Source organism: Nocardioides marmorisolisilvae (genome assembly GCF_031656915.1).
Taxonomy (GTDB): domain Bacteria; phylum Actinomycetota; class Actinomycetes; order Propionibacteriales; family Nocardioidaceae; genus Marmoricola; species Marmoricola terrisoli.
Genome location: NZ_CP134227.1, coordinates 3403214 through 3458539 on the forward strand (window position 1 = coordinate 3403214; position 55326 = coordinate 3458539).

Consider the following 55326-nt stretch of genomic DNA (forward strand, 5'->3'; position numbering starts at 1 on the left):
AGTGTTGCGGCACAGGCACGGGCGACATCCTCCCAGACGCCCGCAGCCGCCGCGCTGGTAACGCGAGGTGAGCGGGACGTGCCTCGGATCGCGCCGCTCTGGGGCGACAACCCCGCGGCGCATCGGTCGCCGCGACCGCCACTACGCTCGGCTCCATGGGTCAGCCTGTCGTCGTCGCCGAGATCGTCCGCTCCGGTTTCACCGAAGGGCACCACTACGGGTCGATGGTGGCGCTCGGCCCGGACGGCAGCACGGCGTACGCCGTCGGCGAGGTGGGCGCGCAGATCCTGCCGCGCTCGTGCAACAAGCCGATCCAGGCGCTCGGCATGCTGTACGCCGGCTTGGCGCTCGAGCCGCAGCTGCTGGCGCTGGCCTGTGCGTCGCATTCGGGCGAGCCCTTCCACATCGAGGGGGTACGCCGGATCCTCGCCGGCGCCGGCCTGACCGAGGACGCCCTGCAGACCCCGCGGGACTATCCGCTCGACGACGACGCCCGCGACGCCGTGATCCGCGCGGGCGACGGCCGGCAGTCGGTGCTGATGAACTGCTCGGGCAAGCACGCCGCCATGCTGGCGACCTGCGTCGCGAACGGCTGGCCCACCGAGACCTACCTCGACCCCGACCACCCGCTGCAGCAGCAGATCGCGCGCACCTTCGCCGAGCTCACCGGCGAGCCGGTCGGCACCGTGGCGGTCGACGGCTGCGGGGCGCCGTTGCTGTCCACCTCGCTGACCGGGCTGGCCCGGGCGTTCGCCCGCCTGGCCACCGCCACCGACGGGCCCGAGCGGCTGATCGCCGAGGCGATCCGGGCGCACCCGGAGTACGTCTCCGGCAGCACCCGCGACGAGCTCGCCCTGCTGCGCGCGATCCCCGGCGCGATCGGCAAGGCGGGCGCGGAGTCCTGCTACGTCGTCGCGCTGCCCGACGGTCGCGCGCTCGCGCTGAAGACCGACGACGGCGCGCCCCGGGCCCGGCCGGTGGTGATGGCCGGGCTGCTGCGGCGCCTGGGCTGGGACGAGGACGAGGGCGTCGACACCGCCGCCGTACGACGGACCGGCGAGGCGCCGCTGCTCGGCGGCGGGCGCCAGGTGGGCGAGATCCGCCCGGTCGTGACCGGTTGATGCATGCAACGGCTAGCAGTCGTTGAGCCTTGAACAACCCAGAGAACCAAGGGGTCTGTGACTCGACTCACCCGGCCACGATTTGATGTGCTAACAATTGTTAGCAACACTGGCCTCGTGGCCAAGTCCAAGTTCGGCAAGACCGTCGACTCGCTGGGGGAGTACCTCCATGACCAGCGGGTCGCCGCGCAGCTGTCCCTGCGTCAGCTCGCGGAGCAGACCGGGGTGTCGAACCCCTACCTGAGCCAGATCGAGCGCGGCCTGCGCCGCCCGTCGGCCGAGGTGCTGCAACAGATCGCCAAGGCGCTTCGGATCTCCGCCGAGCAGCTCTATGTGCAGGCCGGCATCCTCAACGCCGAGGACGAGCACGTCCGGTCCGTCGAGCTCGCGATCCTCGGCGACCCGGTGCTGACCGAGCGGCAGAAGCAGTCCCTGTTGGACGTCTACCAGTCCTTCAGGATCACGGCTGTCGCGGCCACGCTGCCCACCCCAGACTCCGAGCCCGTTGCTGACGGCTCCGAGACCGACACACAAGGAGATTGAGAATGGCCAAGACCCAGTTCAACGTTGAGCAGATCAAGACCGAGGCCGTGAAGCCGTTCTTCGCGGTCGCCGGTGCCACCGAGCTCGCCGTCGACGTGGCGCGTGGCTACGCGACCGAGGCGCAGAAGACCTACCAGAAGCGCGTCGACGCCGTGCAGGCCCGCGTGTCCAAGGTCGAGTACCGCGACGCCAAGGCGCTCCAGGGCCAGGCCCGCGAGGTCGTCACCGCCCGCGTCGAGGAGCTCTCCAAGGAGGCCCGCGAGGCGCAGGCCCGCTTCGAGGCCCGCATCGCCGAGCTGCGCGACGAGGCCAAGGGCTTCCCGGCCCGCGTGCAGGCCCAGGTCGACGAGGCCGTCGCCGACCTGACCGAGACCTACGCCGACCTGGCCAAGCGGGGCGAGAAGTTCGTCGCCGCGCTGCGCAAGGACGGCGTCAAGGCCCTCACCGCGGTGAAGAAGGCGCCGTCGCGCTCCACCACCGTGCGCCGCGAGAAGGCCGTCTCGGCCGCCAAGAGCGCGCCGGCGAAGAAGGCCACCGCCAAGAAGGCTCCCGCCAAGAAGGCCCCGGCGAAGAGCACCGCGAAGAAGGCTGCTCCCAAGAGCGCCTGACCTCGCCTCGACGAGGGCCTCGGGGACAGCTCCCCGGGGCCCTTCGTCGTCCTCGGAGCGGCCCCAAACCGGGCGCCGAGCGGTTAGCCTAGGCCCGTGGCCGTCTTCGACTTCGAGTACTACACCGAGCTGGTGCTCTTCGTGCTGATGGCTGCCCTGGAGGTCTTCGCGTTCGTCGACGCGGTGCTGCGTCCTGCGGCCGGCTTCACGGCGGCCGGCAAGCTCAGCAAGCCGGCCTGGCTGCTGATCCTCGCTCTGGCGATGGTCACCTGCGTGGCCTTCCAGTCGCCGATGAGCATCCTCGGGCTGCTCGGCATCGTTGCCGCCGGGGTCTATCTGGCCGACGTCCGCCCGGCGGTCGCGGCGATCACCCGACGGTGACCGCGTCGCGGCAGGTGGACGCGGTGGCGATCGATGCGCCACCGATCACGAGCGGGCGCACCCACCTGCAGCGACGGCTCGACCAGGCGGTGACGCTGGTCTTCCTGGTCGACATCGTCGCCCTGGTTGCTGCCTCCCTGCTCGCCTGGCAGCTGCGCGCAGGCATCGACTCGCGCTGGAGCACCCCGTTCACCACCGGCCACCTCCAGCCGAGCGCTGGACCGTGGCTGGTCGCCCTGTGGGCACTGGTGCTGCTCGCCGGCGGCGCCTACGACCCTCGAGAGTTCGGCGCCAAGCTCGAGGAGTTCCGCTCCATCGTGCTCTGCTCGGTGATCACCTTGGGACTGGTCGGCTTCATCGGCTTCCTCTCCCAGAGCCGGATGTCCCGCGGCTACGTGCTGCTGCTGTTCGCCATCGGGATCCCGCTGCTGCTGGTGGTCCGGTACGCCGACCGCAAGGTGATCCACGCCCTGCGCCAGCGCGGCCGGCTGATCCACCGGGTCATCGCGGTCGGCCACCCCGGGTCGGTCGCCGAGCTCGACGCGGTGCTCCGCCGCGAGCCCTGGACCGGCTACCGCGTCGTCGGGATGTGCGCGCCCGTCGGCGTCGACACCGGCGCGCTGACCCTGCTCGGCACTGTCGACGAGCTGCCGCGGATCGCGGTGGAGACCGAGGCGGACACGGTGCTGGTCGCCGGCGGGTCCTACTCGTCGGCCTCCGAGCTGCGGCGGCTCGGCTGGGCGCTCGAGGGGCTCGACCTGGACATGCTGGTGGTGCCGTCGCTGACCGACGTGGCCGGCCCGCGGGTGCACTTCTCCCACGTCGCCGGGCTGCCGCTGGTGCACGTCCAGGAGCCCCAGATCGACGAGGCGATGGGCCTGGTCAAGCGCACCTTCGACCTGGTGATCTCCGCCGGCCTGCTCGTCGTACTCGCCCTGCCGATGCTGGTGGTCGCGCTGGTGATCAAGGCCCAGGACGGCGGCCCGGTCTTCTATCGGCAGCATCGGGTCGGCGGCCAGCAGCGCGACTTCGGGATGTTCAAGTTCCGCTCGATGGTGGTCGGCGCCGACCGCGTCCGCACCGAGCTCGACCACGCCAACGAGACCGACGGGCTGCTGTTCAAGATCCGTGAGGACCCGCGGGTGACCAGATTCGGCCGGTTCATCCGGAAGTACTCCATCGACGAGATCCCGCAGTTGTTCAACGTGATCCGCGGCGAGATGAGCCTGGTCGGGCCGCGGCCGCCGCTGCCCGAGGAGGTCGCGCAGTATGACGGCGACGTGCATCGTCGGCTGCTGGTCCGTCCCGGGATGACCGGCCTGTGGCAGGTCTCCGGCCGCTCGGACCTGTCCTGGGAGGAGTCGGTCCGCCTCGACCTCTACTACGTCGACAACTGGTCGCTGACCTCCGATCTGGTGATCCTGCTGAAGACCGCCCGCGCCGTACTGCTGTCCTCCGGCGCCTACTAGCACCGAGCCGCGGCCCTGCCTGGGCCCTGTGGACATCCGCTGCGGGCCGGCCGCGATGGGTAGGCAGCCGGGATGGAGATCGACGAGTGCCTCTCGTGGCACGGCGGGTTCATGTCCTACCGCCTCCTGGTCGCCGAGTTCGGCCGTGGCGATGTGCGAGCCGCGCTGCGGCAGGGCCGGATCGTGCGGGTGGGCCGGGGCAGCTACGGCCTGCCCGGAGGCCCCGAGGCCCGCGCCGCGGCGCGCCGCCTCGCCGGCGTCCTCTCCCACACCAGCGCCGCGATCGAGCACGGATGGCCGGTCAAGGTGCTGCCCCGGCAGCCGCATGTGACCGTTCCCCGACACCGCACCGTCGCGGCCGGGAGGCGCCGGCAGGTCACGGTGCACTACGCAGACGTCCGGACCGACGGCCTGGTCACCACCCCGGCGCAGACGGTGGTGGACTGCGCCCGGGCACTGCCCTTCGATGAGGCGCTGTGCATCGCAGACTCCGCCCTGCGCTCGGGCATGGTCACCGCAGCGGAGCTCGAGGCCGCTGCTCTCGCGGCGCCGCGGACCGGCCGGAGCCGCGCGATCCGAGTCGTGACGGCCGCGGACGCACGAGCCGCCAATCCGTTCGAGTCGGTGATCCGCGCCATCTCACTGGAGTTCCCGCAGCTCAACTTGGAGCCGCAGGTGCAGATCGCCGGGCTGGGCCGCCCCGACCTCCACGATCGCCGGCTCGGCCTCGTCGTGGAGTGCGACTCGTTCCGATTCCACGCCTCGCGGGCGGCCCTGGTGCACGACATCGAGCGCTACAACGAGTGCGCGCAACGCTCGCTCTCGCTGCTCCGGTTCGCCTGGGAGCACTCGATGCTGCGCCAGGACTACGTCCGCGAGCAGTTCAGCACCTGGCTGGTTGCGCACGGGCTGTCAGTTCAGCGGCCCGTGCGACCGACGCCCGCGTGAGAGGACTGCGATCGGCCGGGTCGTGCGCGAACTGACAGCCCTTGTGCCGCTCAGCCGCGCCGGGCGCGGGCGGCCGACTTGGCCCGGTCGTGCTGGTCGAGGACCACCTTGCGGATCCGGACCGCATCCGGAGTCACCTCGACGCACTCGTCGTCGCGGCAGAACTCCAAGGACTGCTCCAGCGACAGCTTCTTCGGCGGGATCAGCTTCTCGAAGTTGTCCGAGGTGGCCGACCGCACGTTGGTCTGCTGCTTCTCCTTGGTGATGTTGACGTCCATGTCGTCGGCGCGGGAGTTCTCCCCGACGATCATGCCCTCGTAGACCTCGGTGGTCGGCTCGACGAAGAGGACACCGCGCTCCTGCAGGTTCGTCATCGCGTAGGCCGTGGCCGCGCCGGACCGGTCCGCCACCAGCGAGCCCTGCGAGCGTGAGCGGATCTCGCCGGCCCACGGCTCGTAGCCCTCGGAGATGTGGTGGGCGATGCCGGTGCCGCGGGTGATGGTGAGGAACTCCGTGCGGAAGCCGATCAGCCCACGGGACGGGACCAGGAACTCCATCCGCACCCAGCCGGTGCCGTGGTTGGTCATCTGCTCCAGCCGCCCCTTGCGCACGGCGAGCAGCTGGGTGATCGCACCGAGGTGCTCCTCGGGGGCGTCGACGGTCAGCCGCTCCGTCGGCTCGTGCAGCTTGCCGTCGATCTCGCGGGTCACCACCTGCGGCTTGCCGACGGTCAGCTCGAAGCCCTCCCGGCGCATCTGCTCGACCAGGATCGCCAGCGCCAGCTCGCCGCGGCCCTGCACCTCCCACGCGTCGGGACGCTCGGTGGGGAGCACCTTCAGCGAGACGTTGCCGACCAGCTCGGAGTCGAGGCGGTCCTTGACCAGCCTCGCGGTGACCTTGGTGTTCTTGGTCGGCCCGCGACCGGCCAGCGGTGAGGTGTTGGTGCCGATGGTCATCGAGATGGCCGGCTCGTCGACGTGGATCAGCGGCAGCGCCACCGGGCTCTCCGGGTCGGCCAGCGTCTCGCCGATGGTGATGTCCGGGATGCCGGCGACGGCAACGATGTCACCCGGCCCGGCGCTCTCGCCCGGCTTGCGCTCGAGGCCCTCGGTGACCAGGAGCTCGGTGATCTTGACGTTCTTGGTGGTGCCGTCGCGCCGGATCCAGGCGACGTTCTGGCCCTTGCGCAGGTTGCCCTCGTGGATCCGGACCAGCGCGAGGCGGCCCAGGAACGGCGACGCGTCGAGGTTGGTAACGTGCGCCTGGAGCGGCGCGCCGTCGGTGTAGGTCGGCGCCGGGATCGTGTCCAGGATCGTCTTGAACAGCGGCTCGAGGTTGTCCCCCTCGGGCATCGACGCGTTCTCCGGCTGGGTCAGGCTCGCGATGCCCGCACGCCCGGAGGCGTAGACGACGGGGAAGTCGAGCGCGTCCTGGCTGTGCGACTCGTCGAGCAGGTCCAAGAACAGCTCGTAGGTCTCGTCGACCACCTCGGCGATCCGGGCGTCACCCCGGTCGGTCTTGTTCACCACCAGGATCACCGGCATATCGGCGTTGAGCGCCTTGCGCAGCACGAACCGGGTCTGCGGCAGCGGGCCCTCGGAGGCGTCGACCAGCAGCACGATGCCGTCGACCATCGACAGCCCGCGCTCGACCTCGCCACCGAAGTCGGCGTGGCCGGGGGTGTCGATGATGTTGATCGTCATCGGCTTGCCCTCGGCCGCGGGGCCGGCGTAGTGCACCGCGGTGTTCTTCGCGAGGATGGTGATGCCCTTCTCGCGCTCCAGCTCGCCGGTGTCCATCGCGCGCTCGGCTACGCTCTCCGCCTGGTGCGCGGTGAACGCTCCCGCCTGGCGCAGCATCGCGTCGACCAGCGTGGTCTTGCCGTGGTCGACGTGGGCGACGATTGCCACGTTTCGTAGGTCGGAGCGGGACTGGCGCGACATAGAATGCTTTCAAGGGTGAGGGCAGGTCTGAGCCGCCGTAGGGAGGGTGGGGGTTGTTGCGTCGAGGACGCAGCACCCGAGTCTATCGTGGATGACGTGACCAGGTTCCGCGTGCTCTTCGTCTGCATCGGGAACGTGTGCCGTTCGCCGTTGGGCGAGCGACTGATGCAGCTGCGGCTGCCGGCCGAGGGCTTCGAGGTCGCCAGCGCCGGCGTGAACGCCCTCGAGGGCGCCCCGATGTCCCCGGAGTCCGCCGCCGAGCTGGCAGCCCGGGGCGGCCGGGCCGACGGGTTCGTGGCGCGGCGGCTCACCGAGCAGATGCTGCGCGATGCCGACCTGGTGCTGACCGCCACGCTCGAGATCCGGTCGCGGGTCCTCAGCGAGGTGCCCTCGGCGCTGCGCCGGACCTTCACCGTGCGCGAGTTCGCCGCCCTGCTCGAGGAGGTCGACGACCCCGACCTCAACGGGCTGGTCGCCGCGGCCGCAGCAGCCCGCTCGCGGGCCCGGCTGGAGGACTACGACGTCCCCGACCCCTGGCAGCGCGGGCTCGAGCTGCACGCCCGGGCGGCCACCCTGATGGACGAGGCCGTCAGCCGGATCGCCAAGGGACTGAGCCGGTGACCCGTCGACTCGCCCTCACCGCGGGCCCGTGGGCGCTCGCGCTCGCCGTGCTGGTCAGTCTGATTCCCGGGGTCGCGCATGCGCCGGGCACGCCGTACCGGCAGACGTCGTACAGCTCCAGCGGGGGCGCGCACCTGGCCGGCCGGCTGCCGCTGGCTGGCATCCGGATCGCGCTTGACCCGGGGCACCAGCTCGGCAACCACAACTTCCCCGCGGAGATCAACCGCATCGTCAAGGCGGGGCGCGACTACCGCAAGGCCTGCAACACCACCGGAACCGCCATCGACGGAGGGCTGCCCGAGGCCACCATCGTGTGGCGGATCGCCCGGCAGGCGCGCGCCCGGCTGGAGCAGCTCGGCGCGAAGGTGTTCCTCACCCGCGGCTCCAACAGCGAGCGCCGGTGGGGTCCCTGCGTGGACACGCGTGGCCGGTTCGGCAAGAGGGTCGACGCCCGGCTGATGGTGAGCATCCACGCCGACGGCGAGGTGAACCGCTCCTTCCACGGCTTCCACGTGATCCCGCCGTCGCGCGGGCACCTGGTCAAGCCGTCGAACGTGCGCCCGTCGATGCGCCTGGCCAAGGCCGTCCGGCGCGGCTTCGACCGGCACCACATCGCCCGGTCGAACTACATCGGCGGCGGTACGGCGCTGAACCCCCGCAACGACCTCGGCACCCTGAACATGGCCCGGGTGCCGGTCGCGATGGTCGAGATCGGCAACGTCCACAACCGCTCCGACGCTCATCAGATGAGCACCGTCCGGGGCCGGCACCGCTACGCCATGGCCGTGGTGGCCGGGATCCGGGCGTTCCTGGGCCGATGACTTTCCCAGGTTAAGAACCCAAAGTCGCCCTTCCCACAGGAGAGTTGGTGTGTGAAGAGGGACATTCCTGGGGGAAGTACGGCGGATCCGCGCCTCGCCGTACTCCCAGCGACTCGGCACCCGCAAACACGCCACTGATTCGGATCAGGCCGCGAGAATGTGACCCGATGCGTGACCGATGGGTTCTTAACCTGGGAAAGGTCGCTCAGCCGAAGATCGGGCCGCGGTGCAGCTTGTGCTGGGCGGCCTGGGCCACCGGGCGGATCACCAGCTCGTCGATGTTGACGTGGCGGGGCAGCGAGGCGACCCAGCGGATCGCCTCGGCGACGTCGGTGGCCACGAGCGGGGAGTCGACATCGGCGTAGACGGCCTCGGCACGGTCGCGGTCGCCACCGAAGCGGACCAGCGAGAACTCCTCGGTGTGCACCATCCCGGGCGCGATCTCGGTGACCCGGATCGGCTCGCCGTTGAGCTCCAGGCGAAGCGTCTGGGTCACCACCCGGGTGCCGTGCTTGGCGGCCGTGTAGCCACCCCCACCCTCGTACGCGACCCGCCCGGCGGTCGAGCCCACGTTGACCACCAGTCCCTGGCCACTGGCGCGCAGGGCGGGCAGCAGGGTCTGGGTGACCCGGACCAGGCCGAGCACGTTGACGTCGTACATCTGCTGCCAGTCGGCCAGGTCGGCGGACTCGACCGGGTCGGAGCCCAGCGCGCCACCGGCACAGTTGACGAGTACGTCGAGCCGCCCGCCGACCGCCTCGGCCAGCGCGGAGACCGAGTCGGGCGAGGTCACGTCGCAGGTGATCGCGGTCCCGTCGATCTCCTCGGCCAGCGCTGCGATCCGGTCGGCCCGGCGCGCCACGCAGACCACCGAGAACCCGTCGGCGGCGAGGGCGCGGGCCGTCGCCTCGCCGATGCCGCTGCTCGCGCCGGTCACCAGTGCGGTCGTCATCTGCACACCGCCGAGGGTACAAGTCGGGGAATGGACGACAATCAGGGGACGTTGGAGGTTGGACGTGGACCAGCAGCAGATCACGCAGCAGCGCGGGAAGCCCCTGCGCCGGGTCGCGATGATCAGCCTGCACACCTCCCCGCTCGACCAGCCGGGCACCGGCGACGCCGGCGGGATGAACGTCTACGTCACCGAGGTCGCCCGCCAGCTCGCCCGGCGGGGCATCGAGGTGGACATCTTCACCCGGGCCACCTCGTCGGGACATGCGACCGAGGTCGAGATGACCCCCGGCGTCGCCGTACGCCACATGGTCGCCGGGCCGTTCGAGGGGCTGACCAAGGGCGAGCTGCCCGGCCAGCTGTGCACCTTCGCGCGTGAGGTGCTGCGCACCGAGGCGTCCTTCGACCCCGGCCACTACGACGTGGTGCACAGCCACTACTGGCTCTCCGGCCAGGTCGGCGCGCTCGCCCGGGACCGATGGGGGGTCCCGCTGGTGCACTCGATGCACACCATGGCCAAGGTCAAGAACGAGCTGCTCGCCGAGGGCGACGTCCCCGAGCCGACCGCCCGGATCATCGGCGAGGAGCAGGTCGTCGAGGCCGCGGACATGCTGATCGCGAACACCGTCGACGAGGCCAAGGACCTGGTCAACAGCTACGACGCGGACCCGACCCGGGTCGAGGTGGTCCACCCCGGCGTCGACCTGGCGCTGTTCCGACCGACCCCGCAGGCGGAGGCCCGCGGCCGGCTCGGCCTGCCCGAGGACGCCGACGTGCTGCTGTTCGTCGGACGGATCCAGCCGCTGAAGGCCCCCGACGTACTCCTCCGGGCGGCCGCCGCGCTGCTCGACCGCCAACCCGAGCGGCGCCGTCGGCTCGTGGTCGCGGTGGTCGGCGGGCCGTCCGGCACCGGCCTGGAGCACCCCGAGTCGCTGTCCCAGCTGGCCGGCGAGCTCGGCCTGGCCGACGTGGTGCGCTTCGTGCCGCCGGTCGATCGCGCCGACCTCGTCGACTGGTACGCCGCCGCCTCGCTGGTCTGCGTGCCCTCCTACAACGAGTCCTTCGGGCTGGTCGCCATCGAGGCCCAGGCCGTCGGGACGCCCGTCGTCGCCGCAGCGGTCGGCGGGCTGCCCACCGCGGTCGCCGACGGCCGATCCGGCCTGCTCGTCGACGGGCACGCGCCCGCCGACTGGGCGGATGCCATCGGCCGGATCCTGCAGGACCCGCCGCTGCGTGCCCGGATGTCCGCCGCCGCCGTCGAGCACGCGGCCCGGTTCAGCTGGTCCCGTACGGCGCAGGCGACCCTGTCCGTCTACGAGCAGGCCCGGGAGCTGATGCATCGTGACTGAACCGACTGAGGGACTCGACGCGACGCCGGACCCGGAGCGCCAGGCCCTCGCCCAGCTGATCCACGACACCCTGGTGGACGGCGAGATCGAGTTCACCCGGCGCGGTGACGTCTTCGACGTCGTACTCCCCGGCGAGCGCAAGCTCCAGACGCCCGTCCGGCTGGAGATCGGCCCGCATGCGCTCGGCGTGCACGCGTTCGTGTGCCGCCGGCCCGACGAGAACTTCGAGGGGGTCTACCGCTGGATGCTCGAACGGAACATGCGGATGTTCGGGGTGGCGTTCGGACTCGACGCGCTCGGTGACATCTACCTCGACGGCCGGCTGCCGCTGTCGGTCATCACCGCCGACGAGATCGACCGGCTGCTCGGCTCGGTGCTCAGCTATGCCGACGAGTCGTTCAACGTGCTGCTCGAGCTCGGCTTCGCCTCCTCGATCCGCAAGGAGTGGGAGTGGCGCCTCGAGCGCGGCGAGTCCACCCGCAACCTCGAGGCCTTCGAGGCGCTCCGCCCGCGCGACTGAGGGCTACTGCGACGCGGGCATGACCTCCGGGACCTCCGGCGTCGCCGCGACCCGAGGCCTGCGACGGGTCACCAGCACGCCGGCGATGCACAGCACCCCGCCCACGAACGCCAGCGCCGGCGGCACCTCACCGAGCATCAGCCAGGCCAGCCCGGTCGCGATGAACGGCACCAGGAACGTGGTCAGCGCCAGCCTCCCGGCGTCGCTGGACTTCAGCGCGAACGCCCAGGTGGTGAAGCCGATCGCGGTCGGGAAGACGCCGAGGTAGACGATCCACAGCAGGCTGCTGGCCGGCGCATGGCCGACGACATGCACGAGTTGGCCGGTCCACGGCAGGCAGACCACTGCGCCGGTCACGCACGCCAGGAAGGTGATCTCCAGGCCGGGCGTCCGGGCCAGCAGCGGCTTCTGGGCGAGGACGCCGATCGCGTAGGTCACCGCGGCGACGAGCGCCAGGCCGACGCCCAGCAGGTCGCCGTGTCCCTGGGAGGAGCCGCGCCCGATCGCCACCACGCCGAGGAACCCGACCGCCATCCCGATCAGCAGCCAGCGGGTCATCCGCTCGCCGAGGAACACCGTGGCGAGCAGCGCGACCAGGATCGGGCCCACCTGCACCAGCAGCGCCGAGGTGCCCGCGTCGATCCGGCGCTCGGCCGCGTTGAGCGCCAGGTTGTAGACGCCGAACCAGGCGACCCCGCACAGCAGCAGCAGCGGCAGGTCCCGCCGTGGCGGCCAGGTCGGCCCGCGTCGGAGCACCAACGCCCCCAGCACCGCGGAGGCGACCAGCAGCCTGCCGAGCGAGAGCGCGCCCGGCGGCACGTCGTGGCCCAGGTGCCGGATCGCCACGAAGGCGGATGCCCACAGCAGCAGGGTGACCGCGGCCGCGATGAGCGGGGCCGGGCCGGCGGTGCGGCTGGCCGGTGCGATCGTCACGGCAGCCAATCTAGGTGGCCCGATCCCTTGGGGGCACGCGGATTTCGGACACCGTCCGTCGAAATCCGGACAAGCTTCGTTGCACTCGGGCTGTCAGCTCGCCGGGGCGGCCCGTGGGCCACGCGGGGCCTGCCGGACCGGTGCCCCGAACTGACAGCCCTTCCGCCACAGCGATCAGGGCAGGAACAGTGCGGAGTCGCCGAACTCGTGCCAGAGGTAGCCCTCGGCCACGGCCGCGTCATACGCCCGCTGGGTCAGGTCCGCGCCGGCGACCGACTCGACGAGGAGCAGATGCGAGGCGTGCGGGTCGTGCCAGCCGGTGACCAGGCCGTCCACGACGCGGGCAGGATCGCTCGGGGAGATCACCCGCTCGGTCCAGCCGTGCCGCGCGACCACCGTGCCCGCATCGACGGCGGACTCCAGCGCCCGAGTCACCGTCGTGCCGACCGCGACCACGCGCCCGCCACCGGCGCGGGTGGCGTTCACCAGGCGCGCCGTCGGCTCGGTGACCTCGAACCACTCCGGCTGCGGCGCCTCACCGACCTCCTGGGACGAGACCCCGGTGTGCAGCGTGATCGGCGCGATGCCGATGCCCCGGGACACCAGTGCGCTCACCAGCGCGTCGGTGAAGGGGCGTCCGGCCGAGGGCATCTCGGCGCTTCCGGGGCGGGAATCGAAGACGGATCGGTAGGCCGACAACGGGTAGCGGCGATCGAGGTACCCGTAGGAGATCGGACGGCCGTGCCTGCGCAGCTCCTCGACCAGGTCGCCGTCGACGTGCGCCCGCCAGAGCCGGTTGCCGACGCCGGTCGGCGACGAGTGCTCGCGAGGGTACGGCGCCGCCAGCCGCAGCAGCACCCGGCCCACGAGCACGATGTCGCCGGTCGCGGCGTCGAGAACTGCCCGATCAGCAGCGGGCGCGGACCGCAGCTCGACCACCCAGTCGCCGTCGTCGAGCGGCATCGCCAGGTGGACGACCACCGGGTCGCCGCCGAGCAGACGGCCGTCGAGCTGCCGGGCCTCGGTCGCGGAGTTGTTCACCACCACGAGATCGCCGGCGGCGAGCTGCTCGGGAAGGTCGCGGAAGCGGACGTGACTGATCCCGTCGGGCCGGGCGACCAGCAGCCGCACCTGGTCACGGGCCAGGCCGCGCCACTCGGCGGGCGCCGGTGCGGTGGTCTCCAGCGGAGCGGGGAAGCGGGTGTGAGGGGAGTCGGTGAGCAGCGTCATGACGCCACCGCCGGCGCCAGCTCTGCGGCCCGGTACCGGCCCGACGCCGGTCGTTCGGTCAGCAGCGCGAGCAGGTGCGGCACCACCGTCCCCGGCAGCGGCCGGTCCGAGATGTCCTCGCCGGGGAAGGCCTGCTGGTGCATCGCGGTGCGCATGTCGCCGGGATCCACCGCGTAGGCCGTCACGCCGGTCTCGGCACCGAAGGTGAGGGTGACGTGGTCGAGCGCGGCTTTGCTGGCGCCGTACAGCCCCCAGGTGCCGTAGTGCTCGACGGCCGCGTCGGACGAGACCGACAGCAGGATCCCGTCGCTGTGCAGCAGGTGGGGGAGCAGCAGCCGGCTGAGCTCGAGCGGGGCCTCGACGTTGGTCGCGAAGACATCGGCCAACCCGTACGCCGGCGACTCGGCCAGGGTGCGCATCGGGCCCAGCTCGCTGGCGTTGTGCACCAGCAGGTCGAGACGGCCGAGCTCCTCGACGGCGTCGGCGAGCCGGGCCCTATGGGCGGCTGAGCGGACGTCGCCGGCGATGGCCCGGACCGGCAGGTCAGCGGTGGCCCGGCGCAGCCGGTCGGCATCCCGGCCGTCGGTGATCACCTGCCAGCCGCGGTCGGCGAGCGCAGCGACGAGGGCGAGCCCGAGGCCAGCGGAGCCGCCGGTGACGAGAGCGACCGGCGGTCGGGTGTTCTTGGATTCTGTGGTCATGTATGCCAGTGTTCAAGTTGAAGTGAACTTGAGATCAAGGGCTGACAGCACTTTTCTCTGGAGGCGAACGTGGACACGCACGACCGACTGCCGATGGGCGAGGTCTCCCGGCGCAGCGGCTTCGCCGCGTCGGCGCTGCGCTACTACGAGAGCCAGGGCCTGATCACGGCGGAGCGGTCGCCCGGCGGTCAACGCACGTTCGAGCGCAGCACGCTGCGCCGCCTCGCCTTCATCCGGGCGGCCGGGAACATTGGGCTGAGCATCGAGGAGATCCGCGGCGAGCTTGACCGGCTACCCCAGGGACGGACACCCACCAAGGCCGACTGGCAGCGCATCTCGCGGCATTGGCGGGGGCGGCTGGACGAGCAGATCGCTGCACTGCGTCGGCTGCGGGACGGGCTGGACTCGTGCATCGGCTGCGGCTGCCTGTCGATGAAGCGGTGTGCGATCTCCAACCCCGATGACGTCGCCGCGGGCAGCGAGGACGCCCCCGGCGCGGCGTACCTGCCTCGCATGCTGCGGCGCGACCTGCCGCACCGCCGCTGAGGCCCGTTCAGTCCTCGAGCTTGTAGCCCAGCCCGCGCACGGTGCGCAGCAGACGCGGCTGGCCCGGGTCCTCCTCGAGCTTCGCGCGCAGCCGCTTCACATGCACGTCCAGGGTCTTGGTGTCCCCGACGTAGTCGGCGCCCCAGACCCGGTCGATCAGCTGGCCACGGGTGAGCACCCGGCCGGCGTTGCGCAGCAGAGCCTCGAGGAGCTCGAACTCCTTCAGCGGCAGGGCGATCGGCTCACCACGGACGCTGACCTCGTGCCGCTCGACGTCCATCCGGACGCCTGCCGCGGACAGCACCTGCGGGTCGAGGTCGGGCACCTCGACGCCGCGCCGCAGCACCGCGCGGATCCGGGCGAGCAGCTCGCGAGGGGAGTACGGCTTGGTGACGTAGTCGTCCGCGCCGAGCTCGAGGCCGACCACCTTGTCGACCTCCTCGTCGCGGGCGCTGACCATGATCACCGGAACCTGCGAGACCTGCCGGATCCGCCGACACACCTCGGTGCCGGGCAGCCCGGGCAGCATCACGTCCAGCAGCACGATGTCGGCGCCTCCGCGCTCGAACGCAGCCAGCGCGTCCGGCCCGGTCGCGGCGACGGTGACCTCGAAGCCCTCGCGCTCCAGCAGGAACGAGAGCGCCTCGCGGTAGCTCTCCTCGTCCTCGACCACCAGCACCCGCGTCACGTCCGTGCCTCCCCCTGCTGCGGCGACAGGGCCGGCCGTGTCGCCGGACCTCGGTCGGGGCGGCGCGGCAGGGTCAGCGTGAACGTGGACCCCTCTCCCTCCACCGACCTGACGGTGACCTCACCGCCATGCGACGCCGCCACGTGCTTGACGATCGAGAGCCCCAGCCCGGTGCCACCGGTGGCCCGTGGCCGGGCCCGGTCGACGCGGTAGAAGCGCTCGAAGATCCGGTCCAGCTCGCCGGGCGGGATGCCCATCCCCATGTCGCTCACCGACAGCTCCACCATGTCGTCGCGGACGCGTGCGGTGACCTGCACGGTCGAGCCGTCCTCGGAGTACTTGACCGCGTTGGCCACCAGGTTGCCGAGCGCGAGGCCGATCTGGCCGGCGTGACCGAGCAGCACCAGCCCGGTGGGCGGGTAGGAGAGCACGATGCCGCGGGCATCCGCGTCGGTGTGCAGCTCATCGAAGGTGGTCACGACCAGCTCGTCCAGCGGCACCGCGGCCGGGGAGTCCAGCGGGTCGTCGTCCTGGAGTCGGGAGAGCTCGATGATCTGCTGCACCAGCCGGGTGAGCCGGTCGCTCTCCACGTGCATCCGGCCAGCGAACCGGCGTACCGCCTCGGGGTCGTCGGCGGCGTCGGCGACGGTGTCGGAGAGCAACTTCAGCGCACCGACGGGCGTCTTGAGCTCGTGGCTCACGTTGGCCACGAAGTCGCGTCGTACCGCCTCGACGCGGTGTTCGCGGCTGCGATCCTCGACCAGCGCCAGCACGAACCAGGAGCCCAGCGGCGCCACCCGGACGCTGACATGACGAGGCGGCTTCCCGGCGCTGCGGGGCACCACCAGCTCGGTCTCACGGACCTGGCCGTCGCGGCGTACCTGGGCGACCAGCTCGGCCAGCTCCGGTACGGCGATCCGCTGATCGCGGACCAGCCCGATCGCCACCGCGGGGGCCGAGGCCTTGAGCACGACGTCGTCGTCATCGACCACCAGGGCGCTGCTGCGCAGCACCGAGAGCACCGCGGCCACCCCGTCGGGGAGCGTCGGCGGCGTGACCGGGCCGGTCCGCAGCTCGCGCTCGCTGACCCGCCACGCGAGCACCACCCCTCCGCCGAGCACGACACCGAGCAGGGCGAACAGCAGCTCAGTCACGCTGCTGATCGTACGGTGCAGCCACCGCGGCGTAGGTCACCCGAACCGGCCGGATACGTAGGCCTCGGTGTCGGGGTTGTCCGGCGAGGAGAACACCTTCTCGGTCGGGTTCATCTCGACCAGCCGGCCCGGCCTGCCCGCTCCGGCCAGGTTGAAGAACGCGGTCTCCTGGGAAACCCGCGCGGCCTGCTGCATGTTGTGGGTGACGATCACGATCGTGTAGTCGCGCTTGAGCTCGCCGATCAGCGCCTCGATCGCCGATGTCGAGATCGGGTCGAGGGCCGAGCACGGCTCGTCCATCAGCAGCACCTGGGGGCGTACGGCGATGGCGCGCGCGATGCACAGCCGCTGCTGCTGGCCGCCGGAGAGGTCCTTGCCCGGCTTGTTCAGCCGGTCCTTGACCTCCTCCCACAGGTTCGCCCCACGCAGCGACCGCTCCACCACGTCGTCGGCCTCGCTCCGCGGGATCCGGCGGTTGTTCAGCTTCATCCCGGCCAGCACGTTGTCGTAGATCGACATCGTCGGGAACGGGTTGGGGCGCTGGAACACCATGCCGATCTGTCGACGCACCTCGACCGGGTCGACGCCGGCGTCGTACAGCGACTGGCCGTCCACCGCGACCGTGCCCTGCACGCGCGCGCCCGGCACCACCTCGTGCATCCGGTTCAACGAGCGCAGGAAGCTGGACTTCCCGCAGCCCGACGGGCCGATCAGCGCGGTCACCGAGCGGGCCGGGATGCGCATGCTGACCCCCTCGACCGCGAGGAAGTCGCCGTAGTAGATGTCGAGGTCGGTGACCTCGATGCTCTTCGCCATTTCGTGCTCCTATCGACGTCGGTGCACGCGCAGCGCGGGCAGCCGGCCGAGCGCGCGGGCAGCCAGGTTGAGCAGCACCACGATCGCGATCAGCACCAGCGCCGCACCCCAGGCGTGCCCTTGGGCGTACTCCGGGTGCAGCCCGGGCTGGGTGTAGCTGTAGTAGATGAACACCGGCAGGCTCTCCATCTGGCCGCCGAACAGGTTGGTGTTCACCGAGTCGGTGGCGCCGGCGATGATCAGCAGCGGCGCGGTCTCCCCGACCACCCGGGCGATGGCCAGGGTGACGCCGGTGATGATGCCGGCCCGCGCCGCCGGGAGAACGACTCGCACCACGGTGCGCCACTTCGGCACCCCGAGGGCGTACGACGCCTCCCGCAGCTCGACCGGGACCAGCCGGAGCATCTCCTCGGACGAGCGGACCACGATCGGCACCATCAGCAGCGACAGTGCCACCGATCCGCCGACGCCCAGGTGGATGCCCGGGCCCAGGACCAGCGCGAACACGGCGTAGGCGAACAGACCGGCCACGATCGAGGGGATCCCGGTCATCACGTCCACCAGGAACCGCAGCCCGGCGGCGGTCCGCGAGCTGCCGCCGTACTCGACCAGGTAGATCGCGGCGAGCAGGCCCAGCGGCACCGAGATCGCGGTCGCCGCCAGGGTGATCAGCACGGTGCCGACGACGGCGTGGTAGATCCCACCGCCGCTGCCGATCACGTTGCGCATCGACCAGGTCAGGAACTCGCCGTCGATCTGGCCCGCCCCGAGCGCGACCACCTGTTGGATCAGGGACACCAACGGCACCAGCGCGACCGCGAGCGCGACCCACACCAGTGAGGTCGCGAGTCGGTCGACCGCGGCGCGGCTGTTCTCGACCACCGCCGACCAGGCCGGCAGCGCCGCCGCGTGCAGGGCCGCGGCCAGGGCGACGACGGCGAATGGGCTCCAGCGAAGGCCGATGCCGACCAGGCACGCAGCCGCCAGCGAGACGACCGCGGTCAGGGCGGGAGCCCAGCCGGGCAGCCGGCCCTTGCGGACGACGAGCCGGGCGAACTGAGGTTGGTGGATCGGCTCGAACAGGACGTCGGTCATCGGCCGAGGCTCCTTCCACGGGAGGCGACGAGGGCACGCGCCGCCACGTTGACGGCCAGCGTGATCGCGAACAGCACCAGCCCGCTGGCGATCAGCGCGTTGACCGCGAGGCCACTGGACTCGGGGAAGTTCAGGGCGATGTTCGCCGCGATCGTCGAGGGATTGGTGCTGGAGGTGAGGTCGAAGGTGACGACTCCGGTGGCCGAGAGCACCATCGCGACCGCCATCGTCTCGCCGAGTGCCCGGCCCAGGCCGAGCATGACCGCCGACACCAGGCCGCTGCGGGCATAGGGGAGTACGGCGAGCCGGACCATCTCCCACCGGGTGGCGCCGAGCGCCAGCGCGGCCTCCTCCTGCAACAGCGGGGTCTGGGCGAAGATCTCGCGGGCGATCGCGGTGACGATCGGCAGCACCATGATCGCCAGCACGATGGCCGCGGTCAGGATCGTCCGGCCGGTCGGGGAGACCGGGCCGCTGAAGAACGCCAGCCAGGACAGGTGCTCTCCGAGCCACTGGTACACCGGCACCAGCCGGGGTCCCAGGACACCGATGCCCCACAATCCGTAGACCACGCTGGGGATCGCAGCCAGCAGGTCGACCACGTGACCGATCGCCCGGCCGACCGGGCGTGGGGTGAAGTGGGAGACCGCCAGCGCGACCCCGACGCTGAGCGGGGCGGCGATCAGCATCGCCAGCGTCGCGGCCAGCACCGTGCCGAACACCAGCGGCCACAGGTACGCGACCAGGTTGCCGTGTCCGCGCAGGTCGAGCGGGCCGGCCTTCAGCGCGGGCAGGCCCTCGCTGGTCAAGAACACCACCACGCCCACCAGGGCGAGCAGGATCACCAGCCCGGCGGAGCGCGCCGTACCCGCGAAGACTCGGTCGCCCAGGCGGTTCCTGGACGACCCGGCCCACACGTCAGACCGGATCCGCCGATCTCCCGCCCGCTGCGCGTCACCATCCGGGCGCCCGGCGGGGTGACCCTCGTGAGGGCGTCGAACGGTGGATCCGGTCTTCATGCTCATGCCGACCTCAGCTGCTCGCGATGCTGTCGATCAGGGCTGCTGCCTTCTTCTGCAGCTTCGCCGGGAGCGGGGCCGATCCGGCTGCCTGCGCTGCCTGCCGCTGGCCCTCGCTGCTGACCACGTGGGCGAGGTAGCTCCTGACCAGATCGGCGCGGGCCGCGGGGTAGGTCGGGCAGGCGATCAGGTAGGACGTGAGCATCAGCGGGTAGGCGCCGGGCGCGGTCGTGGTCCGGTCCACCTGCACGGCGAGATCCGAGGCGGGACGGCCCGACTCCAGCGGCGAGACCGACAGCGCCTTGGCTGCGCCGGCCGCCGAGGGGGCGACGTACTGCTTGCCGACCCGGATCGAGGCGACACTGAGACCGCCGGCCTGGCTCTCGTCGACGTACGCGATCGTGCCCTTGCCTGCCTTGACCGCCGCCACCATGCCCGAGGTGCCGCTGGCGCCCTCACCCGACCTCAGCGGCCAGTCACCGCTGGGTGCGGCCTGCCAGACGCCGCCACTCGCGGCGTGCAAGTAGTCGGTGAAGTTGTCGGTGGTCCCCGACGAGTCGGACCGGTGGACCGGCGTGATGGCGGTGCTCGGCAGCGTGCCGCTGTTGAGCGCGGCGATCGCGGGGTCGTTCCAGCGGGTGATCCTCCCGGCGAAGATGCCGGCCAGAGTCTTCGCGTCGAGGCGCAGGTGCGCGACGCCGGGGAGGTTGTAGACGATCGCGATCGGGCTGACGTAGTCGGGGACCTCGATCGCGTCGGCACCGCAACGCTTCTTGGCCGCGGCGACCTCGCCGGCTGCCGGGTCGAGGGCGGCGTCGGAGCCGGCGAAGTCGGAGCCACCGGAGAGGAACTGCTCGCGGCCGGCGCCGGAGCCGCTGGGGTTGTAGTTCACGGTCGCGGAGGGGTTGGCCTCCTGGAAGCTGGCTCGCCACGCCTCCTGCGCGGCCTGCTGGGCGCTGGACCCGGCCCCGTTGAGGGTGCCGGACACGCCGGCGCCGTGATCGCTGGTCAGCTGGGTCTCGTTAGCCGCCCCGCAGGCCGACACCGTCAGCCCGAGGGCGACGACGGCCAGGGAGGCGGTCAGGATGGGGCGGGCGTTCCGCCGTACTGGGGATGTCGATTCATGTCTCACGCCCCGCACCGTAGGCAGCCCAGGTGTCCGGCTCCGGTGCCCCAGGTGAACACCCGGTGAACGGACCGGCAACAGTGCGCCCCGGGGGCGGGTTGAGTTGGGCCCTGCCGTCCGTTGAGTCGGGCCCTGCCGTCCGTTGAGTCGGGCCCTGCCGTCCGTTGAGTCGGGCCCTGCCGTCCGTTGAGTCGGGCCCTGCCGTCCGTTGAGTCTGGGGTTGCGGCCCGTTGAGTCGGGGGTCGCGGTCGGGTCCCGAGCGCGAGCACCCGACTGGTCGGACCACGAGGTCCAACTCAACGGACGCGGAGGCCCAACTCAACGGGCGGGGGAGAGAGAGGGTCAGCGGCCCTGGTTGGCGACGGCGGCGGCTGCGGCCGCGGCGGCGTCGGGGTCGAGGTAGCGGCCGGGTGCGGTCGGGCGGCCGGCATCGTCGAGGTCGTAGACCAGCGGCATCCCGGTAGGGATGTTCAGCCCGGCGATGTCGTCGTCGGAGATCTCGTCGAGATGCTTGACGATCGCGCGCAGGCTGTTGCCGTGGGCGGCGACCAGCACCACATCTTGCTCGGCCAGGTCGGGCACGATGGAGGACTCCCAGTAGGGCAGCAGCCGGGCGATCACGTCCTTGAGGCACTCCGTGCGGGGCAGGTCCGCGCCGAGATCGGCGTAGCGCGGGTCACCGGAGGAGGAGAACTCGTCGTCCTCGTCGATCGGCGGCGGGGGTACGTCGAAGGACCGGCGCCAGAGCGTGAACTGCTCCTCGCCGTACTCCTCCAGGGTCCGCTTCTTGTCCTTGCCCTGCAGCGCTCCGTAGTGCCGTTCGTTGAGCCGCCAGGACCGACGCACCGGGATCCAGTGCCGATCCGCGGTGTCGAGCGCGATGTTCGCGGTGGTGATCGCGCGCCGCAGCAACGAGGTGTGTACGACGGTCGGCAGCAGCCCGGCCTCGACCAATTGTCGACCGCCGTGGACGGCCTCCGCGCGACCCTTGTCGGTCAGCGGCACGTCCACCCAGCCGGTGAAGAGGTTCTTGGCGTTCCAGTCGCTCTCCCCGTGCCGGAGCAGGACCAGCGTGCTCACTGGCTCGGCGTGGCCGACGGCGACGCGCCGGACGACGGCGACGCACTGCCCGAGGGGCTGCTCGAGGGGCCGTTCGAGGGGCTCTTCGACGGGCTCTTGGTCGGGAGCGGGCCGACCGGCACCTTCGCGAAGTAGGCCGTGTTCGAGAACACCGGCGTGTTGATCTTGGTGGTCTGGCCGCTGGCGAACTGCAGCGTCAGCTCGACGTAGCCGCCGGCCTTGATCGACGGATCGCTCAGCCGGATCTTGCCCGAGGTGGCGAGGTTGACCGCTCCCGCCGGCGGGATCTTGATGGTCTTGTTGCTGACCGCGTCGCTGACCGAGACCAGCTGGTCGGCCTGGGTCTGGTTCTTGTTCACCAGCGTGCCCGCGAACGTCCCGGTGCCGGGGGTCTTGCTGACCACGACGGCGTTAAGAATGTCGACCTCCCCGCTGCGGTTGTTCGAGCCCGCGGCGGCCTGGTAGACCTGATCGGTCTGGGCGCCGAAGCCGCAGGCCGCGGTCAGCGGGATGAGCAGCAACAGGGCCGGGCCGGCGAGCCGGCGGCGAAGGTGCGACTTCACGTGGGCGGTCCTTTCGGGGGAACAGACGGCTGACACCCTAGCGCCCCGGCTCACCACTGGCGCAGACCGGGATCGATCCCGATCACGATGAAAGCAGCGAGCACGAGCGCGCTGACCACCACGGTGGCGACCAGCAGCCGCGGTGCCCCGACCCGCAGCGCGATCACCAGCGGCAGGTTGCGTACGCCGCTGCGGTTGTCGCCGACCAGGTCGGGCAGGGTGGTGGCGAAGTGGACGCACAGCCCCACGAACGCGCTGACCAGGATGAACTGCCAGGTCGGGTCGTCGCCATGCCGACCACCGGCCCAGCCGCCGTACGCGAGGAAGACGGGGTAGAGGGCGAAGGTCAGCATCCAGCCGACGAACGAGAAGGGCGTGCGGTGCAGGATCCGGTCGTGCACGAACGCCACCACCAGGGTGGCCAACAGCGCGGCGCCGGCGAGCGTGCCGTTCTGCAGCGACAGCGGGATCGCGATCAGCACCAGCACGGCGATCGTGAAGGTCACGTTCCCCCGCGGTACGGCGCCGCTCGCGACAGGCTTGTCGGCCACCTCGCCATGCCGGTCCAGCGGAGCGTCGAAGAGGTCGTTCAACAGCCCGGCGGCCAGCTGCACCACGAGTACGGCGGCCGCGGCCACCAGCGACTGGACCCAGCCGCGGTCGCTGTAGAACGCGAGAACGCCGATCGCGAGGGCCAGCACGACCGCCTGGCGGGGATGGGCGGCGCCCAGCAGCAGCCGCCACTGGGCGTGGGTCCGGCTGGGACCCGAGACGGTTGCGGCCACGGTGCTCATCACACCGGAGTATCCGGTGTATGTCACCTCGACGCGACCGGTTCCGGGGAGCCGAAAGTGACGGCAAGGACCTCGAGCCGCACATGGAAGGCGTTCTTGTCAAGCCCTGATTCGGCCTCTGACCTGCGCAAACGCGAAAATCGTGTCGGCGTGCGCGTGTTAGACTTGTCACTCGAAAGGGGTTCTGAACACATGACTTTTACCGTCGGCGAAACGGTTGTTTATCCCAATCACGGGGCCGCAGTCATCGAGGACATCGAGATGCGGACCATCAAGGGCGAGGAGAAGCAGTATCTCGTGCTGCGCATCGTGGCCCAACAGGACCTGGTGGTGCGGGTTCCGGCGTGCAACCTCGACCTGGTCGGGGTGCGCGACGTGGTGGACAAGGAAGGGCTCGACCGCGTCTTCGACGTACTGCGTGCGATCGTCCCCGACGAGCCGACCAACTGGTCGCGCCGCTACAAGGCCAACCTCGAGAAGCTGCACTCCGGTGACGTGATGAAGGTGGCCGAGGTCGTCCGCGACCTGTGGCGCCGCGAGCGTGATCGCGGGCTGTCGGCCGGCGAGAAGCGGATGCTGGCCAAGGCCCGTCAGATTCTCGTCTCCGAGCTGGCCCTTGCCGAGCACACCAATGAGGACAAGGCAGAGACTATCCTCGACGAGGTCCTCGCCTCCTGAACGCCCCAGCACGCACTGGGCGGCGTTCTCCTCGCTCGACGTGCTAGCGCACGCCTTCGCTCCTCGGCCTTGCCCAGCACGCACCGGGACGTCCAGGAGCGGTCGGCAGGTGTGGAGACCATGACTGATGCGTGGGGAGTCGTGCCCGTCGAGGGGCGCGGCTCCCTTCCGTTCGCGCTGGTGCACGGCGAGTCGCTGCTGGCGACCGCGGCATTCGCGCTCGAGGCCGCCGGCGCCGAGCTGCTCGACCCGCACGTGCCCTGGATCGACGTCCAGGCGTCGGATCGGCCGTTGGTGCTGCACGACCCGCTCTGCCCGCTGGTGCCGATCGAGGTGATCCGCGAGGCCCTTCATCGTGCCGAGGAGCGGTCGGTCGTCGTGGTCGGTCACCGGCCGGTGACCGACACGGTCAAGGAGTACGACGGCGTCCAGGTCGGCGCGACGGTGGACCGCAGCACGCTGGTCGAGATCACCTCGCCGATCGTGCTTCCCGCGGCCGTGGTGGACGCTCTCGAGGCATCCCCGACCGGCCCCTTCGCCGACATCGTCGAGCGGTTGCGAGGCCGCTGGCCGGTCGACCTCCTCGAGGTGCCGCCGCTGGGCCGACGCGTGCATGGCGAGGACGACCTCGCCGTCCTCGAGGCGCTCAGCCTGCCCCGCTAGCGCCGCCCTCCGGTGCCACGAGTTGACACCGGACCGCGGCACAGCGCGGATCAGCGCCGATCAGCGGCCCAGCAGCCGCTCAGCGAGCGCGACGTCCTCGGGGAAGGTGACCTTGAGATTGCGCGATGTGCTCGGCACCGCCGCGATCCCCAGCGCGGTATAGCGCTCCAGACACGCCGCGGTGTCGGTGCCGGTGAAGCCGTCGGCAGCGGCCTGGCGGTAGGCAGCGAGCAGTGCCGGTGCGCGGAACGCCTGCGGAGTCTGCACGGCGACCAGGTCGGCAGCGACCCGGGCCCCATCGCGGGTCGACAGCGACCCTGCCGGGACGACCGGGATGGCCGCACCGTTGCGGGCCGCGGAGTCCAGCACGTCGCGGAAGAGCGTGGCGGTGGCCAGTGGCCGGGCGGCGTCGTGGATCGCCACCACGTCGATCTCCTCGGTCTCGACGTCGCGGGCGAGCAGCTGCAGCGCCTGCCACTCCGAGTCGTGCCGCGCAGGTCCGCCGTCGACCATCCAGACGTCGTGGGTTCCGAGGTACGGCGAGACGGCCGCGGCCATCTCCTCGCGATCCTCGGCGCGCACCACCAGGACGATCCGATGCACGCCGTCGACCTCGAGCGCGGTGCGCACCGAGTGCGCCACCAGCGCGATCCCGGCCAGCGGCAGCAGGGCCTTGTTCATCCCGGCACCGACCCGGGTGCCGGAGCCGCCGGCGAGGATCACGATGGCTGCTCGTGGGGACGTCACAGGTGCGGGCGGGCCAGATGGATGAGGGTGCCCGAGACGAGCGCGTCGCGCTCCAGCGGCAGCATGTGGCCGGCGTCGGGGGCGACCACCAGTTCTGCCCCGTGGACGTGCTCGACGATCCGGCGGGCGTGCGACGGCGGGGTGAGCAGGTCGTGGGTGCCGACGAGCACCCGGGTCGGGATGTCGGCGTACGCCTTCAGAGCGTCGACCCGGTCGTGCCGCATGCAGTCCTCGTAGAACCCGACGACCGTCGCCCCCGGACAGCTGATCAGTCCTTCGACGGCGAGGGCGGCGTCGGCCAGTCGCATCGGGGTGCCGAAGACGAAGCGGCGCATCACCATCCGTTCCACGATCGGGGCGCGGCGGCGTGCGCCCCGAGACAGCGTGCGGGACCGGAAGGCCAGCATCCGCGGGATCTGCGCGCGCACCGTTCGGCCCATCTCCGGCAGGCCCAGGGTGACCGTGTTCATCTGGCCCGACGAGGTGGAGACGAACGCGGCGCCGGCCACCCGCTCGATCAGGTCGGGACGCTGCTCGGCGAGCGCCATCATCGTCATGCCGCCGATGGAGTGGCCGGCCAGCAGCAGTGCGCCGTCGGGCGCGATCTCGTCGATCAGGTCGCCCATGTCGCGCGCCAGCACCTCGATCGTGCAGCCCGCCCGGTCGACGGCGTCGGACTCGCCGTGGCCGCGGTGGTCCCAGGTGACGATCCGGACCCGGTGGCCGAACTCCTGCAGCAGATCCCGGACCTGGTAGTGCCAGTCGTGCTGGTTCAGCGTCCAGCAGTGCGCCAAGAAGATGGTCAGCGGCGCGTCGGCGGCGCCGTAGACGCTCACCGCGAGGTGCAGCCCGTCGGCGGTGCGGAACTTCCGGGTGGTCATCTGGTCTCCTCACGGACGATGAGTGCGGTCGCGACGGCGGCGAGCCCCTCGCCCCGGCCGGTCAGGCCCAGGCCGTCGGTGGTCGTCGCGGACAGGGCGACGCTGATCCCGTGCCGCTCGGCGAGCAGCTGCTCGGCCTCGGTCCGCCGCGACCCGATCCGGGGGCGGTTGCCGATCAGCTGGACGGCGACGTTGCCGACCGACCAGCCAGCGTCGCGGACCCGGCGCAGGGTCTCGGCGAGCAGGTCGTTGCTCGCGGCCCCGGCCCACTGCGGCTCCGCCGTACCGAAGTTGCTGCCGAGGTCGCCGAGCGACGCAGCGGAGAGCAGCGCGTCGCAGATCGCGTGCAGGACGACGTCGCCGTCGGAGTGCCCGGCCAGGCCCCGGTCCTCGTCGGGCCAGGCCAGGCCCGCCACGAAAAGGGGTACGCCGGCCTCGAGTCGGTGCACGTCGGTGCCGATGCCGATCCGCAGGTCCACGAGGGCGATCATGCCGTACTGGGCAGGCTTGGGGCGATGCGCGAGGATGATGGCGTGGGCGTTGCCGCAGGGGTCCAGCGTCGCTGGTTCGCGCTGGCCGGCGTCGTGGCCGGTGCTTCCGGCGTCGCGCTGAGCGTGGCCGTCGCGTGGGCACTGCACGCGGAGACCAACCCCGTGCTCGCGGTGGCGGCGGAGGTTCGCGACCTCACGCCCGGCCCGATCGCAGAGCGGCTGATCAACGTGGTCGGGCACGCCGACAAGCCGCTGCTGACCGCAGGCACAGTCGTCGTGCTGCTGGCGCTGTGCGCCGGCATCGGGCTGCTCGCCCGGGTCAACGAGATCGGGGCCGACCTGGCCTTCCTGGCGCTCGGCGCGATCGGCCTGCTCGCGGTCCGGTCCCAGCCGCACGCCGACGGGGCCGCCACCGTCAGCGTGGTGGTCGGCCTCGTCGGGTGGGTGGTGGTCCTGCGCCTGCTCGACGGGAGACTCGCGCCGGTCGTCCCGGTGGCCTCGCCGGACCTCTCCCGACGCACCTTCTTGGCCATGTCCGGCGGCGTCGTGCTGGTGTCCGGGCTGGCCCTGTGGGCCGGGCGGATCGCGGGACGGGGACGCCGAGCCGCCGAGGAGGCGCGCCGGCTGATCCGACTGCCCTTCGGGATCGGCAAGGAGCCGGCCGGCGCCGATCTCGGCGTACCGCACGTGTTGCCCTGGCGTACGCCGAACCAGCAGTTCTACCTGATCAACACCGCGCTCAGCGCGCCCTCGATCACCCCCTCGGAGTGGTCGCTGCGGATCCACGGAATGATCGACCGCGAGTTGACCCTGACCTACGAGGACCTGGCAGCGCGGCGGCTGAGCGGCGCCTGGGTCACCCTGTGCTGCGTCTCCAACACCGTCGGCGGACCGCTGATCGGCAACGCCTACTGGAGCGGAGTGCCCATCCGGGACCTGCTCGCGGAGGTCGGCGTTCACCCCGGGGCCGATGCGGTCAAGCAGACGTCGTACGACGGCTGGACCTGCGGCACGCCCCTGTCCGCGCTCACCGACGGCCGCAACGCCCTGCTGGCGATGGGGATGAACGGTCAGCCGTTGCCGATCGAGCACGGGTTCCCGGTGCGGATGGTGGTGCCCGGGCTCTACGGCTACGTCTCGGCGACCAAGTGGCTGGTCGACCTCGAGGTGACCCGGTTCGACCGGTTCCGTGCGTACTGGACCGAGCGCGGCTGGTCGGCCCGCGGGCCGGTGAAGACCGAGTCGCGGATCGACTACCCCGGCGACGGCTGGGCGGTCGACAAGGGGACGCTCGCCGTCGGCGGCTCGGCGTGGGCCCAGCACACCGGCATCGCCAAGGTGGAGGTGCAGCTCGACGGCGGCCCCTGGCGGACGGCCCGGCTCGGTTCGGTACCCGACAAGGACACCTGGGTGCAGTGGACCCTCGATGTCGACGCCCCCGCCGGGACCCACGAGCTCCGCGTCCGCGCCACCGATCGCACCGGCTACACCCAGACCCCCGTCGAGCGCGACGTCGTCCCCAACGGCGCGACCGGCTGGCACACCGTGCGATTCAAGGCATCCTGAGGCCCGCCGAGGCGGCGCGGGTTTGCTGTTTTGCGGCGTCGAGGCGGCGCGGGTTTGCAGTTGTGCGGCGTCGAGGCGGCGCGGGTTTGCAGTTGTGCGGCGTCGAGGCGGCGCGAATTTGCAGCTGTACGGCGTCGAGGCGGCGCGAGTTTGCACCCGCCGTGGGGCGGCGCGCGTCGCCTCACTAGGGTTCCGGCATGGGAGACGATTTCGTGGACCGGGACGGGGCGGCGTTAGTCGTCGGAGGCACCGGCGGCATCGGACGAGCCGTCGCGCGGATGCTCGCCGAGCGCGGCAGTGACGTCGTGATCACCTATCGGGAGAACGCCGTCGGAGCCGCCCGCGTGGTCGATGAGGCCAGTGCCTGCGGGGTGCGCGCACGGTCGGTCCGGCTCGACCTGACCACCGATGACGCCAGCGCGATCGGTTCGCTGGGCCCGCTGCACACCCTGGTGTACGCCGCCGGCCCGCACGTCCCGATGCGCCACCTGAGCACGGTTTCACCCACCGACATGAGCACACAGCTGACCGAGGACGCGGGCGCGTTTTTCGCCGTCGTACGGGCCGCGCTGCCGGCGTTGCGGGCCAGCCAGGGCGCGATCATCGCGGTCACCACGGCCGCCACGACGCGGTTCCCGGTCCGCGACGGCCTCTCCTCTGCGCCGAAGGCGGCGGTCGAGGCGATGGTGCGTGCGCTGGCCGTCGAGGAGGGGCGGTACGGCGTACGCGCCAACTGCGTCGGCCCCGGCATGCTCACCGACGGGATGGCCGAGAGGCTGATCTCCTCGGGTGAGCTGGACGACCATGCGCTGGAGGTGGCGCGCGGCAACATCCCGCTGCGTCGGTTCGGGGTGGCCGCCGATGTCGCCGAGGCGGTCTGCTTCCTCGCCTCGGACCGAGCCGGGTTCATCAGCGGTCAGAAGGTCGACGTCGACGGCGGATGGGGCGCCTGACATCGCATACGGCTGCAAACCTGAGCCGCCTCGGCGCCGTACGGCTGCAAACTGCGCCGCCTCGGCGCCGTACGGCCGCAAACCTGCGCCGCCTCGGCGCCGTACGGCTGCAAACCTGCGCCGCCTCGGCGCCGTACGGCTGCAAACCTGCGCCGCCTCGACGACACCGGGGTCAGGTCAGGCCCACACCCGTGGGGAAGGGGTGGGACTTGTCGCGGATGGCGTAGGCCAGGCCGTGGGACGTGCGCAGCCAGGCGGCCTCGAACTGGGCGCGGTCATAGGTACGCCGCACCGTCGCGTCGGTCGGGGCGGCGGGGTCGTTGACCACGACGTCGCCGGACCGGGTGAAGCCGACGATCACCACCAGGTGCCCGGGCGTCGAAGAGATCGGCGCACCGGAGAGCTGACCCCGAGAGAACGAGATCGAGACCTCCAGCGGGATGCCCGCGGCGATGAACCGCTCGGCACCGCGCAGGTTCGACAGCCGGGTCACCACCGCCTGCTGCACTCGGGTGGCGGCGTACGCGGTGTTGAACGGCCAGTTGCCGGTGCCGTCATACCTCGCGTCGAAGACCCGCCGCGCCACCTCGTCGACGAACCGGTCACGGTAGCTCTTGTTCACCCAGCCGTAGTGCCGCGGCAGCGCGTCGTAGTAGCCGAGCACCATCGCCAGCGAGGTCGGCGAGCACCACGCCTCGCCGCCGCCGCCGTACTGCGGGTACTCGCCCTCATGGATCATCTGCGAGTACGCCGGCACCGGCAGCGTGCGGGCACCCAGCAGCGGCTCGGAGACCTGCGGCACCCGGCCGGGCAGCGTCGACACGGCATGCACCGATCCGACGGTCGGGGTCACGGTCGAGCCCTGCTTACGCAGTAGCTGCACCTGGAGCTGATAGGAGTCGAACCGGATACCGGGGTCGGCCAGCAGCGTGTCCACCGATACCGACGACATCCCGTCGCGCTGGGACCCCTTGCTGGTGCGGGTGATCGTGTCCCACCCGGACGCCCACCGGCCGAGGTTCTGCCAGCTGGTGTGGTCTCCGCCAGCGGTCCGCGCTCGCGCACGGACGATGAGGAAGGTGCCCTTCGGCGTGCTCGCGTTCCACGACGGGTTCAGCTCGCTGAACGTCGCCACCGACAGCCAGGGGGAGGTCCACCACGACTGCTCATAGGTGCGCCCGTGCTCGTGGTGAAGTCGCCTCGGTGTGCTGATCCGCAGCGATCCGCCCACCGGCTCGACGCCGCGCAGGGTGCCGCGTCGCCACTGCTTGCCGTGCGTGATGATCCGCAGGTCGTTGCGGGTGACCGGGGCGGCGGATCGGGTGGAGACCGCGAGCTCGGCACGAGGAGCAGGGGACGTCGGGTGCTGCGTGAGCGCGAGCACGCCCAACGGCGCACCCAGCGCCAGCGCGCAGGCGCACACCAGCAGGACCGGGAAGCGGAGCATCACCCGATGCTAACCCCACCAGCCCCTTGCGCCTCAGCATTCACATCGGTGGCGGCGGGAGCGTGCCCCCGCGACCCCTAGGATTGGCGGGTGACCCTTCGACTCCACGACACCGCCTCCCAGACGGTCCGCGACTTCGTGCCCCTGCAGGAGGGCAAGGTCGGGATCTACGTCTGCGGGCTCACCGTGCAGTCCGAGCCGCACGTGGGCCATGTCCGGTCGGCGGTGAACTTCGACGTGCTGCGGCGCTGGCTGCAGGTGCGTGGGTACGACGTCACCTTCATCCGCAACATCACCGACATCGACGACAAGATCCTGGTGAAGTCCGAGCAGCGCGGCGTGCCGTGGTACGCCCACGCCTACGAGATGAAGCGGCACCTCGACCTCGCCTACCACCAGCTCAACGTGCTGCCGCCGACCTACGAGCCGGCCGCGACCGGCCACGTGCCGGAGATGCAGCAGCTGATCGCCGGCCTGGTCGAGGCCGGCCACGCCTACGAGGCCGGCGACGGCTCGGGCGACGTGTACTTCGATGTGCGCTCCTGGCCGTCGTACGGCGAGCTGACCCACCAGTCCATCGACGACATGGAGGCGGCCGAGGACGCCGACCCTCGCGGCAAGCGCGACCCGCGCGACTTCGCGCTCTGGAAGGGCCACAAGGACTCCGAGCCCGCGACCGCGAGCTGGCCCGCCCCCTGGGGCGCCGGCCGGCCGGGCTGGCACATCGAGTGCTCGGCGATGGCCGGCAAGTACCTCGGCCCGGCCTTCGACATCCACGGTGGCGGCGTCGACCTGCGCTTCCCCCACCACGAGAACGAGCTGGCCCAGTCCCGCGCGGCCGGCCGGCCGTTCGCGTCGTACTGGCTGCACAACGCCTGGATCACCACCTCCGGGGAGAAGATGAGCAAGTCGCTCGGCAACTCCCTGCTGGTGCCCGAGGTGCTGACCCGGGTCCGCGGCGTCGAGCTGCGCTTCTACATGGTCAGTGCGCACTACCGCTCGCACGTGGAGTTCTCCTACGAGGCGCTCGAGGAGGCGGCGGTGGCCTACCGCCGCATCGAGGGCTTCCTCGACCGGGCGGCGGCCGTGCTGGGCGAGATCCCCGCCGACGGGATCGCGTGCGCGGACTTCGTCGAGGCGATGGACGACGACCTCGGTACGCCGGCAGCGGTCGCGGCCCTCTTCGAGGTGATGCGAGAGGGCAACAAGCTCCTCTCCGGCGACGACACCGACGCACTGCGCGGCAGCGCGGCCTCGGTCCGGGCGATGCTCGACGTGCTCGGCCTCGACCCGGCCGACCCGGCCTGGGACCAGCGCGGGAGCGACGATCGGCTGACCCACGCCGTCGACGTCCTGGTGGCCGGCCTGCTCGAGCAGCGGTCGCAGGCACGCGAGGCCAAGGACTGGGCCATGGCCGACGCGATCCGCGACCGGATCAAGGAAGCCGGCATCGAGGTCGAGGACACCGCCGACGGCCCACGGTGGACGATCGAGGGGGGAGGCATCTGACATGGCAGGCAACAGCAGTCGCCGCGGCGCGATCAAGAAGTCCGGCAAGGGCAACCCGACCGCCGGGTCCGGCGGCCGGGTTCGGCGCGGGCTCGAGGGCAAGGGCCCGACGCCCAAGGCGGCCGAGCGGCCGAACCACAAGGCCTACAAACAGAAGCTGAAGACCGAGCGCAGCCAGGCGTCCCGTCCGAAGCGGCGCACCGGCGGCGACTCGGAGTGGGTGGCCGGACGCAACAGCGTGGTCGAGACGCTGCGGGCCGACATGCCGGTGACCGCCGTCTACGTCGCCGAGGGCGCCGAGCGTGACGGACGGCTCCGTGAGGTGTTCGCGACCGCAGCCGACCGGGGCATCTCGCTGCTGGAGGTGCCGCGCAACGAGCTCGATCGACTGACCGGCGGTGCGGTGCACCAGGGCCTGGCGGCCCGGGTCCCGCCCTACGAGTACGCCCATCCCGACGACCTGCTGACCCGTGCCGAGGAGGCCGGCGAGAAGCCGCTGATCGTGGCGCTGGACTCGGTCACCGACCCGCGCAACCTCGGGGCGGTGGTCCGCAGCGCGGCCGGCTTCGGCGCGCACGGTGTCCTCATCCCGGAGCGCCGGGCCGCCGGGATGACCGCGAGCGCGTGGAAGACCAGCGCCGGAGCCGCGGCCCGACTGCCGGTGGCGCAGGCGGTGAACCTCACCCGGCAGCTCAAGGCCTACCAGGACGCCGGCTGCATGGTGATCGGGCTGGCCGCCGACGGCGACGTCGCCCTGCCCGACCTCGACCTGGCCGACGGACCGCTGGTGCTCGTCGTCGGCTCGGAGGGCAAGGGCCTGTCGCGCCTGGTCGCGGAGACCTGCGATCAGCTGGTCTCGATCCCGATGGTCAGCTCGCTGGAGTCCCTCAACGCGGGCGTCGCGGCCAGCGTCGCCCTCTACGCGGTGGCCCAAGCGCGGTCGTGACGACGCCGCCGTGGCGCCGGGTCCTCGTCTCGCTGGCGGCGTGGGCCGTGGTCGCCGTCCCGATGTGGGTGGTGCTGTTCACCCACACCAGTGCCCCGATGGTGGTGGCCGGGCACGACGTGCGGGTCACCCCGACCTTCCACGGGTACGCGCAGCTGCGGACCGGCCCGATCCTGCCCGACGTCCGGATCCCCACCGGCGGACACCTGGGCGTCGCGGTCGACGTCGGCAAGACCACCGCCACCTCGACGTCCCAGCTGATCGCCCGGTACGCCGTGATCGCGTCCAAGCCCGGCCCGGAGGTGCGCCGGGTCCGTGCCGAGGTGGGTCACCTCGCCATCGACGCCGCCGTCCGTGCCGCGGTCCTCGGCCTGCTGCCGATCGGGCTGTGGCTGCTGATCGGCGAGAGTCGACGACGGCAGCTGCGCGGCACGCCGCGACGTCGTACGGCGGGAACCGTCGCGGTCGTCGTCGTACTCGCTGTGGTGCTGGCCGAGCCGTGGCACCGCGGACCGGAGCGGATCCAGCCGACCGAGTGGATCTCGCTGTCCGACGCGGTGCCCGAGCTCGCGATCCCGCCCGAGCTCGACACCATCGAGATCCAGGGCGGGCTGATCACCCGGGAGACCCGGCGGCTGGTGGCCAGTGCGTTCAAGACCTACGCGGTGTCGAAGAACTTCTACGAGGCGGTCCGACAACAGGTGCCCACGGTGGCGTCGCGGTTCCACGTCGCGGCGCCGGAGCAGACCGTGGGCTTGCTGGTCAGCGACCGGCACGACAACATCGGGATGGACCCGGTCGCGGAGGCGATCGCGCATGCGGCCGGCGCCCAGGTGGTGATCGACGCCGGTGACGACACGTCCACCGGCAGCTCCTGGGAGGCGTTCAGCCTCGACTCGCTGTCCGATGCCTTCGCGCACTTCCCGGTGCGGCTGGCGATCTCGGGCAACCACGACAACGGCACGTTCGTGTCGAGCTATCTGATCAAGATGGGCTGGACCCACCTCGAGGGCAAGCCGCTGATGCCGTTCTCCGGGGTGCGGATCCTCGGGGTGGACGACCCGCGCTCGAGCGGGCTGGGCGCGTGGCTCGACGAGACCGGGCTGAGCTGGGACCAGGTCAAGCAGCGGCTCGCCGACGAGGTCTGTCGCCTCGACAGCGCAGGCGAGCGGGTGGCCACCGTCGTGGTGCACTCCGCGAGCATGGCGCTGCCTGCGCTGGAGCGCGGCTGCACCGACCTCGTCGTCGGCGGCCACCTGCACCGCCAGGTCGGACCCGAGCGGATCGTCGGCGAGAACGGCAAGGTCGGCTACAGCTACACCAACGGCACCACCGGTGGCGCGGCGTACGCGTTCGCGATGGGCAGCAAGCTGCGCCGCAACGCCGAGGTCACGCTGATCACCTGGCAGGACGGCCGCCCGGTCGGGCTGCAGCCCGTGGTGGTGAACACCGCGGGCCGGATCGAGGTGCACCGCTACATCCAGCTCGACCTGAGCCCGGCGCGCCGCGGGCACGAGGTCACGGCTCGGTAGCCAGCCTGGTCTCGGGCCGCTGGGCCAGCTGGGTGGCGATGTAGTCCTCGGCGACCTCGAAGATGTCGATCTCGTGACCCGCGCGCTCGGACAGCAGCCAGCGGTGCTCGAGGATCTCGTGGAACACCTCCGCCGGCTCGAGTCGCCCGCGCAGCTCCGCCGGGATCATCCGGGCGATCCGCTGGTAGACCTCGGTGCGCCATCGCTCCGCCGCAGTCGCCCGGTCGGCGATGCCGTGGAACGCGCTGAACGCGGAGAGGTCGTTGAGCAGCCTGCGGGCCTGATTGTTCTCCACCTCGAGGCCGGTCAGCTCCTCGAGCTCCCGGGCGTAGTGGCCCGCCTCGACCACCCGCGGCTGGATCCGCACGGTGCTGCCCTCTGCGTCGGTGGTCATGTCCAGCTCCTCGACGTCGAAGCCGAGGTCGTTGAGCCGGCTGATCCGCTGCTCCAGGTGCCACATCTCGTCCGTGGAGAACTGCTCGGGGGCGAACAGCTCCTCCCACAGCGAGTCGTAGCGGGTCCGGATCTGCTCGATCACGGCGTGCGGGTCGACGTCGCCGAGCAGGCCGGCCGCATGGAGGTCGAGCAGCTCGGCGAAGACGTTCTCGCAGCCGACGGTGACGTCGTACTCCCGCATCCGGGGGGAGACGTCGGGGTGGAACTCGCCGGTCTCCGCGTCGACCAGGTACGCCGCGAACTCGCCGGCGGACCGGCGGAACAACACGTTGGACAGCGACACGTCTCCCCAGTAGAAGCCGGCCAAGTGCAGCCGAACCAGCAGCACCACCAGGGCGTCGATCACCAGCGGGAGACCGGCCGCGGGCAGCCCGTTGATGAACAGCGCACGGTAGGGCAGGGCGTAGGCGAGGTGCCGGGTGACGAGCGCCGCGTCCGGGTCGGTCGCGCGTCCGGAGACCACCGCCTGGGGGGCGACGGTGGGCAGCCCGCGCTGGACGAGCTGACGGAGCAGGCCGTACTCCCGCTCGGCCATCTCGCGTTGGGTCTCCTTGACGGCGTAGAACGTCCCATCGACCTGGAGCACCCGGACGACGTGCCGGGACAGGCCGCGGGGGAGCGGTACGACGTGCTCGGTCCACTCCTCGAGGGGCTGGTCCCACGGGAGGCTGAACAGCGCCGGGTCCGGCCGGCTCGCGACGATCCGCATCGGCTCTCAGGCTAGACGGTTCAGAGCGGCCACAGGTGCGCGGCGGGCTCGTCGTACGCGGGGATGTCGGGCAGCGGGTCGGGCAGCGCGACCGCTGGGCTGCCGCCCCGGGAGACCGCGACCAGCACGTCGCCGTCGGGGTGCTCGCGCAAGAACACCACGAGATCCGCGGCGAGGTGGACCCAGCGCAGGCTGCCTCGACGCAGCGCCGGATGGGTACGTCGCAGCTCGGCGTACCGCCGGTAGACCGCCTGGGTCTCCTCGGGCAGGGGACGGCTCCAGTCGATCGTGCGCCGGGAGTCCTCGCCATCGACACCCTCGAGGCCCAGCTCGTCGCCGGCGAACACCATGGGTACGCCGGGCAGGGTGAACTGGAGCGCGATCGCGACGTGGTGCAGCGCCGGGCCGCCGGTGATCGTCCGGATCCGTGCGGTGTCGTGGGAGCCGAGGATGTTCCAGCTCTGCTGCACCGCCCGCCAGCCGAACCGGGCCAGGAACGACCGCAGGCTGGTCATCGCCCGCTCGCCTGAGCGCCGCGGCACCCCGACGGGCAGCCCGAAGCTGGGCACGTTGCCGTCTGGCCGGCGGACGAACTCCCAGACGGGGAAGGAGAAGCCATAGTAGTTCATCGTGCCGTGCCAGCCGTCGCCGTCCAGATCGCCGCTGGCGTCGTGGCCGTGCTCGCCGACGATGCTGACATCGGCGTGCACCTCGGTGCCCGCTCGACGGATCTCACGGGCCACGTCGTGGGCGACGTCGACGGCGACGTGCCGGCCGGTCATGTTGGCGACGTCGATCCGCCAGCCGTCCAGCCCGAACCGCAGCCAGTGCTGCACGACCGAACGGAGCCGGCGGCCCAGCTCGGCGTCGAGGTGGTCGAGCTTGGGGAGCGTCTCGACGCCCTTCCAGCCCTCGTGGCTGCCATCGGGACCGAAGTAGTAGAAGGCCCGCTCGGTGCTGGCCACGTCGGTGCTCGCCCGGACGAACCACTCGTGGGTGTCGCCGGTGTGGTTGCTGGTCAGGTCGCCCATCACCCGCAGCCCGCGAGCATGGCAGGCGTCCACCAGCCGGCGGTAGGCCTCGTCGCCACCGAGCAGCGGGTCGACCGAGTCGAACGTGCTCGCGTTGTAGCGGTGGTTGCTCTCCGCGGGGAAGACCGGGGTCAGATAGACGGTGTCCGCGCCGAGCGACTGCACGTGGTCGAGGTGCTCGACGATCCCGTCGAGGTCGCCGCCGTACAGCTGGAGGGGCGTGTCCGGGCCCTCATGGATCGGCGGGTCGGCCCAGTCGGCCGGCTTCGCCCAGGCCGGCGTCGGCCGGTCGTCGGCCGCGCTCGAGCGCGCGAACCGGTCGGGGAAGATCTGGTAGACCACGGCATCGCGGGCCCAGTCCGGCGCTGCGTCGTACGTCGAGATGACGAAGTCCTCGGCGTCGGGGACGTCGTGGTCGTGCACGCCCGACTGGTTGAGCCAGGTGTAGCCGTCGCCGCCGACCACCATGAACCGGTAGTGCTGGACGGGGTTGCGCACGTGCACCCGCCCCCGCCACCAGACCGTGGCGTCGTCCCGGCTCTCGACCTCCATCGCGGCATAGAACGGCTCGGCGTCCTCGACCGTGCGCACCCACACCGCGTCCACCGTCCGCTGCGCGCTGGTGCGCACCCGCACCCCCACCTCGCTGCCCAGGGCCGGTGTCTCGTCATCGAGGTAGAGCGGGGATCCGTCATGGTGTGGCTCGTCCAGCAGGTGCGAGGTCATGGCGGACAGTCTCGTACGATGGCGCCCGCGGATCACGTCCGCATGCCGGTGTAGCTCAGTTGGTAGAGCGCCTCACTTGTAATGAGGATGTCGCGGGTTCGACTCCTGTCACCGGCTCTGCTGCGGGTGCGCTGTCCTTCGCGGATACTGGGCCGATGGACGTACAGACCTTTCGCACCGTCCTCGAACCCATGGGCGGGAACAACGTGGCGATCGTCGTGCCCGACGATGTCGTGGCCGCGTTCGGGCGCGGCAAGCGGGTCCCGGTGACGGTCACCGTCGACGACGACCACACCTATCCGAACACGATCACCTCGATGGGCGGACGCTTCCTGATCTCGTTCAACGCCGCTACCCGCGCGGCGACCGGACGCGGTGCCGGCGACGAGATCGAGGTGCGTCTCGTGGCCGACGATGCACCGCGGGTCGTCGATCCGCCTCCGGAGCTGGCGGCCGCGCTGCGCCGGGATGCCGCCGCAGCAGCGGCGTGGGAGGCGCTGAGCTACAGCCGGAAGAAGGAGCACGCCCGTGCCGTCGAGTCGGCCAAGACCGACGCCACCCGTGAGCGCCGGCTGGCCAAGGTCCTGGACTCGCTGCGCGGATAGGACCCCCGCTCCGTGGCCGCGTCAGCGCAGCAGCAGTGCGGTGAGCGTCTCGACCAGCCAGTCCTCGACCTGGTCGTAGCTCCAGCCGTGCTCGAGCACGAGCTGATCGATCGTCGCCGACGACGCCATGACGGTCATGATCGCGCCAGCACGCTCCGGATCCACCCCCTCGCGGAGCGCCCCCATCTCGGCCAAGCGCGCGGCGATCGCGTACTCGCCCTCCCGGTGGTAGCCATCCCCCGCCGCGACGACCTGGACGAGGTCCGGCTCGCTGTGCGCGGCTGAGCGGACCGCCCGCATGATGTCGCCGCACCGCTGGTTCAGCTCGCGGACCAGGTGCATGTTGCGACGCAGCAGCTCCGGGGCGGTCGTTGCCCGGCGCTGGAGGCGGTCGTTCTCGTAGACCCCGCCCTCGGCGTTGATGAACTCGACGAGACTGCGCGCCAGCTCAGCCTTGGTGCCGACGCTCGCGTACACCGTCGGCACCGAGACCCCCGCTGCGCTGGCGATGTCGCCGACCCCGGTCGCGCCGTACCCCGCCTCGGCGAACAGCCGGCGCGCCGCGGCGAGGATCCGCCTGCGGGTCTCCTCGGCCTGTTGTCGCCGGTGCTCGGAGCGATAGGGCCTTGACGTCGACATTCAGACAAACCTACCTTTATTCATCAGAATCTGACTAAAGCGAAATGGAGGAGCGATGACGAGCAACGTGGAGCACGCCGGTCCCTTGGCAGGGGCTTCCCCGGCACGAGCGTGGCAGGTGGCCGGGTGGTCCGTCACCCCCCGCGCGGTCGAGGCGCTGCGGGTCGGCTTTCCCGGGGCGGCAGTCGCCGGCGTCTGTCTGGTCGTGGCACCGCTGCTGGCGGTCGTCGGCAGCGCGCTGGGGATCGACATCTACCACGCCAAGGGGGCTGCGTTCGTCGCCGGCATGGTGGCTCATCCCGACCGGATGAACCTCGCCATCCAGCTGGCGCTGGCCGCGATGGTCCTGATGGTGTTCGCGGTGGCCGGGCTGGCGACGATGATCTCGGCCTCCCGACCGGGCTGGGGGCGTACGGCGGGCGTGGTCACCGTGGTCGGGCTCTGCGGGCCGATCTCGTTCGAGTCCACCTACTGGGGAGCGTGGCACCTCCTCGGCAGTGGGGCGCAGCGTGCCGCCGCAGCCCACATGATCGACCAGTCGCAGATCATCCCGCGCACGATCATGAACGTGAGCGGGCCGGCGCTGGTGGTGGGCTTCCTCCTGCTCGCGATCGGCGCGGCCAGGGCGGGCGTGCTGCGCAGGCCGCAGGCCGTGTTCCTGGGGCTGACCTGCGTGGTGCCCGCGGGATTCATCTCCGGCCACCTGGTCATCGCCGTGATCGCCTTCGCTGCCTGCGCGGTCGCCACGGTCCCGCTCGGCGTCGGGTTGCTGCGCCGGACCTGACCGTCACCCGAGGCCGGCTAGGGCGACCGCTCACCGGGCGGGCTCGGGCGGGGAGGGGCGGGGACGGAGCGCGACGTACGCGACGAGGGCGGCGATCAGCTCGCCCGCCAGCGCCGGGAAGCCGAGCGGCTCGGTCCAGTTGCCGATGTCGTCACCGATCTGGGGCAGCCCGACGGTCCGGGAGAGGACGAACGCGATCAGCGCCAGCGACGCCGTGAGCCCGGCGGTCAGCCAGACCGCGGGGGTGTCGGCGACGACGAGGAGCACGGCGAGGACCACGCTGACCACCGTCAGGGCGATGAACAGCCAGCCGACGTACGGCGCCTCCTCGAGGTGCTCGCGGATCAGTGGGACGTGGGTGCCGGCGGTGACCACGAGGGCGAGTACGCCGAGCCAGCGGTCCTCGCTGTGCATGGGCTTGAGGAGGAATCGGCGCAGGGCGTCCTGGTGCGAGTCCTGGGGCTGCTGCTGCTGGGTAGTCATGTCTGTCCGTCCCTTCGTGACGGTGGAAGCGGTGGGTGGCCCGCCCGACCACGAAGCCGGACCACCCACCGCGGAGGGTCACTTCACTGCGAAGAACAGGAAGAGGTTGGTGGGGATCGCCGCGGTGGTGCGGCCGGCCTTGATCTCCCTCTTGAGGAAGGCGGCCGAACGGTGCCGGGTGATCTTGTTGTACTCGGCCTTGTTGGTCACGCCGACCACCTTGACGTCCCACCACTCACGGTTGCCGTGGGCTCGGGTGGTGATGAAGTGCTGGTGGCCGGGGGTGGCGGCGTTCTTGAGCGCGTCGGTGAGCTGCGCCACGGTCAGGTCCGGGTAGAGCGGCTTGAGCGCCGGCTCGAGCCGGGTCAGGTCGATCGTGCCCGGGTGGTCCACGCAGACCAGGTTGGTGGGGCAGTCCATCTTCCTCGCCGGGAGGTTGAACCCGAGCGGCACGGTGACGAAGAGCGTGTCGAAGTCCTTCGACGGTGCCTTCTTGGCCTTCGCGCCCGCCTCGCAGCCGCTGGAGGCGAAGGACGTGACCCGCTTGTCGCAGAAGAAGCCCAAGCTGTAGGTGAACCTGACCTGGTGGCCCTTGAAGAAGGCCTGGGTCATGCCGTACTCGTTGATGCCGTGCCCCATGCGCATCGCGTTGCTGGGCGGTGGCGAGGTGGCTGCGACCGCGATGCCCGCGCCCGCTGCGAACAGCAGTGCGACGGCCGCGGCGACGAATCGCTTGCGGCCCTGACCGATGAACCTCATGGTGTGCTCCTTCTGCGTCGGCCGGACGGCCGCTCCGCAGGGAGATTCGTGGCGGAGGTCACACCGGATTGGTCAGCGGACCCGCTGGGCGGTGAACTGGCCGCGCGGGTGCGCGAGGAACTCCTGGGCCTGGACGAGCTGGAGCTCGCGGAGCCCGGACTCATGGGTGACCCGGAGGAGGTCGAAGACGCTGGAGGCCGTGCGCTCCAGTGCGTCCTTGAGTCGGGACCCGCCCGGCTCCGGGTCGGTGCTCGCGGCCCGGACCGTGCCGAGCAGGTGGGCGGTGAACAAGGCAGCGGTGACGTCACCGGATCCGTTGGCCTTCAGCGGCAGCCGCGGGGTCTGGAGCAGCCAGCCCTCCTCGCCGTCGACGGCGAGCATCTCCAGGGTGTCCGCGGGGGCGTCGGGCCGCAGCACGGACGTGACCAGCACCGTAGCGGGGCCCATCCCGCGGGCCAGGTCAACCGCAGCCAGGGTCTCCTCGAGCGTCTGCGGCGAGGTATCGGTGAGGTAGCCGAGCTCGAACTGGTTCGGGGTGATCAGGTCGGCGGCCGGCACCACGCGGTCACGCAGCAGCACCGGGATGTCGGGGTGCACGAAGCAGCCGCTGGCCGCGTTGCCCATCACCGGGTCGCAGGCGTAGATCGCGTTCGGGTTGGCCGCCTTGACCCGGGCCACCGCATCGAGGATCACGTCGCCGATGTCGGCGCCGCCCTGGTAGCCCGACAGCACCGCGTCGGTGGTCGCGAAGGCGCCGCGCTCCTCCACGCCGAGGAGTACGGCGCGCACGTCCTCGGCGGCCAGCACCGGACCACGCCACTCGCCGTACCCGGTGTGGTTGGAGAAGTTCACCGTGTGCACCGGCCACACCTCGACCCCGAGGCGCTGCAGCGGGAAGACCGCTGCGCTGTTGCCGACGTGACCGTAGGCGACCGAGGACTGGATCGAGAGCACCTGCATGCCGCCGATCCTCGCATCGCGATCGCCTTCCGGGAGAAACTAGAACTTGTTACAGTCTCTCGTACCGGGAGTATGACCGGGCCGGACAGCGGACGATTGAGAGCAGCCATGGGCAAGCAGCAGCACCTGGTGAACGAGGCCGAGTACGTCGTGGTGGGGGCGGGGAGCGCCGGCTGTGCCGTCGCAGGTCGGCTCGCAGAGGCAGGGCGGAGCGTGATCCTGGTCGAGGCCGGAGGACCGGACACCTCGATCATGTTCCGTCGGCCCGGGATGATCACCATGATCCACAGCGAGCCGAAGTTGAAGAAGAAGTTCGACTGGGGCTTCTACAACGCCCCGCAGGTCAACGTGCTGAACCGGAGGATCCCGGCCACCCGCGGGCGGGTCATGGGCGGCTCGGGCTCGGTCAACGGGATGATCTTCGTGCGCGGCAACCGGGCCAACTTCGACGCCTGGGAGGCCGAGGGCAACAAGGGCTGGGGCTACGAGGACGTGCTGAGGTCCTACAAGCGCCTCGAGGACTGGGCCGGCGCGCCCAGCGAGTACCGCGGCAAGGGCGGCCCGGTCAAGGTGCTGGAGAACCCGCACATCTGCGACGCCGCCAGGACGTTCATCGAGGCCGGCGCCAGCGCCCTGTCGCTGCCGGTCAACCCCGACTACAACGGCGCCGACCAGGTCGGCATGCACGTGATCCAGGAGAACACCGCCGCCGGTACCCGCTACTCGTCCTCCCGCGGCTACCTCACCGGCCGTAGCCTGCCGACGCTGTCGATCCAGACCGGCGGCACCGTGACCAAGGTGCACGTCGAGCACGGTCGGGCCACCGGCGTCGAGATCCAGGGCGCCGACGGGACCCGTCGTACGGTGCGAGCCAGCAAGGAGGTCGTCCTCTCCGCCGGCGCCTTCGGCTCCCCGCAGCTGCTGATGCTGTCGGGCATCGGTCCGGCCGATCACCTGTCCGAGCTGGGCATCCCGGTGCTCGCCGACCTCCCGGTGGGTGACAACCTGCACGACCACATGTTCATGCCGATGACCTACGTGGTCGACAACTCTCCGCACCGCAGCACCCCGTTCCACTTCGGCCGCGGCATCGTGGAGGACCGGCTTCGGCCCGGGGTGACGTTCATGGCGCACTCGGTGTTCGAGGCCGGTGGGTTCACCAGCACGTCGTACGCCGAGGGCGGTGCGCCCGACCTGCAGCTGTTCGCGATCCCGTGGTCCTACCCGCCGTTCCAGGACGAGCCGAAGCGGCTCAGCCCCGACAAGCGGCCGTCGCTGTCGGTGTTCTCCACACTGGTGCAGCCGCGCTCGCGCGGGACCCTCCGGCTGTCCAGCAGCGATCCGTTCGCCCCGCCGCTGATCGACCCGAACTTCCTCGCCGAGCCCGACGACCTCCGGGTGATCCTGGAGGGCATCGACATGATCCGCACGATCATGGCCGATCCGGCGATCGCCTCCCACGTGCGCGAGGAGTCCGAGCCGGGCGCGTCGTACACCGGGGACCGGTTGAGGGACGAGGTGCTCCGGCGCGCGACGACCGTCTACCACCCGGTGGGCTCGTGCCGGATGGGCGTCGACGAGCGTGCCGTGGTGGATCCCGAGCTGAAGGTCCGTGGCGTCGAGGGTCTCCGGGTCGCGGACGCGGCGATCATGCCCTCGATCATCACCGGGAACACGAACGCGCCGTCGATGATGATCGGCGACAAGGCGTCCGACCTGATCCTGCAGGGAGCCTGAGATGACCACCTCTACCGAGTCCTCGACCCTGGTCCGTCCCGCGTCGCTGACTCCCGAGCTGCTCGGCCGGCTGTGCGGGATGGTGGTCTCGGACGGCGCCACGACGTACTCCCACGTGGAGGTGTACACCGGCCAGCCGATCATCGATCTGCCGCAGTCCTCGCCGGAGGACGTCACCGCGGCGTACGTCACCGCGCGGGCGGCGCAACGGGCCTGGGCCGCGCGGCCGCTGAGGAGTCGGCTCGCGGTGATGCGCCGCTTCCACGAGCTGCTGCTGGCCAACTGGGAGACCGTGGTCGACCTGATGCAGGTCGAGACCGGGAAGGCCCGGCGGATGTCGTTCGAGGAGGTGTGCGACGTCGCGATGACGACGAGCCACTACCTCAAGGCCGCCCCCCGGATCCTCAAGGAGCGCAAGCACGGCGGGGTCATCCCGGTGGTGTCCCGGTCGACCGAGGTGCACGTCCCCAAGGGCGTCATCGCTCTGATCTCACCGTGGAACTTCCCCTTCGCGATCAGCCTCTCGGACTCGATGCCGGCGCTGATCGCGGGGAACGGCGTGGTGCTCAAGCCCGACAACAAGTCCGCGCTGTGCGTGACCTACGGCGTCAGCCTGCTGCGCGAGGCCGGCCTGCCGGAGGGGCTGGTGCAGATCGTGCTCGGCGAGGGGCCGGACATCGGGCCGGCGCTGGTGGACGGCGCCGACTTCGTGATGTTCACCGGCTCGACCGCGACCGGCCGGGTGATCGGCGCGCGGGCGGGGCAGAACCTGATCGACTGCACGCTGGAGCTCGGCGGCAAGAACCCGTTGATCGTCCTCGACGACGCCGACCTCGACGAGGCCGTGCCGGGGGCGATGTTCGGGACCTTCCTCAACGCCGGCCAGGCCTGCATGCACATCGAGCGGATCTACGTGCCGGCCGACCTGGAGGCGGAGTTCACCCGCCGGTTCGTGGCGGCGGTCGACCAGCTGCGCGTGGGTGCGACGTACGACTATGGGCCGCAGATGGGCGGACTCATCTCACCGGCCGCGCTGGAGCGGGTCAGCGCCCATGTGCAGGACGCCGTCGACAAGGGGGCGACCGTGCTCACCGGTGGCCGGGCCCGACCCGACATCGGCCCGACGTTCTACGAGCCGACGGTGCTGACCGGGGTCACCAAGGAGATGGTGCACGGCACCCAGGAGACCTTCGGGCCGGTCGTGTCGATCTACACCTACTCCTCGATCGACGAGGCGGTGGCGCTGGCCAACGACACGGACTACGGCCTGAACGCGAGCATCTGGGGCAAGGACCTAAAGCGGGCTGAGGCGGTCGGCCGACGGATCGAGTCCGGAGGGATCAACGTCAACGACGGCCTGGCCTGCTCCTATGCGAGCAAGCGGACCCCGTCGGGCGGCTTCAAGAACTCCGGGGTCGGCGCCCGGCACGGCGACTACGGCATGCTGAAGTACACCGACCTGCAGAATGTCGCGGTGCTGAAGAAGCAGGTGCTCACCTCGCCCGACGAGGGCTTCGAGGAGAACATCGTCAAGACCCTGAAGGGCCTGGCGATCATGCGCAAACTCGGCATCCGCTGAGGGCCGGATGACTTTCCCAGGTTAGGAACCCAAGAGTCGCCTTCACACAGGAGAGTTCGTGTGGGAAGGCGACTCTTGGGTTCTGAACCTGGGAAAAGTCGACTCAGGCGACCTGGAGCGACCGCTTCGAGAGGCCCAGCCAGAAGCCGTCGATGACCTGGTCACCGGGCTGCTCGGGGTCGGTGGCGGCGCCGAGGGTCACGAACAACGGTGTGTAGTGCTCGACGGTGGGGTGTGCGTAGGGCATCCCGGGGGCCTTGCTGCGGTACGACGCCAGCTCGTCCACGTCGCCCCGGGCCATCGCGTCGGCGGCCCACGCGTCGAAGTCGGCCGACCAGCCGGGCACCGCGGCGTCGAGCGACCAGTCGGTGAGGAACGGCAGCCCGTGGGTCAGAAACCCCGAGCCGATCACCAGAACGCCCTCGTCGCGGAGCTCGCGCAGCCGGGCGCCGAGCTGGATCAGCTGACCGGGGTCCTGGGTGGGCAGGGACATCTGCAGCACCGGGACGTCGCCCTCGGGATACATGATCTTCAGTGGCACCCACGCTCCGTGGTCGAGTCCGCGGGTGGGGTGCTGGTGGACCGGCTCGCCGTCGGGCATCATCGCCGCCACCCTGGTCGCGAGCGCGCTGGCATCGGGGGTCCGGTAGGTCATCCGGTAGTACTTCTGGTCGAAGCCGCCGAAGTCGTAGACCAGCGGCGCCCCGGACGCGCTGAGCGTGACCGGTGCGGACTCCCAATGTGCGCTGACGATCAGGATCCCCTTCGGTCGCGGCAGCGTGGTCGCCAGCTCGCGCAGCTCGCCCGACCAGACGGGGTCGTCGAGCAGCGGCGGCGCGCCGTGGCCGAGGTAGAGGGCAGGCATGCGGTCGGTCATGTCCCTAGTGTAGTTCAAGATTCAATTACAGCAAAGGGCGGACCGAGTCATTGCTGGAACGTGTTCTACACGGGAGGCTGTCCGAGTGACTGATGCTGCCCGCCCCCTGAACCTGGCCGATGTCCTCGAGGCGATGGCCGACGCCGTACCGGACCGCGTCGCGATCGCGATGATCGACCGCGACCTGAGCTTCGCTGAGATCGACGATCGGGCGACGAGGCTGGCCAACGTGCTGCTCGGCCGCGGCATCCGGCCCGGCGACCACGTCGCTGTCCACTCCGCGAACCGGATCGAATGGGTGGATGCGTTCTACGGCTGCCTGAAGGCGCGCGCCGTGCCGATCAACATCAACTACAAGTACCTGCACGAGGAGCTCGCCTACCTCTACGACAACGCCGACTGCGTGGCCGCGATCGTGGCGCCCGAGCACCTGGAGGCGGTGCGTGGTCTGGATCTGCCCCAGCTGCGCGACGTGATCGTGCTCGGCGAGGAGTACGACGCCGCACTGGCCGCCGCCCCGAGCGAGCGGCCGGTGACCGGGAGGAGCGGCGACGACCGCTACCTGATCTACACGGGCGGCACCACGGGCGCGCCCAAGGGTGTGGAGTGGCGCAACGAGGACATCATCCGGGCGGCGCTCAACGCAGGCCGGTACGGCGCCCCCATCGAGTCCGTCGAACAACTCGCCGCCGAGGCCGCGGCCAACGAGAACCCGATGGTGCTGCTGGCCTGTGGCCCGATGATGCACGGCGGCAGCCAGTGGATCATGGGCAACGGGCACGTCGCCGGGTTCTCGGTCGCGCTCTACACCCAGCCGCACTTCGACGCCGTCTCGGTGCTCGACCTGGTCCAGAGGGCGGGAGTGGCGTCGTTGACCTTCCTGGGCGACGCGATGGGGCGCCCGGTCGCCGAGGCGGTCCTCGCCGAGCCGCAGCGGTGGGACCTGTCCTCCCTGGTGGCGGTGTCCAACGGCGCCGCGCCACTGTCGGAAGGGGTCCGCGCGGAGATCCGTCGGGCGCTGCCCGGACGGTTCATCCTCGACTCCTACGGCGCCTCGGAGTCGGGGGCCGCCGGATCGCAGATGGACGACGGCGAGGAGGGCCCGGCCGGTGCGCCCCGCTTCGGTGTCGGCGTCGACGTCGAGGTCTTCGACACCGAGATGAAACCCTGCCCGCCCGGCGTGGACGGCATGCTGGCCCGCTCCGGACCGATCCCGCTCGGCTACTACAAGGACCCGGAGAAGACGACGGCCACGTTCCGCGAGGTCGACGGCGTGCGTTGGGTGATCCCGGGTGACTTCGCCCGCCGCGAGCCGGACGGCACGGTGACGGTGCTCGGGCGCGGCTCGGTCTGCATCAACACCGGCGGGGAGAAGGTGCACCCCGAGGAGGTCGAGGCCGTGCTGCTCCGTCACGGCGAGGTCTTCGACGCTGTCGTGGTCGGCACACCGAACGAGCGCTGGGGTCAGCAGGTCACCGCGCTGGTGCAGCGACGCGAGGGCTCCACCGCCACGGCCACCGAGCTGCAGGCGCACTGCCGCTCGCTGATCGCCAACTACAAGGTGCCGAAGGTGGTGCTGTTCGTCGACGCCGTACCGAGGACGCCGGTCAGCAAGGTCGACTACCCGGCCAGTACGGCGCTTGCCCGGGAACTGCTGGAGGGCTGAGTCGGACGGCCATCACACAGCAAAGTCACTGTTCACACACCGACTCTCGTGTGTGAACAGTGACTTTGGGTTCTTCACCTGGGAAAGTCAGCAGCCGCCGGCCACCGCGGGGATGATCGAGATCTGCGCGCCGTCGGCGGTGGGGGTGGACAGGCCGTCGAGGAACCGGACGTCGTCGTTGCCGACGTAGACGTTGACGAAGCGGCGGATCTCGCCGGCGTCGTCGAGGACCCGGGCGCGGATGCCGGGGTGGTTGGCCTCGAGGTCGTCGAGGACCTCGGTGAGCGTCGAGCCCGCCGCGGTCACCTCGGAGGACCCTCCGGTGTAGGTGCGCAGGATGGTCGGGATGCGGACGGAGATGGCCATGTCGGGCTCCTTCGGGTCGGGGCGGGTCGGGCGGGTTCGGGCGTCAATCGTTTCAGGCGATGCCGGTGGCGCGGAAGGCGTCGTACGTCGGCGCGATGGTGGCGGCTGCCCCCACCTGGTCGGCGACGGCGTCCAGCGTCTTCAGGCCCATGCCGGTGTTGATGACCACGGTCTCGAGTGTGGGGTCGAGCTGGCCGGTCTCGACGAGCTTCTTCAGGCAGGCGACGGTGGTGCCGCCGGCGGTCTCGGTGAAGATCCCTTCGTTGCGGGCCAGCAGCAGGATCCCAGCGCGCACCTCGTCGTCGGTGACGTCCTCGACGGCGCCCCCGGTCTGCCGACAGATGTCGAGCACGTAGATGCCGTCCGCAGGGTTGCCGATGGCCAGGCTCTTCGCGATCGTGTCCGGCTTGACCGGGCGGATCGCGTCGACGCCTGCCTTGTACGCGGTGGAGACAGGGGAGCAGCCGGTCGCCTGGGCGCCGTACACCTTGTAGGGCTTGTCCTCGACGAGGCCGAGCTTGATCAGCTCGCCGAAGGCCTTGTGCACCTTGGTGAGCTGGGACCCGGAGGCGACCGGGATGACGACCTGGTCGGGGAGCCGCCAGCCGAGCTGCTCGGCGATCTCGTAGCCCAGCGTCTTGGAGCCCTCGGCGTAGTAGGGCCGGACGTTGACGTTCACGAACGCCCAGCCCTCCTCCTCGCCGGCGATCTCGGACGCGAGCCTGTTGACGTCGTCGTAGTTGCCGTCGACGGCGACCAGCGAGTCGGTGTAGACCGCCGAGTTGACCTGCTTCGGCTTCTCGAGGTTGGAGGGGATGAACACCACGGTCTTGATCCCCGCCCGGGCGCCGGCGGCCGCCACCGCGTTGGCGAGGTTGCCCGTGCTCGGACACGCGAACACCCGCGAGCCGAACTCGCGGGCGGCACTCAGCGCACACGCGACGACGCGGTCCTTGAAGGAGTTCGTCGGATTGGTCGAGTCGTCCTTGACCCACAGCGTGTCGATGCCGAGCTCGCGGCCGAGGTTGTCGGCGCGGAGCAGTCGGGTGAACCCGGGCTCGGTGTTGGGGGACGACTCGATGTCGGACGGCACCGGCAGCAGCGCCTTGTAGCGCCAGATGTTGCGGGGCCCGGCGGCGATCTGCTCGCGGGTGACGGCGGGGAAGTCGTAGCTGACCTCCAGCGGGCCGAAGCACTCCGGGCACGCGTAGTGCGGGCCGAGCGGTGCTGTGGCGCCGCACTCGCGGCAGGACAGCGCGGTGGCGTTGCCGAAGGCGCCCTCGCGGATGCCGTGCTGGGTCGCCGTCTCGACGGTCGTCTCGGTGATGGTGCTCAAGGAGGCCTCCTTCTCATCTTCCTCGCGCCGACTTTCGGCGCGAGACGGACTTGGCACCAGTCCCACGAAACCGGTTCGGTCGAAACCGAGTCGGAGGCTCGTAGCGGTTGCCGGGGCTTCAGCGGGCCGTATCCCTCTGCCCCTCTCGATGAGCAGTCACCAGCCTAGGCATTCGTCTCAGAATGTGCACATCGGGTCCGGCATCCGAGACCGTTGGGTCCGCCGAGTGGGCGTACGGCGGCGGCCGGGCTGCCCAGCGGCGCCGTAGGGGTCGTTCCCGCAGACACGTGGTCGGCGCTGGCTGTCAGGGTGGTCTTCGTGGAAGGGCTCGGGAGCTCGCGCCGGACGGTGCTCACGGTGATGTGCATCGGCTACTTCCTGGTGCTCCTCGACGTCACCATCGTCAACGTCGCCCTCCCGGGCATCGGGGCCGGGCTCGGGGCCGGCGTGGCCGGGCTCCAGTGGGTCGTCGACGGCTACGCCCTGGCGCTCGCCTCCCTGCTCCTGGCCGGTGGCACGTTCGGTGACGCCCGCGGTCACAAGCGCGTGGTGCTCACCGGCCTCGGTCTCTTCGGTGCCGCGTCCCTTGGCTGTGCCCTGGCGCCATCGGTCGGCGCCCTGGTCGCGGCCCGTGTCGTGCAGGGAGGGGGCGCGGCGCTGCTGCTGCCGGGCACCCTGGCGATCATCGCCCGCGCCCATCCCGACGCCGGCGAGCGAGCCCGGGCGATCGGCGTCTGGGCGGGTGTCGGGAGCATCGCCCTACCGGCGGGTCCCGTGCTCGGGGGCCTGCTCGTGTCCAGCGGGAGCTGGCGCTGGGTGTTCCTGCTCAACGTCCCCGTCGTGGTCGCCGCTGCCGTGGTGACCTGGCGGGTGGTCGCCGAGGACCAGGGCGATCGCGACGCCCGGCTCGACCCGGCGGGCACCGGTCTCGGTGCCGTCGTGCTCGGGGCCACGACGTTCGCCGTGATCGCCACCGGCCGCGCGGGCATCGCATCCGTCGTGGTGGCGGCAGTCGTGGCAGTGGTGGCGCTCGTCGCCTTCGTGGTGGTCGAGCGCCGCGCGGCGCAGCCGATGCTGCCGCTGGCGCTGTTCGGCCGGCCCTGGTTCACCGTCGCCAACGCCGTCGCCGGGGTGATGAACCTCGGCACCCTGGGCCTGCTGTTCCTGCTGACGCTCTACCTGCAGGTGGTGCAGGGGCGCTCGGCGGTGCACGCCGGGCTGGCGCTGCTGCCGCTGTTCGTGCCGTTGAGTCTGCTCGCACCGGCCGCCGGCCGGGTTGTCGCGCGGCTCGGGCCCCGACCGGTGATGATCGGTGGGCTGCTGGTCTCCGCCGTGGGGGTGGGCCTGGTGGCGGGCTGGTCCGCGGACACGTCGTACGTCGTGCTGCTGCCGGCGATGCTGGCGTGGGGCATCGGGCTGAGCCTGCTCACGCCCGCTGTGGTCGCCGCGGCGGTCGCCGCCGTGCCCGCGGAGCGTTCGGGCCTGGCCTCCGGGATGAACAACACCGCGCGGCAGGCCGGGGGCGCCATCGGGATCGCTGCGTACGGAGCGATCGCGGGCAGCCCGCACCGGCAGGCGACGTTCCTGCCCGGCCTGCACCTGACCGGCCTGGTCACCGCGGCCCTGTATGTCGCGGCCGCGGTGGCGGCAGCCCTGACCCGGACGCCGGAGTCGTGACCGTCGGGCCTCAGCCGCGCTGGCGGTCGATGTCGGCGACCAGGCCCCGGAGCAGCTCGACGACCCCGTCGGGTCCCGGGACGACGACGTCGGCGAGCTTGACCAGAGCGTTCTCCTCGCGGGAGCCCGAGCACACCAGCAACGTCGGCATCCCCGACTCGGACAGCTCCCGGACGGCCTCGAAGGCCTCCACGTCCCCGAGATCATCGCCGGCGAAGCAGAAGCCTCCGGGGTCGAGCTCGGCGACCAGCCGGCGTACGGCGCGGCCCTTGTCCATGCCGGGAGCCCGCACCTCGATGACCAGCCGTCCCGGCTCCACCTGGAGTCCGTGCGCGTGGGCCAGCCGGGTCAATGCGGGCAGGAGTACGGCGAACGCCTGCTCCGGCTGGGGCATCCGCCGGGTGTGCACGGCAACGGCCAGGCCCTTCTCCTCGATCCACGGGTCCAGCCCGAGATCGGCGAGCAGCCGCGGCAGCTCGGCGGTGACCGCTGCGAGTCCCGGCGGAGGCACCGCAGAGACGATCGTCCGGCTGGTGGAGCTCCAGCGCTCGTTGCCGTACTGGCCGAGCACGAGCAGCTCGTGGGGCCCGGCGGACCCCTCGGTGGCGAAGGCTGCGCCGACCTCCTCCAGGGCCCCCAGGTCGAGCACCTGACGGACCGGGCGACCTGTCACCACGGCGACGGCTCGGATCCGGGCGCCGAGCAAGGTGAGCGCTTCCGCGGCAGCCGGATGCAGGGCCGCCTCAGCAGGGTCGTCGACGATCGGGGCCAGCGTGCCGTCGAAGTCGAGGCCGACGACCAGCGAGTCGGCCGCGCGCACCAGGGCGTCGTACCGCCGGCGGACGTCGGGGGACACGGACTGCATGTCGGACAGCCAATCAGATTCGTCGGTGAGACGTACCGGCCCGCTCGGCCGATGTGATCGCTCAGCCGCTGTGATCGCTGCGCTCAACATCGCCCTCGCTCGCCACGTGCCCGAGCAAGCTCGGTCGCGGGCTCGCTCAGCCGCTGTAGCTGGCGGTGAGGATCACCGTCAGTCGGTCCAGCTTCATCGGGGAGATCGCCGGCTTGATCGTGGCGATGTGCAGGTCCTTGGCGAGGGCGACCGCCGCCGGACGCATCGTGCGCGGGAAGTAGACCGTGGAGGTGTCGATGGTGCCGTACCAGTTGTCCGAGCCGACGACGTTCCAGCCGGCGTTCTGGGCGACCGCGGCGGTCCGGCCGGCCAGGCCGTGGATGTTGGAGTTGTTGAAGACGTCGACGTAGATCGACTTCTTGTCGATCGGCGGCGCCTGGTGGTGGTGCCGCTTGTGCGGCTTGGGGCTCAGCGTCGGGGCCGGGCTCGCGGTGCGCGCCGGCGGGTGCGCACTGGCCGTGTCTACGGCCGGCTGCTGTGGGTGGGAGGTGAGCACGAAGCCGACCGCTGCGATGGCTACTGCGCAGATGCTCGCGACGAGCGCGGTGGTCGGCAGGACGATCCCGTCCTGTCCCGGTCGCCGTGCCCGACGGCCGCCCGGCCGGATCATGACCTCAGACCTCGAAGCCGAGCCGCCGCGCGGAGCGCTGTCGCTGGCGGGCGGCACGCAGCCGACGCAGCCGACGGACCAGCAACGGGTCGTGGGCGAGGGCTTCCGGACGGTCGATCAGCGCGTTGAGCACTTGGTAGTAGCGCGTCGTCGACATGTCGAACTTCTCGCGGACAGCCTGCTCCTTGGCGCCGGCGAACTTCCACCACTGGCGCTCGAAGTCGAGGATGTCGCAGTCGCGCTCGGAGAGCGCGCCGACCTCGTCGGCCGGCTGACCGTCGTGGGGGGCGGGCGTGGCGACCATGTGCGTCTGCTCCTGGGGCTGTGACGATTCCTGGGGCTGTGGCGAACTCGCATCCATCGTAGGCACCAAAGTACACCGATGTCATTCGCCACACCGCAGCGCGTCGGGGGTGGTGGATATCGTCGCGGGTATGGATCCGGTGGGATGGGGCATCCTCGCGCCCGGCAAGATCGCCCGGAAGTTCGTCGAGGACCTGGCCCTGGTCCCGGAGGCTCGAGTGGCCGCGGTCGGCTCCCGGCGCCTCGAGTCGGCGCAGGCCTTCGCCCAGCAGTACGGCGGCACGCCGTACGGCTCCTATGCGGAGCTGGTCGCCGATCCTGCGGTCGACGTCGTGTACGTCGCCTCTCCGCACGCCTTCCACCCCGAGCACGTGCGGCTGGCCGTCGATGCGGGCAAGCCGGTGCTGTGCGAGAAGCCGGTCGCGCTGAACGCCGCTCAGGCCGAGGAGATGTTCGCCCACGCCCGAGAACGCGGGGTGTTCGTGATGGAGGCGATGTGGACGGCCTGCCACCCACTGGTCCGGGCGATGCTCGAGCGGTTGGCGTCCGGTGAGTGCGGCCGACCGCTGCAGGTGGTGGCCGACCTCGGGTTCGCGGTCGATGCGCTGCCGACCAGCCGGATGCTCGACCCGGCCCTGGGTGCCGGCGCACTGCTGGACATGGGGATCTATCCGCTGACCCTGGCCCACCTCGTGATGGGTCAGCCGGTGGAGGAGCGCGCGGTCGCCACCGTCGCGGGCGGCATCGACATGGATGTCGCCATCGCGACCAGGTACGCCGGCGGCGGCACCGCGGCGCTGACCGCAAGCATGGCCGCCTGGACGTCCCGGGCCGCGAGCGTCGCCACGGACCTTGGGCGCTTCGACCTGCCCGCGGAGTTCCACCACCCCACCGAGATCCTCTGGCGACCCCTCGGTGGACGCGATGGCGAGGCCGAGCGGCTGGTCCCGGGCGTGCCGGTGATCGGCCGGGGGTATGGCAACGAGGTGGTCGAGGTGCACCGGTGCCTGGCCGCCGGGCTCACCGAGAGCCCGGTGGTTCCCGCGGCCCAGACTCTGGCGGTGATGAGGCAGATGGACCGGATCCGTGAACAGATCGGGGTGCGCTACCCCGGGGATAGGGTCAGGGCGTGAGCAGGAGCAGCCGGCGTCGCAGCACCGCCGACCTCGTCGTGGTGGCGAACCGACTGCCCGTCGACCGGGTCGTGCGCGCCGACGGCACCACCGAGTGGCGGCGCTCCCCGGGCGGACTGGTGTCCGCGCTGGTGCCGGTGATGCAGCAGAACCGCGGCGCCTGGATCGGCTGGCCCGGTGACACCGGCGACACGATCGAGCCGTTCGAGGACGACGGCATCACGCTGGTGCCGATCTCGGTGACTCCGCGTGAGTACGAGGAGTTCTACGAGGGCTTCTCCAACGCGACACTGTGGCCGCTCTACCACGACGTGGTCGCCAAGCCGGAGTTCCACCGCGAGTGGTGGGACGCCTACGAGAGGGTCAACCGCCGGTTCGCCGAGGCCGCGGCGGCCGCGGCCGCACGGGACGCCATGGTCTGGGTGCAGGACTATCAGCTGCAGCTGGTGCCGACGATGCTGCGTGAGCTGCGTCCGGACCTGCGGATCGGGTTCTTCCTGCACATCCCGTTCCCGCCCGCCGAGCTCTTCCAGCAGCTGCCCTGGCGCCGGCAGATCCTCGAGGGGCTGCTCGGCGCCGACCTCGTCGGCTTCCAGCTGCCCGGAGCCGCGCAGAACTTCGTCCGGCTGGTGCGCCAACGCGTCGGCCATAAGACGCACCGCGACACCGTCTACCTGCCCGACGGACGTACCGTCACCGCCAAGGCGTTCCCGATCTCGATCGACTTCGCCGGCTTCGAGGAGCTCGCCCGCAGCCCGTCGGTCCAGGCCCGCGCGGCCCAGATCCGCAACGACCTGGGAAACCCGCGCAAGATCTTCTTGGGCATCGACCGCCTCGACTACACCAAGGGCATCTACGTCCGGCTCCGGGCGTTCAGCGAGCTGGTCACCGATGGCAACTTCACCGTCGAGGACGCGGTGTTCGTCCAGGTGGCTACGCCCTCTCGCGAGCGCGTCGACCAGTACCGGATCCTGCGCGACGACATCGACCGGCTGGTCGGGCGGATCAACGGTGACCTGGGCCGGATCGGTCGTCCAGCGATCTCCTACCTGCACTCGTCCTTCCCGCGCCAGGAGATGGCCGCCCTCTACACGGCCGCCGACATCATGGTGATCACTCCGTTCCGCGACGGGATGAACCTCGTCGCCAAGGAGTACGTCGCCTGCCGGCTGGAGAACGACGGCGCGCTGGTGCTCTCCGAGTTCGCCGGCGCCGCCGAGGAGCTGCGGCAGGCCTACCTGGTCAACCCCTACGACATCAACGGCATGAAGGCGCACATGCTCGAGGCCTACCACGCCGAGGACCGCGACCTCGCCCGTCGGATGAAGGCGATGCGCAAGACCGTTGCCGACAATGACGTCGCGCACTGGGCGACCGCGTTCCTCGACGACCTGTCCGCCACCCGACCCAACCACGAGAAGAGGCTGCGGCAGGCGCGTCGTACCTGACGCACGGCCGACTGAGTCCGGCGTCAGAGGTCAGCGGGTGCCGAAGATCCGGCCGACGATCTGGTCGAAGACGAGGTCGGGGGTCATCCGGCG

The 55326-nt window shown here is 71.1% G+C and carries 58 protein-coding genes, 1 tRNA gene and 1 riboswitch (2 of these 60 only partly in view); of the genes, 27 read left to right on the forward strand and 32 right to left on the reverse strand.

The features are described from left to right. A protein-coding gene (gene cysC / locus Q9R13_RS16395; protein ID WP_310962246.1) for an adenylyl-sulfate kinase crosses the window boundary here: on the reverse strand, positions 1 to 19 show its 5' portion. The gene continues 1163 nt to the left of window position 1, outside the view; the window shows 19 of its 1182 coding nt (coding positions 1-19); its start codon is at positions 17 to 19; its stop codon lies off the left edge, out of view. Between the two features lie 136 nt (positions 20 to 155). Here cysC and Q9R13_RS16400 point away from each other — a divergent pair, with 136 nt between their 5' ends. From Q9R13_RS16400 to Q9R13_RS16425, 6 genes are all read left to right on the forward strand, one after another. Continuing rightward, on the forward strand, positions 156 to 1121 hold the full coding sequence (locus tag Q9R13_RS16400) for an asparaginase (protein WP_310962247.1): 966 nt from the start codon (positions 156 to 158) through the stop codon (positions 1119 to 1121). Between the two features lie 117 nt (positions 1122 to 1238). Next, positions 1239 to 1664 carry a helix-turn-helix domain-containing protein gene (locus Q9R13_RS16405; protein ID WP_310962248.1) on the forward strand — a complete coding sequence of 142 codons (426 nt, stop codon included), beginning with the start codon at positions 1239 to 1241 and terminating at the stop codon, positions 1662 to 1664. Between the two features lie 2 nt (positions 1665 to 1666). After that, on the forward strand, positions 1667 to 2272 hold the full coding sequence (locus tag Q9R13_RS16410) for a hypothetical protein (protein WP_310962249.1): 606 nt from the start codon (positions 1667 to 1669) through the stop codon (positions 2270 to 2272). Between the two features lie 96 nt (positions 2273 to 2368). Then, positions 2369 to 2653: a DUF2516 family protein gene (locus Q9R13_RS16415; protein WP_310962250.1), complete on the forward strand. Its 285-nt coding sequence runs from the start codon at positions 2369 to 2371 to the stop codon at positions 2651 to 2653. Then, complete coding sequence (locus Q9R13_RS16420) at positions 2650 to 4122, forward strand: sugar transferase (RefSeq protein ID WP_310962251.1); 1473 nt, start codon at positions 2650 to 2652, stop codon at positions 4120 to 4122. The genes Q9R13_RS16415 and Q9R13_RS16420 overlap by 4 nt, the downstream gene beginning before the upstream one ends. A 72-nt stretch (positions 4123 to 4194) precedes the next feature. After that, complete coding sequence (locus Q9R13_RS16425) at positions 4195 to 5070, forward strand: hypothetical protein (protein WP_310962252.1); 876 nt, start codon at positions 4195 to 4197, stop codon at positions 5068 to 5070. Positions 5071 to 5120: 50 nt separating this feature from the next. Here the strand turns inward: Q9R13_RS16425 and typA are convergent, their stop codons facing one another. Continuing rightward, the gene (gene typA / locus Q9R13_RS16430; RefSeq protein WP_310962253.1) at positions 5121 to 7013 is read right to left on the reverse strand and encodes a translational GTPase TypA; all 1893 of its coding nucleotides are present in this window, start codon (positions 7011 to 7013) and stop codon (positions 5121 to 5123) included. Positions 7014 to 7109: 96 nt separating this feature from the next. Here typA and Q9R13_RS16435 point away from each other — a divergent pair, with 96 nt between their 5' ends. Both Q9R13_RS16435 and Q9R13_RS16440 read left to right on the forward strand, forming a co-directional pair. Further along, positions 7110 to 7634 (forward strand): arsenate reductase/protein-tyrosine-phosphatase family protein, encoded by a 525-nt coding sequence (locus Q9R13_RS16435; protein ID WP_310962254.1) that lies wholly within the window; start codon positions 7110 to 7112, stop codon positions 7632 to 7634. After that, positions 7631 to 8455: an N-acetylmuramoyl-L-alanine amidase gene (locus tag Q9R13_RS16440; RefSeq protein WP_310962255.1), complete on the forward strand. Its 825-nt coding sequence runs from the start codon at positions 7631 to 7633 to the stop codon at positions 8453 to 8455. The genes Q9R13_RS16435 and Q9R13_RS16440 overlap by 4 nt, the downstream gene beginning before the upstream one ends. Before the next feature lie 205 nt (positions 8456 to 8660). Here the strand turns inward: Q9R13_RS16440 and Q9R13_RS16445 are convergent, their stop codons facing one another. Then, positions 8661 to 9407: an SDR family NAD(P)-dependent oxidoreductase gene (locus tag Q9R13_RS16445; RefSeq protein ID WP_310962256.1), complete on the reverse strand. Its 747-nt coding sequence runs from the start codon at positions 9405 to 9407 to the stop codon at positions 8661 to 8663. Between the two features lie 64 nt (positions 9408 to 9471). Here Q9R13_RS16445 and mshA point away from each other — a divergent pair, with 64 nt between their 5' ends. Next, positions 9472 to 10755, forward strand: a complete 1284-nt coding sequence (gene mshA, locus Q9R13_RS16450) for a D-inositol-3-phosphate glycosyltransferase (protein ID WP_458295152.1) — start codon at positions 9472 to 9474, stop codon at positions 10753 to 10755. A 58-nt stretch (positions 10756 to 10813) separates the two neighbouring features. Continuing rightward, on the forward strand, positions 10814 to 11275 hold the full coding sequence (locus Q9R13_RS16455) for a YbjN domain-containing protein (protein ID WP_458295170.1): 462 nt from the start codon (positions 10814 to 10816) through the stop codon (positions 11273 to 11275). Positions 11276 to 11278: 3 nt separating this feature from the next. Here the strand turns inward: Q9R13_RS16455 and Q9R13_RS16460 are convergent, their stop codons facing one another. From Q9R13_RS16460 to Q9R13_RS16470, 3 genes are all read right to left on the reverse strand, one after another. Beyond that, complete coding sequence (locus tag Q9R13_RS16460) at positions 11279 to 12208, reverse strand: DMT family transporter (protein WP_310962257.1); 930 nt, start codon at positions 12206 to 12208, stop codon at positions 11279 to 11281. Between the two features lie 174 nt (positions 12209 to 12382). Further along, entirely contained in the window at positions 12383 to 13438 is a 1056-nt protein-coding gene (locus Q9R13_RS16465) for an S-adenosylmethionine:tRNA ribosyltransferase-isomerase (protein WP_310962258.1), read from the reverse strand. Further along, positions 13435 to 14139, reverse strand: coding sequence for an SDR family NAD(P)-dependent oxidoreductase (locus tag Q9R13_RS16470; RefSeq protein ID WP_310962259.1), 705 nt, complete (start codon positions 14137 to 14139; stop codon positions 13435 to 13437). Before Q9R13_RS16470 ends, Q9R13_RS16465 begins: the two co-directional genes overlap by 4 nt. Before the next feature lie 69 nt (positions 14140 to 14208). On the opposite strand from Q9R13_RS16470, the gene soxR reads away from it, so the two are divergent. After that, positions 14209 to 14685, forward strand: a complete 477-nt coding sequence (gene soxR, locus Q9R13_RS16475) for a redox-sensitive transcriptional activator SoxR (protein ID WP_310962260.1) — start codon at positions 14209 to 14211, stop codon at positions 14683 to 14685. A gap of 7 nt (positions 14686 to 14692) precedes the next feature. Here the strand turns inward: soxR and Q9R13_RS16480 are convergent, their stop codons facing one another. The 9 genes from Q9R13_RS16480 to Q9R13_RS16520 all read right to left on the reverse strand — a co-directional run bounded on the left by Q9R13_RS16480 (position 14693) and on the right by Q9R13_RS16520 (position 23020). Continuing rightward, complete coding sequence (locus tag Q9R13_RS16480) at positions 14693 to 15373, reverse strand: response regulator transcription factor (protein WP_310962261.1); 681 nt, start codon at positions 15371 to 15373, stop codon at positions 14693 to 14695. Further along, the gene (locus tag Q9R13_RS16485; protein ID WP_310962262.1) at positions 15370 to 16527 is read right to left on the reverse strand and encodes a sensor histidine kinase; all 1158 of its coding nucleotides are present in this window, start codon (positions 16525 to 16527) and stop codon (positions 15370 to 15372) included. Before Q9R13_RS16485 ends, Q9R13_RS16480 begins: the two co-directional genes overlap by 4 nt. A 36-nt stretch (positions 16528 to 16563) precedes the next feature. Next, complete coding sequence (gene pstB / locus Q9R13_RS16490) at positions 16564 to 17343, reverse strand: phosphate ABC transporter ATP-binding protein PstB (protein WP_310962263.1); 780 nt, start codon at positions 17341 to 17343, stop codon at positions 16564 to 16566. 9 nt (positions 17344 to 17352) lie between these two features. Further along, positions 17353 to 18438: a phosphate ABC transporter permease PstA gene (gene pstA / locus Q9R13_RS16495; RefSeq protein WP_310962264.1), complete on the reverse strand. Its 1086-nt coding sequence runs from the start codon at positions 18436 to 18438 to the stop codon at positions 17353 to 17355. Beyond that, entirely contained in the window at positions 18435 to 19463 is a 1029-nt protein-coding gene (gene pstC, locus Q9R13_RS16500; protein ID WP_310962265.1) for a phosphate ABC transporter permease subunit PstC, read from the reverse strand. Before pstC ends, pstA begins: the two co-directional genes overlap by 4 nt. A gap of 7 nt (positions 19464 to 19470) precedes the next feature. Beyond that, positions 19471 to 20589, reverse strand: coding sequence for a phosphate ABC transporter substrate-binding protein PstS (pstS, locus tag Q9R13_RS16505; RefSeq protein ID WP_310962266.1), 1119 nt, complete (start codon positions 20587 to 20589; stop codon positions 19471 to 19473). Between the two features lie 336 nt (positions 20590 to 20925). After that, a complete protein-coding gene (locus tag Q9R13_RS16510) occupies positions 20926 to 21663 on the reverse strand; it encodes a phosphoglyceromutase (RefSeq protein WP_310962267.1) in 738 nt (245 codons plus the stop codon). Continuing rightward, the gene (locus tag Q9R13_RS16515) at positions 21660 to 22226 is read right to left on the reverse strand and encodes a copper chaperone PCu(A)C (RefSeq protein WP_310962268.1); all 567 of its coding nucleotides are present in this window, start codon (positions 22224 to 22226) and stop codon (positions 21660 to 21662) included. The genes Q9R13_RS16510 and Q9R13_RS16515 overlap by 4 nt, the downstream gene beginning before the upstream one ends. A gap of 50 nt (positions 22227 to 22276) precedes the next feature. Then, complete coding sequence (locus Q9R13_RS16520) at positions 22277 to 23020, reverse strand: UbiA family prenyltransferase (RefSeq protein WP_310962269.1); 744 nt, start codon at positions 23018 to 23020, stop codon at positions 22277 to 22279. 192 nt (positions 23021 to 23212) lie between these two features. Between Q9R13_RS16520 and Q9R13_RS16525 the strand changes: the two genes are divergently transcribed. Together Q9R13_RS16525 and Q9R13_RS16530 are read left to right on the forward strand one after the other, a co-directional pair. Continuing rightward, positions 23213 to 23698 (forward strand): CarD family transcriptional regulator, encoded by a 486-nt coding sequence (locus tag Q9R13_RS16525; RefSeq protein WP_310965110.1) that lies wholly within the window; start codon positions 23213 to 23215, stop codon positions 23696 to 23698. Positions 23699 to 23818: 120 nt separating this feature from the next. Then, positions 23819 to 24361 (forward strand): 2-C-methyl-D-erythritol 4-phosphate cytidylyltransferase, encoded by a 543-nt coding sequence (locus Q9R13_RS16530; RefSeq protein ID WP_310962270.1) that lies wholly within the window; start codon positions 23819 to 23821, stop codon positions 24359 to 24361. Positions 24362 to 24421: 60 nt separating this feature from the next. Here Q9R13_RS16530 and Q9R13_RS16535 read toward each other — a convergent pair whose 3' ends face one another. From Q9R13_RS16535 to ispF, 3 genes are read right to left on the reverse strand one after another with little or no spacing between them, the layout of a single operon-like run. Next, positions 24422 to 25084 carry an IspD/TarI family cytidylyltransferase gene (locus tag Q9R13_RS16535; protein ID WP_310962271.1) on the reverse strand — a complete coding sequence of 221 codons (663 nt, stop codon included), beginning with the start codon at positions 25082 to 25084 and terminating at the stop codon, positions 24422 to 24424. A gap of 20 nt (positions 25085 to 25104) precedes the next feature. After that, positions 25105 to 25989, reverse strand: coding sequence for an alpha/beta fold hydrolase (locus Q9R13_RS16540; protein ID WP_310962272.1), 885 nt, complete (start codon positions 25987 to 25989; stop codon positions 25105 to 25107). Continuing rightward, the gene (gene ispF / locus Q9R13_RS16545; RefSeq protein ID WP_310965111.1) at positions 25986 to 26468 is read right to left on the reverse strand and encodes a 2-C-methyl-D-erythritol 2,4-cyclodiphosphate synthase; all 483 of its coding nucleotides are present in this window, start codon (positions 26466 to 26468) and stop codon (positions 25986 to 25988) included. Before ispF ends, Q9R13_RS16540 begins: the two co-directional genes overlap by 4 nt. A gap of 36 nt (positions 26469 to 26504) precedes the next feature. Here ispF and Q9R13_RS16550 point away from each other — a divergent pair, with 36 nt between their 5' ends. Further along, a complete protein-coding gene (locus Q9R13_RS16550; protein ID WP_310962273.1) occupies positions 26505 to 28046 on the forward strand; it encodes a molybdopterin-dependent oxidoreductase in 1542 nt (513 codons plus the stop codon). Positions 28047 to 28243: 197 nt separating this feature from the next. Further along, positions 28244 to 28999: an SDR family NAD(P)-dependent oxidoreductase gene (locus Q9R13_RS16555; RefSeq protein ID WP_310962274.1), complete on the forward strand. Its 756-nt coding sequence runs from the start codon at positions 28244 to 28246 to the stop codon at positions 28997 to 28999. Positions 29000 to 29171: 172 nt separating this feature from the next. Here Q9R13_RS16555 and Q9R13_RS16560 read toward each other — a convergent pair whose 3' ends face one another. Beyond that, the gene (locus Q9R13_RS16560; protein ID WP_310962275.1) at positions 29172 to 30446 is read right to left on the reverse strand and encodes a peptidase C39 family protein; all 1275 of its coding nucleotides are present in this window, start codon (positions 30444 to 30446) and stop codon (positions 29172 to 29174) included. Positions 30447 to 30536: 90 nt separating this feature from the next. Between Q9R13_RS16560 and cysS the strand changes: the two genes are divergently transcribed. The 3 genes from cysS to Q9R13_RS16575 are packed head-to-tail and all read left to right on the forward strand — an operon-like array spanning position 30537 to position 34433. Next, positions 30537 to 31955 (forward strand): cysteine--tRNA ligase, encoded by a 1419-nt coding sequence (gene cysS, locus Q9R13_RS16565; protein ID WP_310962276.1) that lies wholly within the window; start codon positions 30537 to 30539, stop codon positions 31953 to 31955. Position 31956: 1 nt separating this feature from the next. Next, the gene (rlmB, locus tag Q9R13_RS16570) at positions 31957 to 32901 is read left to right on the forward strand and encodes a 23S rRNA (guanosine(2251)-2'-O)-methyltransferase RlmB (RefSeq protein WP_310962277.1); all 945 of its coding nucleotides are present in this window, start codon (positions 31957 to 31959) and stop codon (positions 32899 to 32901) included. Further along, entirely contained in the window at positions 32898 to 34433 is a 1536-nt protein-coding gene (locus tag Q9R13_RS16575) for a metallophosphoesterase (RefSeq protein WP_310962278.1), read from the forward strand. Before rlmB ends, Q9R13_RS16575 begins: the two co-directional genes overlap by 4 nt. Here Q9R13_RS16575 and Q9R13_RS16580 read toward each other — a convergent pair. Continuing rightward, positions 34420 to 35598 carry a DUF4032 domain-containing protein gene (locus Q9R13_RS16580; RefSeq protein ID WP_310962279.1) on the reverse strand — a complete coding sequence of 393 codons (1179 nt, stop codon included), beginning with the start codon at positions 35596 to 35598 and terminating at the stop codon, positions 34420 to 34422. The two genes, Q9R13_RS16575 and Q9R13_RS16580, sit on opposite strands and share 14 nt — an antisense overlap. 20 nt (positions 35599 to 35618) lie before the next feature. Then, on the reverse strand, positions 35619 to 37355 hold the full coding sequence (locus Q9R13_RS16585) for a glycoside hydrolase family 13 protein (RefSeq protein WP_310962280.1): 1737 nt from the start codon (positions 37353 to 37355) through the stop codon (positions 35619 to 35621). A gap of 44 nt (positions 37356 to 37399) precedes the next feature. Here Q9R13_RS16585 and Q9R13_RS16590 point away from each other — a divergent pair. Both Q9R13_RS16590 and Q9R13_RS16595 read left to right on the forward strand, forming a co-directional pair. Then, a tRNA-Thr gene (locus Q9R13_RS16590) sits at positions 37400 to 37472 on the forward strand. Between the two features lie 38 nt (positions 37473 to 37510). Further along, positions 37511 to 37960, forward strand: a complete 450-nt coding sequence (locus Q9R13_RS16595) for a YdeI/OmpD-associated family protein (protein WP_310962281.1) — start codon at positions 37511 to 37513, stop codon at positions 37958 to 37960. A 21-nt stretch (positions 37961 to 37981) separates the two neighbouring features. Here Q9R13_RS16595 and Q9R13_RS16600 read toward each other — a convergent pair whose 3' ends face one another. Further along, positions 37982 to 38599, reverse strand: coding sequence for a TetR/AcrR family transcriptional regulator (locus Q9R13_RS16600; RefSeq protein WP_310962282.1), 618 nt, complete (start codon positions 38597 to 38599; stop codon positions 37982 to 37984). A gap of 55 nt (positions 38600 to 38654) precedes the next feature. Between Q9R13_RS16600 and Q9R13_RS16605 the strand changes: the two genes are divergently transcribed. Continuing rightward, entirely contained in the window at positions 38655 to 39383 is a 729-nt protein-coding gene (locus Q9R13_RS16605) for a hypothetical protein (protein ID WP_310962283.1), read from the forward strand. A gap of 30 nt (positions 39384 to 39413) precedes the next feature. On the opposite strand, the gene Q9R13_RS16610 is transcribed toward Q9R13_RS16605, so the two are convergent. From Q9R13_RS16610 to pdxY, 3 genes are all read right to left on the reverse strand, one after another. Continuing rightward, positions 39414 to 39866, reverse strand: coding sequence for a hypothetical protein (locus Q9R13_RS16610; protein WP_310962284.1), 453 nt, complete (start codon positions 39864 to 39866; stop codon positions 39414 to 39416). A gap of 78 nt (positions 39867 to 39944) precedes the next feature. After that, positions 39945 to 40625, reverse strand: coding sequence for a hypothetical protein (locus Q9R13_RS16615; RefSeq protein WP_310962285.1), 681 nt, complete (start codon positions 40623 to 40625; stop codon positions 39945 to 39947). Positions 40626 to 40697: 72 nt separating this feature from the next. After that, positions 40698 to 41585 (reverse strand): pyridoxal kinase PdxY, encoded by an 888-nt coding sequence (gene pdxY / locus Q9R13_RS16620; protein WP_310962286.1) that lies wholly within the window; start codon positions 41583 to 41585, stop codon positions 40698 to 40700. A 108-nt stretch (positions 41586 to 41693) separates the two neighbouring features. On the opposite strand from pdxY, the gene Q9R13_RS16625 reads away from it, so the two are divergent. Together Q9R13_RS16625 and Q9R13_RS16630 are read left to right on the forward strand one after the other, a co-directional pair. Next, a complete protein-coding gene (locus Q9R13_RS16625) occupies positions 41694 to 43322 on the forward strand; it encodes a GMC family oxidoreductase (RefSeq protein ID WP_310962287.1) in 1629 nt (542 codons plus the stop codon). 1 nt (position 43323) lies between these two features. Continuing rightward, positions 43324 to 44901, forward strand: coding sequence for a succinic semialdehyde dehydrogenase (locus Q9R13_RS16630; protein WP_310962288.1), 1578 nt, complete (start codon positions 43324 to 43326; stop codon positions 44899 to 44901). A gap of 103 nt (positions 44902 to 45004) precedes the next feature. On the opposite strand, the gene Q9R13_RS16635 is transcribed toward Q9R13_RS16630, so the two are convergent. Continuing rightward, positions 45005 to 45778 (reverse strand): dioxygenase family protein, encoded by a 774-nt coding sequence (locus Q9R13_RS16635; protein ID WP_310962289.1) that lies wholly within the window; start codon positions 45776 to 45778, stop codon positions 45005 to 45007. Positions 45779 to 45863: 85 nt separating this feature from the next. Here Q9R13_RS16635 and Q9R13_RS16640 point away from each other — a divergent pair, with 85 nt between their 5' ends. Further along, complete coding sequence (locus Q9R13_RS16640; RefSeq protein WP_310962290.1) at positions 45864 to 47444, forward strand: AMP-binding protein; 1581 nt, start codon at positions 45864 to 45866, stop codon at positions 47442 to 47444. A gap of 87 nt (positions 47445 to 47531) precedes the next feature. On the opposite strand, the gene Q9R13_RS16645 is transcribed toward Q9R13_RS16640, so the two are convergent. Next, positions 47532 to 47810 (reverse strand): MoaD/ThiS family protein, encoded by a 279-nt coding sequence (locus Q9R13_RS16645; RefSeq protein ID WP_310962291.1) that lies wholly within the window; start codon positions 47808 to 47810, stop codon positions 47532 to 47534. Between the two features lie 52 nt (positions 47811 to 47862). Beyond that, on the reverse strand, positions 47863 to 49146 hold the full coding sequence (gene thrC, locus Q9R13_RS16650; RefSeq protein WP_458295153.1) for a threonine synthase: 1284 nt from the start codon (positions 49144 to 49146) through the stop codon (positions 47863 to 47865). A gap of 10 nt (positions 49147 to 49156) precedes the next feature. Beyond that, a riboswitch (SAM riboswitch) is annotated at positions 49157 to 49301 on the reverse strand. Between the two features lie 163 nt (positions 49302 to 49464). On the opposite strand from thrC, the gene Q9R13_RS16655 reads away from it, so the two are divergent. Beyond that, positions 49465 to 50823 carry an MFS transporter gene (locus Q9R13_RS16655; protein WP_310962292.1) on the forward strand — a complete coding sequence of 453 codons (1359 nt, stop codon included), beginning with the start codon at positions 49465 to 49467 and terminating at the stop codon, positions 50821 to 50823. 10 nt (positions 50824 to 50833) lie between these two features. Here the strand turns inward: Q9R13_RS16655 and otsB are convergent, their stop codons facing one another. From otsB to Q9R13_RS16670, 3 genes are all read right to left on the reverse strand, one after another. Beyond that, positions 50834 to 51688, reverse strand: a complete 855-nt coding sequence (otsB, locus tag Q9R13_RS16660) for a trehalose-phosphatase (protein ID WP_310962293.1) — start codon at positions 51686 to 51688, stop codon at positions 50834 to 50836. A 136-nt stretch (positions 51689 to 51824) separates the two neighbouring features. Beyond that, on the reverse strand, positions 51825 to 52349 hold the full coding sequence (locus Q9R13_RS16665) for a LytR C-terminal domain-containing protein (protein WP_310962294.1): 525 nt from the start codon (positions 52347 to 52349) through the stop codon (positions 51825 to 51827). A 4-nt stretch (positions 52350 to 52353) separates the two neighbouring features. Further along, a complete protein-coding gene (locus Q9R13_RS16670; RefSeq protein ID WP_310962295.1) occupies positions 52354 to 52653 on the reverse strand; it encodes a DUF3263 domain-containing protein in 300 nt (99 codons plus the stop codon). Positions 52654 to 52783: 130 nt separating this feature from the next. Between Q9R13_RS16670 and Q9R13_RS16675 the strand changes: the two genes are divergently transcribed. After that, positions 52784 to 53785 carry a Gfo/Idh/MocA family protein gene (locus Q9R13_RS16675; RefSeq protein ID WP_310962296.1) on the forward strand — a complete coding sequence of 334 codons (1002 nt, stop codon included), beginning with the start codon at positions 52784 to 52786 and terminating at the stop codon, positions 53783 to 53785. Beyond that, a complete protein-coding gene (locus Q9R13_RS16680) occupies positions 53782 to 55233 on the forward strand; it encodes an alpha,alpha-trehalose-phosphate synthase (UDP-forming) (protein WP_310962297.1) in 1452 nt (483 codons plus the stop codon). Before Q9R13_RS16675 ends, Q9R13_RS16680 begins: the two co-directional genes overlap by 4 nt. 30 nt (positions 55234 to 55263) lie before the next feature. Here the strand turns inward: Q9R13_RS16680 and Q9R13_RS16685 are convergent, their stop codons facing one another. Continuing rightward, positions 55264 to 55326, reverse strand: the final stretch of a protein-coding gene (locus Q9R13_RS16685; protein ID WP_310962298.1) for an oxidoreductase. Its footprint extends 774 nt past the window's final position; only the last 63 of its 837 coding nucleotides appear in the window; its start codon lies beyond the right edge, outside the window; the stop codon is at positions 55264 to 55266.

Bases quoted from the DNA above. Each gene is read 5' to 3' on its own strand.
- Q9R13_RS16400 (WP_310962247.1), top strand. From the start codon at position 156: ATGGGTCAGCCTGTCGTCGTCGCCGAGATCGTCCGCTCCGGTTTCACC.
- Q9R13_RS16410 (WP_310962249.1), top strand. From the start codon at position 1,667: ATGGCCAAGACCCAGTTCAACGTTGAGCAGATCAAGACCGAGGCCGTG.
- Q9R13_RS16425 (WP_310962252.1), top strand. From the start codon at position 4,195: ATGGAGATCGACGAGTGCCTCTCGTGGCACGGCGGGTTCATGTCCTAC.
- typA (WP_310962253.1), bottom strand. From the start codon at position 7,013: ATGTCGCGCCAGTCCCGCTCCGACCTACGAAACGTGGCAATCGTCGCC.
- Q9R13_RS16445 (WP_310962256.1), bottom strand. From the start codon at position 9,407: ATGACGACCGCACTGGTGACCGGCGCGAGCAGCGGCATCGGCGAGGCG.
- Q9R13_RS16465 (WP_310962258.1), bottom strand. From the start codon at position 13,438: ATGACGCTGCTCACCGACTCCCCTCACACCCGCTTCCCCGCTCCGCTG.
- Q9R13_RS16470 (WP_310962259.1), bottom strand. From the start codon at position 14,139: ATGACCACAGAATCCAAGAACACCCGACCGCCGGTCGCTCTCGTCACC.
- pstB (WP_310962263.1), bottom strand. From the start codon at position 17,343: ATGGCGAAGAGCATCGAGGTCACCGACCTCGACATCTACTACGGCGAC.
- pstA (WP_310962264.1), bottom strand. From the start codon at position 18,438: ATGACCGACGTCCTGTTCGAGCCGATCCACCAACCTCAGTTCGCCCGG.
- pstC (WP_310962265.1), bottom strand. From the start codon at position 19,463: ATGAGCATGAAGACCGGATCCACCGTTCGACGCCCTCACGAGGGTCAC.
- Q9R13_RS16520 (WP_310962269.1), bottom strand. From the start codon at position 23,020: ATGAGCACCGTGGCCGCAACCGTCTCGGGTCCCAGCCGGACCCACGCC.
- Q9R13_RS16525 (WP_310965110.1), top strand. From the start codon at position 23,213: ATGACTTTTACCGTCGGCGAAACGGTTGTTTATCCCAATCACGGGGCC.
- Q9R13_RS16530 (WP_310962270.1), top strand. From the start codon at position 23,819: ATGACTGATGCGTGGGGAGTCGTGCCCGTCGAGGGGCGCGGCTCCCTT.
- Q9R13_RS16540 (WP_310962272.1), bottom strand. From the start codon at position 25,989: ATGACCACCCGGAAGTTCCGCACCGCCGACGGGCTGCACCTCGCGGTG.
- Q9R13_RS16550 (WP_310962273.1), top strand. From the start codon at position 26,505: ATGCGCGAGGATGATGGCGTGGGCGTTGCCGCAGGGGTCCAGCGTCGC.
- Q9R13_RS16555 (WP_310962274.1), top strand. From the start codon at position 28,244: ATGGGAGACGATTTCGTGGACCGGGACGGGGCGGCGTTAGTCGTCGGA.
- Q9R13_RS16560 (WP_310962275.1), bottom strand. From the start codon at position 30,446: ATGCTCCGCTTCCCGGTCCTGCTGGTGTGCGCCTGCGCGCTGGCGCTG.
- rlmB (WP_310962277.1), top strand. From the start codon at position 31,957: ATGGCAGGCAACAGCAGTCGCCGCGGCGCGATCAAGAAGTCCGGCAAG.
- Q9R13_RS16580 (WP_310962279.1), bottom strand. From the start codon at position 35,598: ATGCGGATCGTCGCGAGCCGGCCGGACCCGGCGCTGTTCAGCCTCCCG.
- Q9R13_RS16585 (WP_310962280.1), bottom strand. From the start codon at position 37,355: ATGACCTCGCACCTGCTGGACGAGCCACACCATGACGGATCCCCGCTC.
- Q9R13_RS16595 (WP_310962281.1), top strand. From the start codon at position 37,511: ATGGACGTACAGACCTTTCGCACCGTCCTCGAACCCATGGGCGGGAAC.
- Q9R13_RS16600 (WP_310962282.1), bottom strand. From the start codon at position 38,599: ATGTCGACGTCAAGGCCCTATCGCTCCGAGCACCGGCGACAACAGGCC.
- Q9R13_RS16605 (WP_310962283.1), top strand. From the start codon at position 38,655: ATGACGAGCAACGTGGAGCACGCCGGTCCCTTGGCAGGGGCTTCCCCG.
- Q9R13_RS16610 (WP_310962284.1), bottom strand. From the start codon at position 39,866: ATGACTACCCAGCAGCAGCAGCCCCAGGACTCGCACCAGGACGCCCTG.
- Q9R13_RS16615 (WP_310962285.1), bottom strand. From the start codon at position 40,625: ATGAGGTTCATCGGTCAGGGCCGCAAGCGATTCGTCGCCGCGGCCGTC.
- pdxY (WP_310962286.1), bottom strand. From the start codon at position 41,585: ATGCAGGTGCTCTCGATCCAGTCCTCGGTCGCCTACGGTCACGTCGGC.
- Q9R13_RS16625 (WP_310962287.1), top strand. From the start codon at position 41,694: ATGGGCAAGCAGCAGCACCTGGTGAACGAGGCCGAGTACGTCGTGGTG.
- Q9R13_RS16630 (WP_310962288.1), top strand. From the start codon at position 43,324: ATGACCACCTCTACCGAGTCCTCGACCCTGGTCCGTCCCGCGTCGCTG.
- Q9R13_RS16635 (WP_310962289.1), bottom strand. From the start codon at position 45,778: ATGACCGACCGCATGCCTGCCCTCTACCTCGGCCACGGCGCGCCGCCG.
- Q9R13_RS16645 (WP_310962291.1), bottom strand. From the start codon at position 47,810: ATGGCCATCTCCGTCCGCATCCCGACCATCCTGCGCACCTACACCGGA.
- otsB (WP_310962293.1), bottom strand. From the start codon at position 51,688: ATGCAGTCCGTGTCCCCCGACGTCCGCCGGCGGTACGACGCCCTGGTG.
- Q9R13_RS16665 (WP_310962294.1), bottom strand. From the start codon at position 52,349: ATGATCCGGCCGGGCGGCCGTCGGGCACGGCGACCGGGACAGGACGGG.
- Q9R13_RS16670 (WP_310962295.1), bottom strand. From the start codon at position 52,653: ATGGTCGCCACGCCCGCCCCCCACGACGGTCAGCCGGCCGACGAGGTC.
- Q9R13_RS16675 (WP_310962296.1), top strand. From the start codon at position 52,784: ATGGATCCGGTGGGATGGGGCATCCTCGCGCCCGGCAAGATCGCCCGG.